The sequence below is a fragment of the Nocardia sp. CA-119907 genome (assembly GCF_050955995.1).
Lineage (GTDB): Bacteria > Actinomycetota > Actinomycetes > Mycobacteriales > Mycobacteriaceae > Nocardia.
The window spans coordinates 6,205,631-6,263,301 of record NZ_CP192091.1 but is presented as its reverse complement, the minus strand read 5'-3'; the positions used below and the strand labels follow the sequence as shown (position 1 = coordinate 6,263,301).

At 63.7% G+C, this 57,671-nt stretch carries 44 protein-coding genes and 1 pseudogene (2 of these 45 running past the window's edge); 36 read left to right on the top strand and 9 right to left on the bottom strand.

All coding sequences use genetic code 11. The features are described 5' to 3' along the window. The 5 genes and pseudogenes from ACQP2D_RS27615 to ACQP2D_RS27595 all read right to left on the bottom strand — a co-directional run. Positions 1-208, bottom strand: partial view of a tyrosine-type recombinase/integrase gene (locus tag ACQP2D_RS27615; RefSeq protein WP_433678835.1) — the start only. Its footprint begins 788 nt before the window's first position; only the first 208 of its 996 coding nucleotides appear in the window; the start codon lies at positions 206-208; its stop codon lies off the left edge, out of view. 47 nt (positions 209-255) lie between these two features. Continuing rightward, the gene (locus ACQP2D_RS27610; protein WP_433678834.1) at positions 256-765 is read right to left on the bottom strand and encodes a hypothetical protein; all 510 of its coding nucleotides are present in this window, start codon (positions 763-765) and stop codon (positions 256-258) included. 1,000 nt (positions 766-1,765) lie between these two features. Then, positions 1,766-2,299, bottom strand: a pseudogene (locus ACQP2D_RS27605) (IS110 family transposase); the annotation flags it as partial. A gap of 665 nt (positions 2,300-2,964) precedes the next feature. Continuing rightward, positions 2,965-3,738 carry an HD domain-containing protein gene (locus ACQP2D_RS27600; RefSeq protein ID WP_433678833.1) on the bottom strand — a complete coding sequence of 258 codons (774 nt, stop codon included), beginning with the start codon at positions 3,736-3,738 and terminating at the stop codon, positions 2,965-2,967. A gap of 328 nt (positions 3,739-4,066) precedes the next feature. Continuing rightward, positions 4,067-4,900 carry a helix-turn-helix domain-containing protein gene (locus ACQP2D_RS27595; RefSeq protein WP_433678832.1) on the bottom strand — a complete coding sequence of 278 codons (834 nt, stop codon included), beginning with the start codon at positions 4,898-4,900 and terminating at the stop codon, positions 4,067-4,069. Between the two features lie 1,100 nt (positions 4,901-6,000). Between ACQP2D_RS27595 and ACQP2D_RS27590 the strand changes: the two genes are divergently transcribed. Next, on the top strand, positions 6,001-6,867 hold the full coding sequence (locus ACQP2D_RS27590) for a DUF6545 domain-containing protein (protein WP_433678831.1): 867 nt from the start codon (positions 6,001-6,003) through the stop codon (positions 6,865-6,867). A 9-nt stretch (positions 6,868-6,876) separates the two neighbouring features. On the opposite strand, the gene ACQP2D_RS27585 is transcribed toward ACQP2D_RS27590, so the two are convergent. Both ACQP2D_RS27585 and ACQP2D_RS27580 read right to left on the bottom strand, forming a co-directional pair. Continuing rightward, a complete protein-coding gene (locus ACQP2D_RS27585; RefSeq protein WP_433678830.1) occupies positions 6,877-7,311 on the bottom strand; it encodes a hypothetical protein in 435 nt (144 codons plus the stop codon). Continuing rightward, on the bottom strand, positions 7,298-8,077 hold the full coding sequence (locus ACQP2D_RS27580; protein ID WP_433678829.1) for a hypothetical protein: 780 nt from the start codon (positions 8,075-8,077) through the stop codon (positions 7,298-7,300). The genes ACQP2D_RS27585 and ACQP2D_RS27580 overlap by 14 nt, the downstream gene beginning before the upstream one ends. A gap of 843 nt (positions 8,078-8,920) precedes the next feature. Between ACQP2D_RS27580 and ACQP2D_RS27575 the strand changes: the two genes are divergently transcribed. From ACQP2D_RS27575 to ACQP2D_RS27460, 24 genes are all read left to right on the top strand, one after another. Beyond that, positions 8,921-10,099, top strand: a complete 1,179-nt coding sequence (locus ACQP2D_RS27575; RefSeq protein WP_433678828.1) for a cutinase family protein — start codon at positions 8,921-8,923, stop codon at positions 10,097-10,099. A gap of 91 nt (positions 10,100-10,190) precedes the next feature. Beyond that, positions 10,191-11,642 (top strand): MFS transporter, encoded by a 1,452-nt coding sequence (locus ACQP2D_RS27570; RefSeq protein ID WP_433678827.1) that lies wholly within the window; start codon positions 10,191-10,193, stop codon positions 11,640-11,642. Next, positions 11,642-13,000, top strand: coding sequence for a cytochrome P450 (locus ACQP2D_RS27565; protein WP_433678826.1), 1,359 nt, complete (start codon positions 11,642-11,644; stop codon positions 12,998-13,000). The genes ACQP2D_RS27570 and ACQP2D_RS27565 overlap by 1 nt, the downstream gene beginning before the upstream one ends. Then, positions 12,997-13,965: an alpha/beta fold hydrolase gene (locus ACQP2D_RS27560; protein WP_433678825.1), complete on the top strand. Its 969-nt coding sequence runs from the start codon at positions 12,997-12,999 to the stop codon at positions 13,963-13,965. Before ACQP2D_RS27565 ends, ACQP2D_RS27560 begins: the two co-directional genes overlap by 4 nt. Before the next feature lie 354 nt (positions 13,966-14,319). After that, positions 14,320-15,528, top strand: coding sequence for a GAF domain-containing protein (locus ACQP2D_RS27555; RefSeq protein ID WP_433678824.1), 1,209 nt, complete (start codon positions 14,320-14,322; stop codon positions 15,526-15,528). A gap of 101 nt (positions 15,529-15,629) precedes the next feature. Continuing rightward, on the top strand, positions 15,630-17,444 hold the full coding sequence (locus ACQP2D_RS27550; protein ID WP_433678823.1) for an acyl-CoA dehydrogenase family protein: 1,815 nt from the start codon (positions 15,630-15,632) through the stop codon (positions 17,442-17,444). Between the two features lie 833 nt (positions 17,445-18,277). Beyond that, positions 18,278-19,156 (top strand): hypothetical protein, encoded by an 879-nt coding sequence (locus ACQP2D_RS27545; protein ID WP_433678822.1) that lies wholly within the window; start codon positions 18,278-18,280, stop codon positions 19,154-19,156. A gap of 262 nt (positions 19,157-19,418) precedes the next feature. Beyond that, positions 19,419-20,339, top strand: a complete 921-nt coding sequence (locus ACQP2D_RS27540; protein WP_433678821.1) for a hypothetical protein — start codon at positions 19,419-19,421, stop codon at positions 20,337-20,339. Then, the gene (locus ACQP2D_RS27535; protein ID WP_433678820.1) at positions 20,336-21,886 is read left to right on the top strand and encodes a cutinase family protein; all 1,551 of its coding nucleotides are present in this window, start codon (positions 20,336-20,338) and stop codon (positions 21,884-21,886) included. The genes ACQP2D_RS27540 and ACQP2D_RS27535 overlap by 4 nt, the downstream gene beginning before the upstream one ends. A gap of 40 nt (positions 21,887-21,926) precedes the next feature. Then, positions 21,927-22,829: a hypothetical protein gene (locus ACQP2D_RS27530; protein ID WP_433678819.1), complete on the top strand. Its 903-nt coding sequence runs from the start codon at positions 21,927-21,929 to the stop codon at positions 22,827-22,829. Positions 22,830-23,145: 316 nt separating this feature from the next. Continuing rightward, positions 23,146-23,532: a hypothetical protein gene (locus ACQP2D_RS27525; RefSeq protein ID WP_433678818.1), complete on the top strand. Its 387-nt coding sequence runs from the start codon at positions 23,146-23,148 to the stop codon at positions 23,530-23,532. After that, complete coding sequence (locus ACQP2D_RS27520; protein ID WP_433678817.1) at positions 23,529-23,825, top strand: hypothetical protein; 297 nt, start codon at positions 23,529-23,531, stop codon at positions 23,823-23,825. Before ACQP2D_RS27525 ends, ACQP2D_RS27520 begins: the two co-directional genes overlap by 4 nt. A gap of 14 nt (positions 23,826-23,839) precedes the next feature. Further along, positions 23,840-24,109 (top strand): hypothetical protein, encoded by a 270-nt coding sequence (locus tag ACQP2D_RS27515; RefSeq protein WP_433678816.1) that lies wholly within the window; start codon positions 23,840-23,842, stop codon positions 24,107-24,109. 25 nt (positions 24,110-24,134) lie between these two features. Then, positions 24,135-24,788: a hypothetical protein gene (locus ACQP2D_RS27510; RefSeq protein ID WP_433678815.1), complete on the top strand. Its 654-nt coding sequence runs from the start codon at positions 24,135-24,137 to the stop codon at positions 24,786-24,788. Between the two features lie 83 nt (positions 24,789-24,871). Next, positions 24,872-25,636, top strand: coding sequence for a hypothetical protein (locus ACQP2D_RS27505; RefSeq protein ID WP_433678814.1), 765 nt, complete (start codon positions 24,872-24,874; stop codon positions 25,634-25,636). Continuing rightward, positions 25,627-27,219 carry a hypothetical protein gene (locus ACQP2D_RS27500; RefSeq protein WP_433678813.1) on the top strand — a complete coding sequence of 531 codons (1,593 nt, stop codon included), beginning with the start codon at positions 25,627-25,629 and terminating at the stop codon, positions 27,217-27,219. Before ACQP2D_RS27505 ends, ACQP2D_RS27500 begins: the two co-directional genes overlap by 10 nt. Positions 27,220-27,265: 46 nt before the next feature. Beyond that, positions 27,266-28,753: an SCO6880 family protein gene (locus ACQP2D_RS27495; RefSeq protein ID WP_433678812.1), complete on the top strand. Its 1,488-nt coding sequence runs from the start codon at positions 27,266-27,268 to the stop codon at positions 28,751-28,753. A 2-nt stretch (positions 28,754-28,755) separates the two neighbouring features. Beyond that, the gene (locus ACQP2D_RS27490; protein ID WP_433678811.1) at positions 28,756-30,507 is read left to right on the top strand and encodes a hypothetical protein; all 1,752 of its coding nucleotides are present in this window, start codon (positions 28,756-28,758) and stop codon (positions 30,505-30,507) included. 467 nt (positions 30,508-30,974) lie between these two features. After that, positions 30,975-31,832 carry a hypothetical protein gene (locus ACQP2D_RS27485; protein WP_433678810.1) on the top strand — a complete coding sequence of 286 codons (858 nt, stop codon included), beginning with the start codon at positions 30,975-30,977 and terminating at the stop codon, positions 31,830-31,832. 684 nt (positions 31,833-32,516) lie between these two features. Next, a complete protein-coding gene (locus tag ACQP2D_RS27480; protein ID WP_433678809.1) occupies positions 32,517-33,578 on the top strand; it encodes a hypothetical protein in 1,062 nt (353 codons plus the stop codon). A 108-nt stretch (positions 33,579-33,686) separates the two neighbouring features. Continuing rightward, a complete protein-coding gene (locus tag ACQP2D_RS27475; RefSeq protein ID WP_433678808.1) occupies positions 33,687-34,247 on the top strand; it encodes a hypothetical protein in 561 nt (186 codons plus the stop codon). 310 nt (positions 34,248-34,557) lie between these two features. Then, positions 34,558-36,207: a peptidoglycan DD-metalloendopeptidase family protein gene (locus ACQP2D_RS27470; RefSeq protein ID WP_433678807.1), complete on the top strand. Its 1,650-nt coding sequence runs from the start codon at positions 34,558-34,560 to the stop codon at positions 36,205-36,207. 349 nt (positions 36,208-36,556) lie between these two features. Further along, complete coding sequence (locus tag ACQP2D_RS27465) at positions 36,557-37,108, top strand: hypothetical protein (RefSeq protein WP_433678806.1); 552 nt, start codon at positions 36,557-36,559, stop codon at positions 37,106-37,108. Positions 37,109-37,202: 94 nt separating this feature from the next. After that, the gene (locus ACQP2D_RS27460; protein ID WP_433678805.1) at positions 37,203-38,021 is read left to right on the top strand and encodes a helix-turn-helix domain-containing protein; all 819 of its coding nucleotides are present in this window, start codon (positions 37,203-37,205) and stop codon (positions 38,019-38,021) included. Positions 38,022-38,471: 450 nt separating this feature from the next. Here ACQP2D_RS27460 and ACQP2D_RS27455 read toward each other — a convergent pair whose 3' ends face one another. Continuing rightward, entirely contained in the window at positions 38,472-39,686 is a 1,215-nt protein-coding gene (locus ACQP2D_RS27455) for an IS110 family transposase (RefSeq protein ID WP_433678804.1), read from the bottom strand. 540 nt (positions 39,687-40,226) lie between these two features. On the opposite strand from ACQP2D_RS27455, the gene ACQP2D_RS27450 reads away from it, so the two are divergent. The 4 genes from ACQP2D_RS27450 to ACQP2D_RS27435 all read left to right on the top strand — a co-directional run bounded on the left by ACQP2D_RS27450 (position 40,227) and on the right by ACQP2D_RS27435 (position 45,046). Then, positions 40,227-41,969 (top strand): hypothetical protein, encoded by a 1,743-nt coding sequence (locus tag ACQP2D_RS27450; RefSeq protein WP_433678803.1) that lies wholly within the window; start codon positions 40,227-40,229, stop codon positions 41,967-41,969. A 229-nt stretch (positions 41,970-42,198) separates the two neighbouring features. Beyond that, entirely contained in the window at positions 42,199-43,095 is an 897-nt protein-coding gene (locus tag ACQP2D_RS27445) for a hypothetical protein (protein ID WP_433678801.1), read from the top strand. A 275-nt stretch (positions 43,096-43,370) separates the two neighbouring features. Further along, a complete protein-coding gene (locus ACQP2D_RS27440) occupies positions 43,371-43,691 on the top strand; it encodes a hypothetical protein (protein WP_433678799.1) in 321 nt (106 codons plus the stop codon). Positions 43,692-43,825: 134 nt separating this feature from the next. After that, positions 43,826-45,046: a hypothetical protein gene (locus tag ACQP2D_RS27435; RefSeq protein ID WP_433678798.1), complete on the top strand. Its 1,221-nt coding sequence runs from the start codon at positions 43,826-43,828 to the stop codon at positions 45,044-45,046. Positions 45,047-45,137: 91 nt separating this feature from the next. On the opposite strand, the gene ACQP2D_RS27430 is transcribed toward ACQP2D_RS27435, so the two are convergent. Then, a complete protein-coding gene (locus ACQP2D_RS27430; protein WP_433678797.1) occupies positions 45,138-46,358 on the bottom strand; it encodes a hypothetical protein in 1,221 nt (406 codons plus the stop codon). Between the two features lie 321 nt (positions 46,359-46,679). Here ACQP2D_RS27430 and ACQP2D_RS27425 point away from each other — a divergent pair, with 321 nt between their 5' ends. From ACQP2D_RS27425 to ACQP2D_RS27395, 7 genes are all read left to right on the top strand, one after another. Next, positions 46,680-46,829, top strand: a complete 150-nt coding sequence (locus tag ACQP2D_RS27425; RefSeq protein WP_433678796.1) for a hypothetical protein — start codon at positions 46,680-46,682, stop codon at positions 46,827-46,829. Positions 46,830-47,691: 862 nt separating this feature from the next. After that, positions 47,692-48,852 carry a hypothetical protein gene (locus tag ACQP2D_RS27420; RefSeq protein ID WP_433678795.1) on the top strand — a complete coding sequence of 387 codons (1,161 nt, stop codon included), beginning with the start codon at positions 47,692-47,694 and terminating at the stop codon, positions 48,850-48,852. 249 nt (positions 48,853-49,101) lie between these two features. Continuing rightward, positions 49,102-51,234 (top strand): hypothetical protein, encoded by a 2,133-nt coding sequence (locus ACQP2D_RS27415; RefSeq protein WP_433678794.1) that lies wholly within the window; start codon positions 49,102-49,104, stop codon positions 51,232-51,234. 206 nt (positions 51,235-51,440) lie between these two features. Beyond that, positions 51,441-53,375 (top strand): hypothetical protein, encoded by a 1,935-nt coding sequence (locus ACQP2D_RS27410; RefSeq protein ID WP_433678793.1) that lies wholly within the window; start codon positions 51,441-51,443, stop codon positions 53,373-53,375. 344 nt (positions 53,376-53,719) lie between these two features. Beyond that, the gene (locus tag ACQP2D_RS27405) at positions 53,720-55,591 is read left to right on the top strand and encodes a relaxase domain-containing protein (RefSeq protein WP_433678792.1); all 1,872 of its coding nucleotides are present in this window, start codon (positions 53,720-53,722) and stop codon (positions 55,589-55,591) included. Between the two features lie 138 nt (positions 55,592-55,729). After that, positions 55,730-56,572 carry a hypothetical protein gene (locus ACQP2D_RS27400; protein ID WP_433678791.1) on the top strand — a complete coding sequence of 281 codons (843 nt, stop codon included), beginning with the start codon at positions 55,730-55,732 and terminating at the stop codon, positions 56,570-56,572. Positions 56,573-56,639: 67 nt separating this feature from the next. Next, positions 56,640-57,671 carry the 5' portion of a type IV secretory system conjugative DNA transfer family protein gene (locus ACQP2D_RS27395; protein ID WP_433678790.1) on the top strand. 813 nt of this gene lie beyond the right edge of the window, so the window shows 1,032 of its 1,845 coding nt (coding positions 1-1,032); it begins with the start codon at positions 56,640-56,642; its stop codon lies off the right edge, out of view.

The window sequence follows — 57,671 nt, the reverse complement described above, 5'->3', positions numbered from 1 at the left end:
CGACCAGGCCGGCGATCTCGGTCGCGGTCGGCTCATCGAGCTTTCGGTCGCTCCAAGCATTCTCGATGACCTGCCAGTACGTTGAGTAGTTCTTGACTGTCGTTTTCGGCAACGATGTACGGAGCTTGGCGATGTACTCACCGAATGTCGGCATTGGCTTTGCGGTGCCGGTGCCGCCGGCGAGGGATGCGAGGTCCTCGATACTCACGCCCAGTCGCGTAGCAATTAGTTGGAGGGCATTGCTGAGGTCCTCACTCATGACGCACGCTGCCACGGCTCGGGTAAGTAGTTCCACAGTGCCGCCGCTACGACTGGAATTGGCAGGATCACCGCGATGTCCCGCGTAAGGTCAGCCGCGATCAACGCGCGGTCACCCGGATTCAAATTGCAACGGTGACGGCTCGCCGCCGGGAGGCGCAGATACCCGTTCCGGCCGACGGTCCAACGGCTTTGCCGCACGCATCGGGCAATAACCATTCGGTGATCCCCGTCGAATGAAACGTTCTGCCCTGCCGTCCATTTGAGAGCCTTGAGGGTAGACCGATCCGACAGGCGACCATGATCGTCGATCGTTGTTGTCGCACAGTGCAATGCACCGATCGGGTTGTCTGCTATGCCAGGAAACGCGAACGGAATCTCAAGCGGCTCGGCGACTCGATTCGATGACCCGTACAGTTGATCAAACCCAAAGCCGATTGAATCGCTTCCGGAAGCCGATGACGGCGCTGGGAGCGAGTAGTCAGTCTGTGCGGTGGGGTCCAGCATGGTATCTCCCCTCATACCCTTCTGAGCTTGTTGACACTCCAGCACGGCGTGTTGATTGGCGTGGCGGACTCGTGAGCAGCGTTCACTGTCGCGATCAACCGACTCTTGCGATTGTCTCTCGTCATGAACGGATCCCTAATGCTGCTATTGGGACAATCGTCGGCTTCATTGGTTGAGTTGAATTGTGCGGCAGTGGAGTTGATGCCGATTTTGCCTCCAGGAGAGGCCCATGGCCTGGGATGGGTTGGTGGGCAACGAAGATGGGCGCGGTAGGCTGCTTGCGGCGAAGCTGGATTCGCGGGCCGTTTGGGCCTTACCTCTACCGGCTAGTGCGATGCCGCCCCGGTGGATCGTGGCTAGAGGCGGCGCGAATGCAGGCATTCCTGAGCGCAGGAGCTGACCTGGCAACCGAGTCGGTCGCGATCGCAACGATATGCCGAGCTGCCTTGATTGCTGGCGTGCGACTGTGGCCTTGTTTCGAATGTGCGACGTTGGTCCGAATCGTGTTGGCGACTGGTCGGCATCGCATGGATGATGCTGAGCATGAACATGTTTGAGGCAGAGGTGTTGAATTGATCTTGCGGTCGAAGTGCCTGTAGTTCGTGCCTCAGCCTGCAGCAGGCAGTGGGTATCGGTGACGATTGGGAGCGGCTGCATCACATGGACCCTCCCGCGCACGTCATCGACGACCACACGTTGGCCATTCTCGAGGCGCCGGATAGCGTGCCGACCCAGCCGTTGACAGCTTGTTGCGCAACGGCATTCGGCGCAGAAGCCGGAGGCGGCTGGTCTTTGCTGGGTGCTGGTGGACGGTTCACGGTGTCTCCCTGTTTGCCCTTGCAGACTGCCGCCGAGGTGGTCGGGCTGCGCAACCTGTGCGTCTTTCCACCCCGGGAATGTGCCAGTAGCGTGCACAAAAGGAGAGTAACTTGTGCCGACTGGTGTGTCCATACAACAAATACACCAACCCTGGTGTCTGTGCTGCCCGGGTTGCGTGAGTAAGGATTTCCAGCACCGCCGGATGGGCGATGCGGGGGCCGAGGAGGCGTTCGGGCGCGGGATGGATGCTGGTGAGTAGGCCGCGGATGCGGTTGCTGGTGCGGGTGGCTTCCCCGGCGAGGTCGTTGTCGTAGCCGAGAACACCGAGTTCGGTCAACGGTTCGTCGCCGACGTCGACCCGGGCGCAGGTGTGCGGCATGGTGCGCGCGGTGTCGGCGATGATGAGCGCATCGCGCGCATCGGTTTTGGCCTGTCCCGGGTGGAGGTCGGCGATGCGACGCATCGACGGGCCGGGCAGATAGGCCACGTCGTGGCCGCAGGCACGTGCCACCGTGACTGGCAGCGCCCCGATCGTGTTCGGCTGATCGACCACGATCACCAGCAGCCCGCGCGCAGCCAACTGTTCGAACACCGCCCGCAGGCGGGGCTCGTCGTTGGGCAATGCCTTGTCGTACAACCGTTTTCCGGTCGGGTCCAACCCGACCGCGTGATGCTCGCCCTTACCCACGTCAACGCCGCAGAACACGGCATGCATACGCCTGTGCCACCTCGGGAATGTCCCTTCATCGCGTCGAACCCTGACGGCCGCCGATCCGGCGTCGACGCCCCGGCGCCCACGTGACGAAGAGACCTACCCTCGGCCCTGTCCCCATCAGCGGTCCATCGACGCCGCCAGCGCCCGGCGACACCACCCGGATCATGCATACGGCCGGGGCAAGAAGTCATACCGGGTCTGGCGACCGTGGCCCCGTATCAGGACCACGAAGAAGGTAACGGGCGTCGCGGACCTCGTTCGGAGTTCTTTGCGGCCGAGAGAAGTGAACAGCCTCGAGGATTCGGTGGTCGCGCTGACGGGCGCGGGGTCGCGCATAGGCCGCGAGATGCGCTCGAGTTGAGTCGCCGTGGCGCCCATCTGGCGTTGGCGGACATCGACTTCGACGCAGTGAGCGCGACTCGGGATCAGTGCCCTGGCATCGGGCGTGTGGAGGTGACCCAGGTCAACGTGGGTGATCGCTCGGCGATTTCCGTGTCGCACAACTACTGCGTCGAGCGGCGTGATCGGGATGGATTGCCTCAGAACAAACAACGACAACACGTGACGCGTGTCGGGTGGCGGCGGCGCAGCGAGCGGTGTTGGAGGTGCTCAGACGAAAGCGGCCGGGAGAGCGGTGCGTCGTCGGAGTCGATTTCAGATGATGGTCAATCGTTGTAGGGCGCTTTGAGCACCCAGTGGATCACGTGACCGTGATTGACGAGCCAGTGGGTGCGGCTGTTTTCGACGGCGGCTTGCGCTTCCATCGAGGCGGCCGCGATCTGGGTGAACCCGAGTCTGGGATAGCGTCGCCACAGCTCCTGCAGCCAGCCGTCTTCGAAGGAGTTTTTGGGGACTCCGTAGACATCGACGAAGGCACCCGCTGCGACGAACCCGGCGGGGTCGCTGTGAAGGTGGGCGATGTCTAGATTCATGTGAAGCGCGATCGCCCTGCCGAGGGCATCGGCGCGGTCAGAAGGTACCCCGGCCTCCAGTGCGATGTCCATTGCGTGCAGTGCACCCACCACGGCGAAGCAACGGCCGGGCGTCGGCGTCTCCAGGTACAGGTCGTGCAGCAGGCATGCCGCATACGAAATTTCGTCGTCGAACGGTCTACCCCAGCATTCGGCCATTGCTCGTGCGTAGTAGTAGCCGCGGAGGCAGTGGTTCAAAACGGGCTCCGTTAGTGACCTGGCGGCGACTTCCGCCGCGGCCGTCAGTGCGGTGCGCGGGATTTCGGCACTACCGAAATCCAGATTCACATTTCCACGAACACCGATCCTATTCAAATCTTGCTCAATGATAAGACGTTGCTGAAGTCGCCAGTAGAGGCGGGCGAACCGTTCTTGCTGGGCCGAAGATAATATTCCGCCTGTTCGTTTTGCCCAATCCCAATCGCATCCGGCCGTCGCTGCCAAAGCCGATAACGCTGTCGCCGCCATCGTTCCTCCTGTCCGGTCAATAGAGGCCGCAAAGCTTGCCCTGCGTGACGCGGTGTAAGTGCCCCTCGTCGATAGCCGGTGGACGGCACGGTGTCGGCGTTGACACACGAGGTGATGGTGGAGTTGGACCGTCCTGCTCCAGCATCGTGCTTCCGGCGCTATCGCTATCCAGCATTCAAGCCGGGCGCTGCTCACGTCAAGCGATTGAGACCGCACATTTGGTGCGGATATCCAGGCATGCCGGACATGCAGTGCGCTGTGTGGTGAAGTGCCGGACAGAATGTCCGGAGCCGTGTGGTGTGGGTCACGGACCCAGGGCTGCCGGGATTCAGTCGAATACGAAATCTGGGTCAAGGGTTAGGGAGTATCCGCTGTACAAAACCGGCGGGTGATAGCCGTGGGTCGTTCCGCTGATGTATCGCTGAAGTGTTCCATCGGGCAGCCTCAGGATCATGCTGGTATCCATGATCTGGTCCTCGGGGGGGTCAGTCGTCCAGAAGGTGTTGAACTCCGGATATCCGCCGCATCTGTTCTTGAAGTCCTCGATCTCCTCGTCGGGCACGATATCCTGCCCGATATTGGCTATGGCGGAGACTAGGACGTGAGTTCGGAGTCGCCAATTATAAATATTAAGGCGCGCCCAATTGCTACTCAACATCCATTCAGCGACATTCATTCCCACTTCGAGGCCCGGGAACATGTCGAGAAATTGTTTGTTTGCCGCGAGCAGTTTCCACATCGGGTCGCTAAGATATGCCGCGGCGATTCCCATGCTGTGAAGCACCTTGAGGTTATCCTCTGACGGCGTCGCAGGCAGTTCACCCCAGTCGAGTTGCCACAGCTCAGGGTTCATCAGCTTCCGAATTTGATCTCTGTACCAGAAATTTACGCCTACGGCTTCGAACCACAATGCGGACACCTTCGGTGTCGGCCATCGGCTGCCATTCTCATATTTTTCCAGTGTTGATTTAGAAACCGAGACTTCGCTCCAGCCTTTGTCCGGCTGAGACTCGTCCTTCAGCTTGCGAATCCGTTCCATCTCCTCCTTCTGCTTGCGAATCCGTTCCATCTCCTCCGCAAGCTCTTGGAGACTCTCCCACCCTGCCCTCTTGCGACGCTTCCGCATGTAGATCCCGAGCCGCTTCGACACATCAACGGCCATATGTCCCTCCGATCATCGCTTCCCCCCAGCAACGCCTCTTGGATAGGCGGCAGGTAGTAGGCACTGTAGCGACCGATCTTGCTGGCTGGAAACGCAAGTGCCCGGCCAGGACCTCGACAAGGAGGCAGTTGCAGGGCCGATCCTGGTGACTATGGCGTGCTCAGGGGCACTTCGAGGAACGGGGCGTCCAGCGCCAAGCTTGGGAAGTTTGTTGGTCGATCCGTTGGCGTGGCGCTTGGTGGTCGAGGTGGATGTGGGGGTTGGAGGGGCTGCTCTCAGTTGCGCGGCATGCCTGCCGCCAAAGTTATTAGTCGAGTGCTTCCCATCCGCCGCCGCCGACGGCTGATATGCGATTTCTTCCTTCGGTTCCGGTACGGCGCGAAGGTCGGCAGTTCTGTGTGAGCGGCGGCCGGCATCTCCAATGACTGAGTTCATTAAGTTGGGATTATGCCGCTCTTTTCCCGCGGCTGCCGGATACGAGAACGATGCGTTTTAAGGTAATTGATCTGGGTGTCGACCGTAAAATGTGAGTCTCGGCAGTGGGGTGCCGATTAGACGCGAATTTCGCGAACCCGTATGGCTGACCAACGCGACAGGATGCCGGACATCCTGTCCAGAGTGGTCACTTTGACCGTACATCGTGTGCGCTTTGCGTTTGGTAGCTCACCGCCTGTCCGGTCGTACTTCGGCACCGCACTATGTGTCTGCTCAATACTGAATAATGGACTGGATGTGCGCGGAGTTCTAATTGACACCGACCGGTCCGCCGAACGATGCTGTATCTAGTTCCGGCGCCCGGTCGGGGGAGGTGGTTCTGTTCCGTCGTCAGAAGCAGTTGTCGCCATTTCCAAGTTCTCGGTTGGGTCGGAGCAACTCCGTGCCATTGTCGTGATCCGTTGAGCACAAGTGTGGGCTGCGTAATCCGGCTTCGGCTATTCGCGGTCGTTTCAGTTGTGTTCAGTCAGCCTGGTGTCCGGGGAAGGTGTAGATCGCTTTGCCAAACCATGAACGAAGTGCGGCTTCTGGCGAGTCTCTGTGGGTCAGTCAGCGGGAATACTGCCCGGTGCGCCCTTTGCCCTTCGACGACAGAAAAGGCGCACGTGGTCGGCGTGGGATTTGAGCCGTCGGCGGCGGAACGGAACAAAATGGGATTGCCGTTTGGGCCGATGACCGTGCCGTGGACGCTCGGTGAGTTTTGTCACTGGTTCGGCGCAGAGACAGGACTGTGGATCGACGTTGCGCCCTGGCGGGTTGCCGATGCATCGCCGCCGAAGTGTGCAACCCTGCTGATTTTGGACAACCGGGTCATCGTCAGATACGACCCGCGTCGTTCTGTGCGACATAGGGTTCAGCAGATTATGCACGAGTTCGGGCATGTTCTGTGTGATCACGTGGGCGACAACAGGTTCGCTATCGGCCCTGGGCTATTCACGACAGGCCTCGATCCAGAGAAGATCGCAGCAGTGGTGCAGCGCCACGACCTCGATGGCGAGCACGAAATTCAAGCCGAAATCCTCGGGACGCAGCTGGCGCTGATGTGTACGGAGGTCACGCAGTTGGGGATCTCAGAGGGGCGGCTTCTGCCTGCCCGGGTAATGGACGCTGGCAGGATGCGTCGGGTGCGTGCGCTGACGCCTCTCTGGACGGCCTTAACGGACGCCGCACCGGAGGTTCGGTTGTGCGATCTGGAGGCGCTGTCGACACCGGCCTTTGCTGAGCATCGGATGCAAGTCGAGATCGAGGACGCAATTGTCGCGTTGGCGCCGTACCTGCGGCCTCCGGCCGATGGGCGCGCTGAAAGTTGGGTGTGGTCCATCTCCGATGCCACTGCGCGACGGTCGGTGGGCAACGTGATTACCACAGTTGTATCTGCTCCAGCATGGCCGACAGATGAGGGGCGTGTCCTAGCAATCGCCAAGGCATGGACGCAGTTTCAGGGCACGTCCCACAGCTCAATGCTGCGGTAGGCCGGGCCGCTATGCCCCAGCGGCAAGTGTCGATACTTCCGCTGGAGCAGCGTCCGCCGGTGCAGTCTGCTCGAGAAGATGGATGATCTCTTTAACGGTCTCCAAGTCCAGGTTGTTGCCGCGGGCCGCAAGGTGGCGCAGGTCGCGGTCGCGGACAAGGATCCATAGCTGAATGAAGTAGTCGATCCGAGTGACCACCGCGCTGTCGTCCTCGCGCAAATAGAGATGTTCTTCCACGCCGAACTCGTCGCAGATAGCGTCGGCAACCTCGGCGGGGAGCGTGAGCCGTTGCCCCGCACGGGCTTCCACGAGGATTGACGGATCGAGAACCCAGCCCAGACGCACCGATACTGCTCGAGCGACGTCGTCGGTGGTGCGTTCATCCTGACCACGTTCGTGCCCCAGCGCGAACAACCTGTTCAGCTTGATCTCAAGTGTCAGCATCCGTTCTCCCCTGTGTGCGTGTAGCGAATAGTGCGGCATAGCGAGCTTCGTCATCCGGTGGCAATTCCCCTGCGCGTCCGAGTAACCATCGGAGGTAGGTCAGTTCGTCTCTGTCTTGTTCGTCGGGTGCGACGGGCTTCCGTGCGAGCTGGGCAGTGAGCAGCGTTGAGATGAACCTGTCATCTTGATAGCCGGCCGCCCGACGCCCTTCGATCTGGGCGATGGTCCAAGCCCTCATCAGCCGATCGGTGCAGCGGGCATAGGTCTCACGGAGAGCCAAAAGCTCAGGGTCGCCGATGGTTTGCGCCTTATCTTCCAGTAGCTGGTCGGCCTCGATCAGCTCGATAACGCTCATCAAGGGCAACACAACAGGAAAGTCGGTGGTCGGTACGCGGGGTGGCGGCGGAGGTGTGGGAGTTTCAGCCCTCAGTGGCTGTTGGCCTGAGTTGTAGAGGTTGAAGACCGAACCAGGCAGATACTGGTACACCTCGTCGAGCTTCCGATAGGTGAGCGCGCGCGCTGGCGCTCTCGTCCCCAGCTCGAGGTCGCGCAGCGTCGTATGCGCCATCTGGACCAGGTCGGCTGCCGCTCGAAGTGAGAGCTTCAGCTCATCAACACGCCGGTGCTGGAGGATTCCGCCATAGCGCTTGAGCTGTTCCTGGGTGAGTTCTGAGGGGCTCTCGGGAGGGTCGTCAGTTGGTGGCGACGGTGAATGAGTTGCGGGTGGTGTCTTTTCCTTAGTGCTCGGTGTCCCACGCGTCTTCATGGAGACACGATAACACCACTTCGGTGCACAGCGAAGAGGTCAAACACCAACGTAAGTCAATAACACACCAAATAATCCAATCTGCTGTTGTATTTGGATGATTTGGTGGGTAGCGTTCTCCTCGTCAACCGCACAAGGCCGGAGCGATCGTTTGAGATCGCAGTCGACTGCGGCGCAACCCCGCATCCGGCAATGACCTCGGGAAGGGAGGGAACCAATGGACATCTTGAACGGGCTGAGTGCTGGGTCGGGGATTCTGGCGAACGGCGCCTACGTGCTCAACACCTTGGCCAATTTGGCTGGATTCGTCCTGTCGCTGATTCCGTAGCACGGGCAGCGGCAGGCTCGGTGACCGGCCCTCGTGGTGCTTTCACCCCCCCCACGCACAGGCACCGCGAGGGCCGTGTCCCAACTCAATCTGCACAGGACGTGCCCTCTGCGAGCACGGAATTCGCTGTATGCGGGCTGTCGGCCATCTGGTTGCGGGCGCGTTGATCTGCTATTGCCGCGCTGACTTGTGAACTGGTGACGCATCCGATGGTCTGCGCTCGATCATCTCCCGGGGGCTGCCCGCGAGAAATGTCCTGAAACCACTTAGTTCCCAATGCGTTTCGCGGAGACGGTCGTTGCCGTCGCTAGCCGCAACGATGCGGCAGTCACGGCAGATGCCGTCCATGTGCGCCTATCCAGGGAGGACCTTCGTTGCGCCACATCAATTCCCAAGCTCCGGCCCGGTTGTCGGCCGGAGCTGTCGCGATGCCCAGAGCAGCCGGCCGATCAACATCCAGAATCCGAGCTGCTCGGGTCACAGTGACAGTTCTGGCACTGACTGCGGTGGCGGCTATGACCACGACGTCCGCCACTGGTAGCGCACATGCGGTCCCGATCGGGCCAGGGTGCCCGGCGCTGTATGTCATCGGCATCCAGGGCACAGGGCAATCCTCACCCACTGCGGATCCCTTGGCCGACTCCGGCGTGCTCGGCACGCTGCTAGCTCCCGTCCTGGCGGCCGTGCCTGGACTTGTGCAGCGCAGTTACATCAGCTACGGAGCAGGTTTCGGTGGAATCGTGCCCGGCGGCGGACCGGATCCCTATGCGGCGTCGGTGAGCGATGCGCGTAATCAGCTCGACGTGGCTGCTGCACAAGTGGTGGCGGAGTGTCCCAACACTTTGATCGCCGGTGTTGCCTATTCCCAAGGCGCACAAGCGATGGCGATGTGGGCGCAGGACGTCGGTGCGGGTATGGGGCCGGTGCCGCCGGAGAAGATTGCCGCGATTGCGATGTACTCCAATCCCACTCGGCTCGAAGGGAGCCCGACCTTCCCGGGTCGGCCGGGACAGACCGTGCCTGACCCGGCGCCGGGCACGAACGGCGATGCCGTGGCGCGGATACAGATCAGCAGCGGAGCGGCCAGTGGTAGCGGGATTGCCAGCACCGGCGTCGGGTACGGCATGCTCGCGGGCCGCGTCATCGATATCTGTGTCGACGGTGATCTGGCGTGCTCGGCGCCGGACAATGCCGCGCTGCTGCGGATCGGCGCCGAGATCGCAGCCCAAGCCAACTTGAATGACCCGATCAGCGCAATCGCGTCGATCAGCGGGCTGTTGTCCGATGCTCTGGGCGATGCGTGGACCACCATTGTCCTCAATGACTTCCAAGTCGGCGGCGGCACCGTCGACTACGTGCCGCAGGAATCTCTTTCGGCGCGTTTGATCGATGCGGCCGATCCACGAACAGCGGCACCATCACCACAAGACGCCGACACCGCGGCGGCCCGGTGGAGTGAGGTCACCGCCGCCGTCGCGAGTAACCCACTGATCTTGCTGCCCAAGCTCGTCGGGCAACTTGGGGCCGCGTGGGCACAGTTGCTGGCCGACAATGCCGCCCTGGCGAATCCGCTCGTTTGGCTACATTTCGCGGACACCGTCGCACGCCATAACGGTTACGCCGCGAGGGGGCAACTGGCTTCCGGTGCCGCGTGGCTCACCGCCATCGCCTACGACATCGCGAGCCGATCATGACCGCGGCGTCGGTGTCGGCTAATTCCCATGGCCCGACGGTGGCGGCTGATTCGCTGCGCCGCAGCATCACGGAAGCTGAAGCTTCATGGGAATGACCAACGTCGACCGCGGTCCCACTGGCCTGGTGATAGGCCGGGCGGTGCTGGTACTCGGTTGCGGTGCATCGTTTTTGAGCTTTCTGGATGCCGCCATCGTCAACATGACCTTCGCACCAATAGCTTCGGCGTTTCCCGGCGTCGTTCCCGCGACGCTGACGTGGGTGGTCAGCGGTTATGCGATCACCTTCGCCGGACTGTTGGCCGCTGCCGGTCATCTGGCGGACACGATGGGACATCGGCGAGTGATGTTGGCAGGGCTGGGCGCGTTCACAGCAGCATCGCTGCTGTGCGTGGTTGCGCCGACGGCCGGTTGGCTCATCGCTGCCCGCTTCGCACAAGGCGGGGCGGCTGCGTTGCTGTTGCCGTCAGCGCTCGGTGCGATGCTGACCGCTGCTGGACCGGCGAAGGCAAGCCGAGTGATCGGCGCGTGGTCCGCCTCCGGGGCTTTGGCGGGAACCGCTGGTCCCGCGATCGGGGCGCTGCTCGTCGACGTTTGGGGATGGCGGAGCATATTCGCGCTCAACATTCCATTCGGTGTCGCCCTGTTCGCACTGGGGGCTTATGTCCTGCCTGCCACGACCAGGCGAGACCGAGGTCTGCCCGATGTGACGGGTGCGGTCATTCTGTCGGCTGGAATTGCCGCCCTCGTCGCAGCCATTACTGAAGGCCACCGTTGGGGCTACACCAGCCCGCTTACCGTCGCGGTGGGCGCCACAGGAATCGTGACCTCGCTCTGGGTGGCGCGACGCAGCCACCACCATCGGAGGCCTGCCCTCGAGGTGAGCTTGTGGCGCTCACGGTGTTTCGCGCTGAACACCGTGGCCTCCGTTGCGCTCGGGTTCGCGTTGTTCGCCTACCTGCTGGCGATCCCGATGTTCTTCGTCACCGTATGGCACCTGAGTTTGCTGCAGGGCGCGGCCTGCGTCGGTGTCGGTGGAGCGGCCGCCATGGCGGCGGCCGTGGTGGGCCGTGCCGCGACTGCGGTAACGGCTCGATGGTACTGCGCCGGCGGGTTCGCGGTGGTAGCTGCCGCGTTCGTGGTGATAGCCAGCGCCCTTGGCCCGCACCGTAGTTGGGGGCTGTGGGTCGTTGTGGCGATCGCACAAGGTGGCGGAGCCAGTGTGGTGATCATCGGGCTGTCGGTGATCACCGCGGCCACGGTGCCCGCGAGTCACTCGTCGGCGGGGATGGGACTGATGTTGGCTGCGCGCCAGAGCGGCGGTGCCCTGGGTGTAGCGGTCGTTTCGGCGATCCTCGTGCCAGGGGACGTCCTCAGCTCCGTCCACGAACTTTTCGGGCTGCTCGCCGCCGTGACCGCTGCCGCGGCAATCCTGTCGACAACGCTGATAGTCCGCCGTGGTGGCACCGATGTCGCCGCGCTCGGGCAGTCGACCTCCTCACCGGCAACGCCGAGCTCTGAGAACACCAGCCCAAGGAGGCTCTGATGACCCGGACACCTGTTGCGGCGGCATCGCATGCCACCGATTTTCCCCCTGGCTCTCGATTGCCTGTTGTGATCCAGTCGCTGCTGTATGCGCGGCGGCGGGCGTGGTGGCTGCGACGGCTGATGAACCGGCACGGCGATGTGTTTGCGATCCAGGTACCCCCGTATGCCGACGACCTGGTGGTCGTGTCGAAACCAGACCACGTCCGAAAGATCTTCGCAGCCACCTCGACCGAGGTCCACGGCGGTGAGGGCAATCATCTGATCTCCGGGCTCCTCGGATCCACCAGTGTCATGGTGGCCGACGAGACCGATCATGCGCGATTGCGTCGCCTGCTCATGCCCGCGTTCAACGGCGCGGCCCTTCGCGGCTACCGCGCCGCGATCCAGGAGATCGCCGAATCAGAACTCGACGCGTGGGCCGGACACGAGCGCGGACATGTGGCGGGCCTGGAGCGGATGAACGCATTTGCTCTGGAAACGATCCTGCAGGTCGTGTTCGGGTTGACCGACCCCGTTCGCCGAAGCCAGATCACCCCCCTGATCGAGCGAGTCGTCACGATTCACCCGCTCGTATTGGCAGGGCTGAACTGGCCGCGGCTGCGCCGGTTCGGTCCGTGGGCCAGCTATCAGCGCATCGAAGCCCAGATCAACGTTCTGCTCGATGAGGAGATAGCCGAACGCCGCGCCGATCCAGGGGTGGCAGAGCGCACCGACGTACTGTCGCGGCTCCTGGCTGTCGGCATCGGCGACGCGGCGACCGATGTGCCGTTGACTGACACCGAGATTCGCGATCAGCTCATCACTCTGCTGTTGGCTGGCCACGAGACGACAGCCAGCGCGCTGGCCTGGACTCTGCATGAACTGGCCGCTCACCCGGTCATCCAGGACAAAGCACGTCGCTCTGTCGCCGGGGGCGACGACAAGTACGTGGATGCGGTGTTCAAAGAAGGCCTGCGGCTGCACACCATTATCGGCGGCACCTATCGGCGACTGACGACCGATCTGCAGGTCGGTGACTGGAGACTGCCCGCCGGGATCTATGTGACGACCAGTTCGCTGCTCACCCATCGTGACCCCGAAAACTACGACGACCCAACAGCTTTTCGCCCGGAGCGTTTCCTCACCGGGCAAGTCCCTGTGCACGCCTGGTACGCGTTCGGTGGTGGGGTGCGCCGCTGCCTCGGCGCGCAGTTCGCATTGCTCGAAGCTCACTGCGTGCTGCGCGAGGTGTTGAGCCGCTACACCCTGTCGCTGCCCGCTGGCGCGGCACCTGAACGGCACCACGTCCGCAATATCACCCACGTCCCCGCCCATGGATCACAGCTCGTGGTCACCGCTCGCAGGAGAACGTCTTGACCAACACCAGAATTCACATCCGGCCACTGAGCGTGCACTGCGAGGATGGGCTGCGGCTCGACGGGACCGAAGTGACAAGTCCAGCTCCTGCGGTGACTGTCATCTATATTCACGGTCTTCTCGCGGACAAGACCTTCTGGGAGCCGCTGATCGAGTCCCTGATGCCGTTGACCGGGCAGTGGGCGTCACACATCGCCTTCGACGCACGCGGGCACGGTCGCTCTGAGAGGCCGCATCGACGATCCGATGCCGACTTCGGGCGGCTTGCAGACGATTTGGCCTGCGTGATCGACCACGTCCCCGGCCAGATTGTGCTGGTCGCCCATTCGATCGGATGTTTCACTGTCCTGGAATACGTTGGCCGCCATCGGCGGCAGGCGTCGCGGGTCGTTGACATTGTGCTGTTCGGGGCATCCGGTGAAGAACCATGGTGGCCAGCGTTGCGGACGTTTCGACCCGCCTCCGCCGCGTTGCGGTGGATGCGCCGTCGCGGCCCGCTGGACGCGGTCAACGCGGCCGGACACCGCGTGCTGGCAGCGCGACTGCGTAGCCTCGCCGCACACGCTAAACCTGGTCGTGCCCAACTGATTCCGAGCACTGAGCCGGTCGACCCGCGAGTCACCGCTGACATCTGCACCGCGGTCACGAAATTCCGGTTGGCCACACCGATGGTGGATGGATTGAACGAAATCCGGGTGCAGCTGATAACGGCCGAGTACGACAGGGTGGTCCCTGCGGCACAAACTCAGTATCTGGCCACCCGGATATCTGGCGCGGTCCTGTATCACCTCGAGGACGCGGGTCATTCCATGCCGCTGTCGGATCCTGACCGCGCGGCCGCGGCAATCGTGTCGTCCATCGCTCGGTACAAACCCTTGAACGCACGTTCCCATGCGCTGAGGCCCGCTGTCGAAGTCGCTGCTGACATAGGCAGCGATGCCACGTCAGGGGGCGGACAGCGATGAGCCACAACGCTATTGCAGGCTTTGTGGCGGCCACGTTGGCAGCCGTGGTGGTGGTCATGTCAGTGATTGCGGTGCGTGGCCCGCGCCGCCTGGACGTAGTTGACGATGCACACCCACCGGCGGACCCCGGTCTCGGCGGCTCGAAGGATGCTGTCTGCGCGTTCTCGGCGACGATGATGCAGGGGCGATGAGCATGGCTTCGATCCAGATCGTCATTCCCGCCTCGATTTCCACGCTGGTTGTGATCGCCAACGTCGGCGTAGCAGTACGCGGTCATCGACCCCGCCGACTGGGTGCACCTGTCCGCCGTCGCGGCCGATTCTGCGCGTCGACATCTCACCGCGGTAGGCGCAGATGAATGCCTCGAGACCCCAAGCCCAGCACACCGCAATGTCGGATCGAACTGATCGCGACGAATCCGGCGACGGTCCAGGCACTGCCAATCCGTGGGTATTGGTCGCGACATTGGCGGATCGGACTACCTGGTGGGTCGTCGCCGAGGGCGCGCAGCCCAGACGATGGACACGCCTGAGCAGGACCCGGATTGCCAGCAGCAGCAGTATGAATCAGCATCTTGTGCCGATTATCGGGCAGGCGATCAGTAGCGGCGAACCTCAGATCCGTTCGTGCCACCTGTCATCCGGTGTGCGGATGCGGATCATCGCGGTTCCCGTGGCTGGACCGGATAACAAGGTGTTCGCGGTCCACGTGTGGGGCGGACCCCGGTTCCAGCCTATTCCGGCCCGGCCGAGTGTCGGCGCACTGATGTGCCGGAGCCGGAAAGGCTTCACAACGACGGATTCAACATTCGAGGATCTGATCGACGCCGAGGCCATCAAGACGCCAGCACGGGCATTGCCGGAGCTGATGCGGCACTTCGAAGGTAGCGATGACACAGCCGGCCTGATGAGGCTGTTCGACGAAACACCCGAGGGGCCAACACTGTGGTGCGCAACGGTGGTGACAACCGGCGTCGCAACGAATACGCGCAGAAACCTTTTCATCGCTGCCGCAAGTGTCCCCTACGGGCGTGGACGGACGATCCGCGCCATCGCTTATGACATCAGCAATGAGCACGACGCCCCGTCGCCAACACTGTGCGCGAAATTGGTGAGCACCCTCCCGATCCAATCCCGTCACGCGGTCGGGATCACCGATCTCACAACGGGCTTGGTGCACCAGTGGATCAAAACCGGGCCAGCGCCACTGGACCGCTGGATGTGCGAGATCCCCGAGACACATCCCGATGATGTCGCCGAAGTGGCCCACACCCGCACCCGGCTACTGGCAGGCGTCGAACAGGCCGACATCAGATTTCGCCTCCGCTTCGACACATCGTCCTGGGTGAGCGTTCACGCCCACCTCACCGTGCTCACACGCGGAATCTCGCCCCAAGCCTGCCTCGACGTCCGACTGGCCACCCGACGAGCAAACGGTACTGGTTCCCGACGACCCAGCGACCCCAACCCGCATAGCCGACCGGTATCGGAGGTAGCACCCAGCCCATCGCGTCGCGCGCGATCCCGGTCGCTGCAGACGGGAGGACCCCGCTCGATCGGATGAGCGAGCTATTTCTCCCGCGCGGTCCACCACCGCACGGTTGACGACGTCACCGACCTCCCTCAATTCCCACAGATCAGGCACCACACGACGTTTGGAGACCCATGACCACCCACGCCACCCACAGAGGCAAATCCTATTGGCGCTCAGCACATTCCAGCCCAGCAAAGCGGCCAACGAGTATCGCACTGGGCCAGTGCATCGCTGGCGATGGCCAGAAAATGCGTGCGTGGGTCAGCGCGCTGCTGCAAACCCTGGACGATCGCCCCGTCCCCGGACGAACTCACAGTGACGAAATCCGGCACGGCTACGAGCTGCTCGGTGAGCTTGTCGCCGGGCTCGGTGGGTCCTCACGCGCAATAGCCCAGGATTTCGGGCTGCTGTGCGCGATATATGACGGTGCGGCAGTGTTCGCGCCGCGACTGCTTCCTGTGTTGAGCCACTTCAATCTCGGCATCGAGACCATCGAAACACGTGGCACCGGCGAGCCTTATCAGCTCAGCTGCCTGGAGGAACTGGACGACGTGCGCGCAGTTGGAGGGTTGGCCGCGACCGAACTCGGTTATGGCACGAACCTTCTCGGATTAGGCGTCATCGCAGTTTGGCAACCCGATGTGCGGAAGTTCACCTTACACACCCCCAGCGCTGAGGCAATCAATATGTGGCCGAACGTCGGGTTGGCGGGGGTCGCGAAAACGTTCGTCCTGCTTGCCCGTCTTATCGTCGATGGCCGCGACGAAGGTGTCTGGCCATTTGTGGTGCGCCTGCGGACACGCGACACTGTCAGTGACGGTGTCGATATCGAGCCGTTGCCGCCGACAACTCTGGGCCCACCAATGGACCACGCGGCCTTCTGCTTCGACGGAATGTCCATCCCGGAAGGCGCTCTCCTGAGCGGGCATTCGGCCGGATTCGATGAGAATGGCGAATTCAGTTGCGACCTGAGCCATTACGAGCGGTTTCACCTGAGCTCCGGTGCTCTGGGATCGGGACGGGTGTTGTTCGCAGGCGCCGCCCTGGCGAGCGCGCGCGCCGGATGGGCGATTACATGCCGTTACGCCAACCAGCGGCCGACCTCTGGCGGTGTCCTGTTGGCCGACCGAGACGGTACACAACAATCTCTTGTGTCCTGCGCAGCAAGCCTGTTCGCACTCACCGCGTTGACCAACCTCGCACGTGCACGTCACGATGCTCAGCATCCATGCGCGGCCACGCTGGATATGCTCATCAAGCCAGCGGCGTCCGATACCGCCCGTGCTGTTCTCGAAGCCTGCGTCGAAATATGTGGAGCACAAGGAATTTCAAGCGCGAACCTCATCGGGGACTATTTTCTGCGCGGCAACGGTATCGCCATCGCCGAAGGTGCCAATGGTGCACTCAAGGCCGCCGTCGGCCGCGCGCTATCACGCATGGACACATCAGGGCTGTACCTCCAGCCTCGGAGCGAACAGCTGCCATGGTGGCACGCAATGCTTCACGAACGTGAGCAGACGATCACAGCGGAGGCACGAGCGAGAGCACGGACTGCAGCGACGACTGCGCGCCCCGACACCGCCGCCACCAAAGTCTACGTCGCGACGATGGAGAGAATGGCCGCCGACGCACTCTCCTCACGCGCTACGGCTGTGGAGATCCCCGAAGCGATCGCAACCCTCGACGACCTCGTCGCGGTCTACTGCCTGGAGCGAATCAAAGCTGACGCGAACTGGTTCGCCATGCGCGGCAAGTATTCTCAGGAGCGCGCTGTAGAAGTGGAAGACGCACTGTCGACTCGGTACTCACTTCTTGCTGAGCATCTTTCAGATCTACTCGAGGCCGTCGACATCCCCAGACTGCCGGCCGCTATCGATGCCGATAGCTACGTCATCGGGTGGCTCGACATTCTCAACTGGCGGCACAAATTCCCCGACACCAAATGAGCCCGAAACAGGGGGCTCGGCGATGTGATGCAATGGTTTTCGCCGTTCACAGACGACCATAGTCGTGGATATCTGCGACGAACACTTCCAGCGCGAAGCATTGCGCCGAGACACCAGGACAGCGCGGCAATATCACCATAGTCTGACATAGGGTGCACGCAAAGCATCCACTATGGCCGACATGAGCGCATTCGGGCTGAATCCCCACCCGAGGGTTCATTATCGACTCGAGACTGATGTCGCTGACCGATATCCGAAAGCAAAAGTCGCCCATGGCTGTCGCCCTCACACCAGCGGTCCCGGCTGACACTGAGCCGAAATCGACGCCTGACAATCAGTGATCGCGTCAGGCGCTCCGGGGAAACCAAATACCAGCAAGGACGAAGACCATGGGCTGTGCTGATTGCCATAGATCACGAATCCCCGCGGTGAATGATGACTTCGGGTGTCGGCCGTGGCCCCGCCGGTGTGATGCGTATGGCGGTCAACGACGCCCATAAACGATCCGCTATGCCGGGGGCGGAAACCGTTGCGACAATACGAAACTCGGCATAGGATGGGGACGCGCCCTCATTTCGATGGGTTTCCCGGATCTCGCTGGTGGCGGGTCCGGATGTAGCGCCGACGAAGTCAACCAAATTGCCGGTCCACGTTGTGGCCTAGCCAATTTACGTCTCCCCACAGCGCGGTTTTCGCAGGGAGCGACCCCGGTAGTCCACGACCACCGCATCGGTGATGACTCGCTCGGATAGTGCTGAAACCTGTTGAAGATCAACGCTGTTCATCGAAATGAGGCCATCGGAGATATGAACGAGGTCGGACACAATCCATCAGTGCCGAAAGAAACGGCGCATCACGCGCCGAGCGCATCCGATTCGGCAGCCTGGGCGCGCGTCGAGCGGTATCTGCGGGCCGCGTCGGTCGCGAGCCTGTCGGAGGATGAGTTCGTTCGGCGAGTGCGCCGATCCGGGATCCCTGTGTGGCCCACCGGAATCGGAAGCGACGGAATGCCGAGCACATATGTGGCGCAGGTCGCGGTCGGGCCAGGTCTTCGGCGCTCCGATACCGAATTTCACACCGACCTGTCTTTGACGGCGCTGCGTGGCCAGTGGGAACCCGGACGCCTGTCGCGCCGCCACGCTATCAGCGAATGGCACGGTGTACGCCGTCCATCCGCGTTCGACCGGGACCGAATCCTGCTGTCGCATCCGGCGATGTGGTCACGAATGTTCGCCGATGCCGGGCAATTCAATGACCAGCTTCGCTCACGCCCAGCATGGACGGGCGACGATCTGGCGTGGGCCGCTGCCCGGTTGGCCGGAGTGTTCGCCGTGTGGTCGATCCGCGTCGGAGACCAGTCGGGGGCACCGTTCGCGGCGGCCACCCACGAGTTGGCGCGTTGCGCGCAACACCTCCCACCTGAGGACGACGCTGTGGCCGCACGCCGGCACCGAGCTCGGCCGAACCTCGGTCGAGTGGCATTCGGCCTGGCCCAACTCGACCGCAGCACGAGCGATCCATCAGACAAATCGCTACTGCTGTTGGTGCAGCTGGTCGGCGGGCTGCTGGAGATCGCGAAGGCTCACCGGCCACATGATCTGGCCCGCGCACTATCGCTGGCACGAGTCGGGACGTCGTTGGATGGCGTATGTGAGCAGCTACGGGGCGCAGCTCATCGCCGCGAACACGATCGCCGAACGCGTGGCGATTGATGTCGCCGACATGGCTTGCGATCCGTTCACACCGCTGCGACGACCCTAGCGCGGAGCCGCGTTATCCCCGGCTCGGCCTCGACCGAGCACGAGTAGGGCTCGGTGATCGGGATGTGATCTCGATGGGACCCGCCCTCTCGGTCGCATTGTTGGCCACCGCCAGGTCCCCGCGCCGTCCGAAGACGCGACCGTGCACACGGCAATCGCCCACCGGTACAAGCGAACTCGCGTGGGCCCGACAGATCAAGCGAATGAGGACTCGATGAATATCCGACAGCGCCCCTTGCTGGCGTTCGCAGCGCTGCCTGTAGTGGCAGCCCTGATCGCTGGACCGGCCCGAGCCGAGCAGCCAGGCCTGGAGAGCCCGGGCCAGGCCCAACCTGGCCTGAGTACGGCCCCGACACCACCTGCGCCCCAGGACACACCGACGGTTGTCGATCTGATTCCGAACCCGCCGCGGCCTCAACCCGTGCAGCAGACCCAGCCGCAGCACCTCGTGCAGCCGCCTGCCACGCCTGCGGTAGAGGACGAACCGGACGAAGAGGACGCCCCCGGCGACCAGCAACCCGCGCAGCCCGCCGAACCGGAACCACCCCAGCGATTGCTGCGCGTGGGCACCGAAGAGTTCCCCGTACCTGATTGGGTTCCCCCGGAGGCCCAGGCTGTTGGCCAGGATCTGGCAGACAAAACCGAATGGTGGGCGGCGGCAGGATTCGACGCCCTCGGCTTTTCGACCGAGGAGTCCGACCGAAAGGCCGCCGCGACGATGGTCGGCGGAGCGGCAGGGTGGGCAGTCGGCGCGAACGCTGGCGGCTTTGTCGGTGGTCTGGCGGGCTGCTTCGCGGGGATGGCGATCGGCGGTGTCGCAGGCGGTGTCATCGGCGGTGCGGTCTCCGGGGGAGTCGCAGCTCCACTCGGTGCCTTTGTCGGTGGGCTCGGAGGATGCATCGCCGGAGCTGCTGTTGTCGGAGTCCCACTCACGGTCGCCGCAGGAGTGGTGGGCGCGGCCGTCGGTGCCGCAGCGGGCGCAGCACTGGGAACCGGCACCACCCCACCGGCCGAAGACGACACACCGGCCGAGGAAGACGCAGCCCCCGGGGAAGACGCAGCAGTAGCAGATGCAGCGGGAGACTACGAACAAGCCGTTGACGAGCCTGCTGATGCCGGTGAGGAATGCTCGTGATCGGCGCTGCCGTGCGGACAGCGGCTGCCATGGTGGCGGCCACTGCCGCAGTGCTGTTTCTCGCGCCTGCGGCGAAAGGCGAACCCGCACAACAGAACTGCCCGCAACTCATGGCGATCGGCATCCAGGGCCCTGGCCAGGCAGCCGATGACACCGGCCCAACCACTGACTCCGGGTTGCTGGGCGAGATCTTTCGCCCGTTGGTCACCCGCGAAGATGGGGCGTTCGAACGTGTCTACGTGCGGTTTCATGCAGAGCTGAATGCCGTCACCGCCGAGGGGGGCCCAACTCCCTACGAGCAGAGCGTGGATCGAGCGGTAGCCGCAGTGCGCCAGACGGCCTCGGATTTCCTGGCCCGCTGCCGCCAAAGCCGCATCGCGGTCGCAGGCTCCGCCCGCGCCGCCCAGGTGGCATCGGTTTTCGCCCAGCAGGTCGGGCGCGGCGGCAGCGGGATCGCGCCGGAACGGGTCGCGGCCGTGGCGATGTTCGGCGACCCCACCCGCAGCGCGAACACTCCGACTTTGCCCGGCGCCACGGGCCAAACCCGACCCGATGTCGCGCCGGGCACCGCCGGGCAGGCCGTCGCGGGATTGGCGGCGCTGGTACAACAGCCCGCAGCAGGTGGTGGCATCAGCCCCACCCGCACCTCCAGCACCGGATTCGGCAGCCTCACCCGCCGTGTCGCCAGCTTTTGCGTATCAGGTGACTTGGCCTGTGACGCACCCGAGAACGCCGCGATCCTCAAAGTCGTTTCCAATATCGTCGGCGCGGCAAACGACGCGGGTGGTGATCCGCTGCGGGCGTTGGCATCGGTAACCCAAGCGTTGGCATTCACCGCGATCAAAACCGTGACGAATGTCGTCAACAACGACCTGCAGGGAAATTCGATCGCCTCACTGTCCTTGGCGCCGAACACATCGCTGTCGCAGCGGGTCGCCGAGGCCAGCGACCCCCGCACCCCACTGGACATCAACAACGTACTCAAGGCGGTGCTCAAGGTCGGCACCATCGCGATCAACGCGGTCGTGACCGTCGCCAAAGCAGTTGTCACACCAGCGAACATCGCCGAAATCGCCGCCGCGGGATTATCGAATCCCGGCGCTGGTTTGGCAGTACTCGGACAGAAACTGCTGGGCGCGCTACCTCAACTGATACCTCCATCGACCGGCACACGACTGGTGGGGCAAGCATTCCAAGCAGTGGTGTCCAACGTGACCGATAACGCGGCACTGATCGACACCACCAACTGGGTGAAATTCAGCGACACGATCGACCGGCAAGGCGCATATCTGAACACCCCGATCACCGACACCGGTCAAGCACCAGCGAAATACACCACCGACTGGTTCACCGCGATCATCACCGACCTCTCCACCTCCCCAGCGACCAAGTCGAGCCAGACCACCCCATCACCCACCGCCACACCCGCACCGGCCAGCACCGCGCCAACGACCTCACCGCCACCAGCACCACCCCCGACCGCAGCGCCATCACCCGGCATGAGCTCCACGGTGCCACCGCCACCGCCACCGGCGACAGCCGGATAACACCTGCCCACATCGCCCACTCCCGATGAGAGGAGACGAGTTGATCGACAACAGCCACCACAAGCCCAGCGCTCACAACATCAACGGTCCCTCCGCGGACTGGGACGACAGCGCCTGGACAGAAATGACCGGATTCGGTTCCCTCGCACCGGAACTCGCCGCAGAACCCCAGCCTGCCGAGAACAGCTACACAGCCTGGCTGTCAGCCGAGCACCACGACGACCAGGACAGCGGTCACGACATCATCGACACCGCCGCCCCGCACGCGATGGACGAGAATGCCCAATACACCGTCTGGCTGCCGCGAACAGAGGACACCGACCCCGCCGCTGGAATCGACGTATCCGACATCGACGACCTGGCAGGAGCCCTAAACGCCCGCGAAACGGTGCGCCCCCCACGGTTTCGCAGCCGATGGACGATCGCAGTTCTGGCGACCCTCGCCTCGGCGACCGCCATATCACTGGGAGCCTGGGCGCTGTCGACGCTGTCGATCACACCCTCCGATCGGCAGAGCGCCCCGCAACCGGCACCGGCCACGGCAGGTGTGGCGGGGGCCACGAGCACATCTGCCGCGCCATGGTGCGAGATCCTCGACAGTCCTGAACACGTGAGCGGCAACGGAGCGGGTTCCCTCAGCTCCGGTCCGCAGGTGATCCTGGCACTCGAACACGCCTACTACATCGAGCGGACCGCGGCGGCCGTTCGGGTACTGCTGGCACCGGAGGGCCGGTTCGGCACCGACGAGGAAATTCAGGCCGGGATCGATGCGGTACCCACTGGCACCACCCACTGCGTGAATATCACCGCGGCGGGCACCGATCGCTGGTCGGTATCAATCAGCGAACGGCGCCCGCTCGGCTCGATCGTCGTTCACCACCAGCTGATTTCGATAACTCAACGCGACGATCGCAGCGTGGTCGCCGCGGTCGAGCCCGCATGAGGACCGGGTGATGCCCACTATGACCCGAACCACCCAACGCTTGGAAACTGCGACCGGAGCCGATACACATCGCAGTCGGAAACCAACACCGCGTGCGGTGGTCGCACCGCCCCCGCGACAACGCGCCCCCATCTGGGATCGGCCGGTTCCGTTGCGCCGCACCGCGATCAGCGACGGACGTCCACCACTGATGTGGCTGTTGGGTGCTCACGGTGGAGCGGGCACCAGCAGCTTGGAGCGGGCGCTAGCACCTGCGGCGGACTGTGCGCGACGCTGGCCGGCACCGATCGGCGCCGAGTCCCCCTACGTGGTTGTGGTGGCACGGGAAACAGCGGTCGGACTGGCCGCAGCCGATGCGCTGCTGCGCCAACATCACGCCGGATTGGCGGGCGACAGCATCGTGGTGGGACTGGTCACCGTCGCGGCGCGTCCCGGCCGTATACCCAGCCAGATCCGCCGCGACCGCGATCTGTACAGCGGCCTGGTCGAGCACATGTGGCATGTGGGCTGGCACGAAGCGTGGATGTTGACCACCCACACCGAATTGCCCGTCTGGACTCCAGGGGACGCACCCCACACCAAAACCCGCGGCGACGAACTGGCGGCCGCGCCGCGCGACGTGCACAACCTCGGCCAGGACCTGGTCGCAGTGATTACCGCCCTGCACAACACCCGCAACACAACGATCGGAGAACCGTTATGAGCTGGCTACTGTCGCCCCTCGCCGAGCACACCGGCGTGGTGCTCTCCCAAGTCACCAACTATCAACCCGAGGCGCCGCCAGGCAGCGACGGGCTGGAGAAATTGGTGCGATATCTGATGTGGTTCGTCCTGTTGTCCGGGGTGAGCGCCATGATCTTCGCCGGCGGCAAGTTCGCGTGGGAGAAATGGCAAGCCGGGATGATCGAATCCCCCAAGATGATCGTCGGCGCGTTGATCGGCGGCATCGTCGCCACCAGCGCCGGAACGATCATGAATGGCGTGCTGGGCCAGTAGCCCAGCAAAGATTCATGATCGAGACGGTCTTGGCGTACAAGGACCTACCCGCCGACGTCACCACCCAGCTATCGCAACTGTTCCAGTGGACGCTGTGGTTGGTCGAGACCGGCCTCATCGCCCGCTTGGCCTGGGTCGGCGGAAGGGCCGGATGGGAGCACTTCCGTCCACCACCGGGCCCACCGGCCGCCCCGGGAGACACCGCACGCGTGCTGCTGTCGTGGATCTTCGCGACCGTCGCCTGGCCGATCGCGGCGTCGCTGCTGATGGATCTCCTCCTGTGATCCGCGCTCACGAAAGACACCCAGAATGAACCTGTCCCACTCCATCCCCAAACTCTTCGGCGCTGCGGCGATGGCCGTCGTCCTGGCCGCATTGATGCTCGGATCGAGCACAGGATGTTCCTCCGACGACCGCACTGACACCTCCCTGCCCCCAAGGCCTCCGGATCTTTCGGCGCCGCCCTCGGACATTCACTGGCAGGACTTCTACGGTGTAGCACTACCCGTCGGCGCGGATGGCCCCCGCAGCTACACCAGCACCGCCGCGACAGGGTTCACCCAGAATCCGCAGGGCGCGGCACTGGCCGCCATCGTCCACACGATCCGGATGTCGCTGGCTCCCGACGACGCGTGGTCGGCTATCGCGAAATCCGAAATCCTCAGCGGACCAGGCAAGGACGAGTGGGTGATTTCGCGAGGCCTGCTGTCGATCCGCTCGCCCGCCGACCCGACCCAGGCTCCGCGAATTCGCGGATACACGATCACCGACTACACACCGGCCACCGCCCGCGTCGATGTCTACACCAGCTTCCCCGACACGTCGGTCGCCATCAACACCGCGACCGTGGTGTGGGCAGGCGGGGACTGGTGGCTTGCCCTGCCGGACCCGGACTCCACCGAACCCCGTGTCCGGTCAGCGGAGTCGATCACCGCCGTCGTGAAACTCGGGCCGCCGCAATGACTCCAGAGAAGACAACGGCCACCGACTCGGGTCAGCGGACCAACCTATCGACGATCGCCGCAGCAACGCTGTTGGTAGCGATTATGATCGCCGGTTCTATCGCGTACGCGATCAGCCGCACGACCGACGGCCACCAACCCACGAACACACCCGCCAGCGCGACATCGGCGCCAGCACCGGCGCCTTCAGGCAGCGCCGGGGAGGGCTTCGATGTTCCCGAGACCGATCTGTTCGGGCGTCGTATCGATATTCCGCGTAATCCCGACGGCGCGCTGCGGGCACAGACTGTCCCCCCGAAACACGCTGGTGACCCGGACTGGCTGAACGCTGCGCCGGCAGGGTTGCGTGAGCAGGGCGGCTGGCAGCGAGTTCATGGCGCTGTCGTGCCGTTCTCGACATCGGACGGCCCGACCCGCATCCACGACGGTGTCGCCGACGGGTACGCCCACACCCCGCAGGGAGCGGCACTGGCTGCGGCGATGAGCCTTTACCAGGTCGCGGCCCGTCCCGGTGATCGCGCGGTGAGCGCCGCGCGCCTCGTATTGAGTTCCGCCGATCAAGCCACCCTCGATTCCGGCATCAACTCCGGGCGGCTTCCACGCCAGCAACCAGAGGCTCTGACACGAACTCTCATCGCCTACGACGCCTTTCGCATCGACAGCTTCGCCGACGACCTCGCCGTGGTGCGCCTGGCTGTGCGCGGCGAACAATCCGCGCAAGGCCGTTCCTGGGTGACCGCGAAAATCCCGATGGTCTGGTATCAGGGCGATTGGCGATTGCGCGGCAGCGGAAACCAACTACCCACCGAGACCGTCTACGACCTCACCGGGTGGACCCAATGGTCATAACCCACCTACGCCGCATCACCGTGCTGCTGATCGTGACAGCCGGACTCGCTCTGACCACCGCGAGCGCCGCGTCGGCTCAGCCCAGCGCACCGCCGACGACGACCAGCCCTGCCCCGACCGAGTCCGGCACATCCACGACCTACGGGTTCGATCAGGTCTGCAACGACATCCACGACATGTTGTCCCAACTCCCCGCAGGAGTCGGCAATTTCCTCGGCAACGGCGCCTCAGCGGTATGCAAAGCAGGCAACGCCGCATCCCATCCCGGCAGCGCGATCGAAGCCACCAAATCGAAACTGTGGGATTCGACATTCGGCAAAGTAACCGAGATCCTGCTCAGCGGACTCGGCGACGCCCTCACAATGAGCACCAGCTGGGCCTGGATACCCAACGACCGCATTCTCAGCAGCCCCGGCGATCAGACCGATCCGACCCAAACACTGTGGGGGCGCATCGACTCCTACACCCGGCAACTACAAACGTGGCTGCTCGCGTTCTCGATTGTGATCTCGGCGCTGCGAATCGGCATCGCCCGCGCGCACCTGGCCGCCGAGTACGCCGAAGAGGCGTTCAAAATGCTCGCCCGCAGCACCCTGTCCACCTGGGTCGCCGGGACAGCGATCCTGGCCTCGGCGCGGATGACCGACAACCTGTCGAGCTGGATCATCAACGACGCCACCAACGGCAACGCCCGCGGCGCGGCCGAATTACTCGCCCGCACCGACCGTTTCGGTGTCTACGGACCCGGGCTGGTGTTCCTGGTCGCGATCGTCGGGATCCTCGGCGCGTTGGCGATGACGGTCCTGACGATCATCCGCCAGGCGCTGCTCGTGGTCGCGGTCGGCATCTTCCCGCTCACCGCCGCGGCGTCGGGCACCGGCAGCGGCAAGCAGGCATACCAGCGCCTCGGTGCCTGGATCATCGCGTTCCTGCTGTTCAAACCCGTCGCCGCCTTGGTGTACATGATCGCGTTCGTCACCGCTGATGAAGTGAATACCGATGTCGCACAGAACGAAGCCGGCAAACTCGACTCGGCGCAACGCGGCCTGATCGGGATCGTGCTGCTGTGCAGCGTCGCATTCGTGTTGCCCGCGCTGGTGCGGCTGGTTTCGCCCGCCCTCTCAGCGGTCGGCTCCGGTGGCAGCGGCGCGGTCGCGACCGGAGCCGCCGTGGGTGCCGCCGCGGCCCTGTTCACCGGAGGCAAAGCACTGCTGGCCCGAGGCGCTGCCTCCGGCGGCGCGGGAACCGCGGGTTTCGTCTCGACCGGCGGACAATCCCCGACGCCACCGCGAGGCGGCGGCACCGGAAGCGGCGGCACGGGTGGGACAGGCGGGCGTCCGCAGCTGCCGCCGTCACCTTCGGCGGGCCCCAAAGGCGCCGGGCACACCCTGCAACCCGCGCCGACATCCTCCGGATCGCGCACCGCCGCTCAGCGCGGCATCGGTGTCCAGGCAACCGGCACCCGGGCCGGGAAGGTGGTCGACCGAATCGGCAATGACGTCACCGGTGGACACGCGCAAACCACAGGAACAACTCCGAACCACAGGCCACCGGATCTGGGATCACACCACATCTCGCGGTGAGATTCGCACCAACACAACACATCTGGCACGAAAGGAAGCCACCGCGATGAGCACAGAGCACATCGAACGCACCTACAGCGCCGGATCACGGCCACGCGCCGAAGGCCTGTTCGGAATGTCGTGGCCGGCGATGGTCACCGCCGGTGCCGTCCTCATTGCCGCCGTTCTCACCCAAGCGATATTCGGATTGCTTCCTGCGGGAATCGTTCTCGCGGTGGGTGTCGCGATCACCGCGCCTTTGGTAATCCAGATCGGCGGCCGCACCGGATACACACGCGCGGTGCTGCTGTGGCAGTGGCTTCGCGGCGCACGCCGCGGCGAGCACCTCTACCGCTCCGGCTCGTTCTCGGCCATCCCCGGTGGCGCGACGACCCTGCCCGGGCTGCTGGCTCCCTCACGCCTATATCAGGGCCAAGCCGTCGACGGCCACACCTTCGGCATGATCCACCTGCCGAAATTCGACGAATACACCATCGTCTTGCGGGCGTGGCCCCAAGGCGCCGAAGCCGTCGATCAGCCTCTGGTCGACCAATGGGTCGCCGCGTGGGGGACATTCCTGGCGTCACTGGGTGGCGCGCCCGATGTGAAAGCGATTGTGCCCGTGATCGACACGGTGCCCGAAACCGGAAACCGGTTGATGACCGAAGTCTCGGCGATCACCCGTCAGGACGCCCCCGTGGTCGCGCGACAGGTCATGTGGGAGCTGGCGACTCAACTGGCCAGCCAACGGGTCCAACTCGAACCACGCATCGCGATCACCTTCGAGGCCACCACCCCCGAGCGCCGCAAGATCCCCGCCGAACAAGCCCTCGAGATCGGCCGCCGACTACCCGGCATCCTCGTGGCACTGGCCGAGGCCGGAGTTCGCGCGGAACCGATGACCGCCCAACAGATCATCGCGTTCGTGCGCCGCGCCTACGATCCCTCCGCGCAAGCCGACCTCGAAGCCGCCGCGACGGACCCGAAAGGGCACGCAGTCACCTGGGCGATGGCCGGACCGCAGGACGAACAACAACGCTACGACAAGTTGCTGCATGCCGGTGCGGTGAGCGTGACCTGGGAAATGACCCAAGCACCGCCCGGGGTGATCACCGAACGGGTGCTGCAGCGGCTGCTGGAACCGAATCCGGAGCTGCCCCGCAAACGTGTCGCGATCGTGTACCGCCCGCATTCGGCCTCCGAAGCGACCCACATCGTCGACGACGACTTCCGCAACGCACGCGTGGCAGAGCAGTCCACCAAAGGCGGACTGGTATCAGCGACCGCCAGCATCCGTGTCGCTGTCGCCGAGCAAGCCCGTCAAGAGCAGGCCCGCGGGCACGGACTGACCCGCTACGGAATTCTGATCACCCTGACCGCGCCCCGTGGCGCGGACGTTCCACGCATCGAAGCGCTCGTCTCCGATCTGTCCACCCAAGCGCGACTGACGATCCGCCGCTGCAACACCTACCAATCCGCGGCATTCGCCGGATCACTCGGGGTGGGAGTGATCCTGCCCGAACACGCCACCGTGCCCGAAATCTTCGAGAGCTGACCATGACCAAGCGACGCCGCACACCAAACGACTCCCGCCGCGAGCGCACTCAGCCACCGGTCACGGTGCCCAGCGGGCCGCGAGTTCTCGCCCCCGACAAGCGCGCACAACTCGAATCGCGCCAGCGCAGTGGCGGGTTGGGGGGCGCGTGGGCATCGATGTTGATCTCGCGCGATGATCACCGCCGCCGCAACCGCACCATGCTCGCCCACGCCGCGGTCGACGACGAATTCAACCGGCACTCACTGCGATTGACCGACAACGGATACGCCGGACGCGGTGGCGGCCGGGCCTCCACAGTCGGGCGGCCAGCCGAATGGCGCGGCACCACCGCCCAAGTCGTCGGACTGTGGCCGTGGTCGGTCGGAGCCGGGGCACCACTGGTCGGCACCCCACTGGGGCCCCACCTGCGGACCGGTGCGCCGGTGTGTTTCGACCCGATGAACTGGTTCAACCGAGGCGGGTTCATCACCGCGCCGAGCCTGTTCGTGCTGGGGCTCAACGGTTTCGGCAAATCCTCACTCGTACGCCGCATCGTCCTCGGCGGCATAGCACAAGGCATCACCCCATTGATCCTGGCCGATGTCAAACCCGACTACCGGCGGCTGGTGGAACTGGTCGGGGGACAAGTCATCGACCTCGGCTACGGCTACGGCCACCTCAACCCCCTCGACCCCGGAGTGATGGGCCGAGTCCTGGCGCAACTGGAAGCCGCCGAAATGTATGAACGGGCCCAGACACTGGGCCAAGAGCTGCGGGCGCGGCAGATCGCGCTGACCTGCGCTCTGGTGGAACTCGTCCGCGGACACCGCGTCGCCGATTTCGAGGAAACGGTCATCGCCACCGCTCTGAGCACGCTGTACACACCGCACAAAGACGGAGGGCGCGGATTCACCGCGCACGATCAGCCGATCCTTGATGACCTACTCGAGGTGATCGTGGCCGGCGGCGACGAACTGCGCCTCGACGCCGCCGCGGAGGACGCTCAACACTACGCGGCCGCGATCGTGCCTCTGCGACAGTCGCTGCGGGCGTTGACCAAAGGCCCGTTCGGTGCGGTATTCAACGCACCCACCACGGTAGGAATCGACCCGGACTCCACCGCCGTGTGCATCGACGTCTCCCACATTCCCCACGGTGACAAGAAGCTCAAAGCCGCTGTGATGCTCGCCTGTTGGGGTGCTGGGTTCGCCGCGGTGGAGGCGCTGAACACCCTCGCCGACGCCGAACTCGCCCCACAACGCTATTTCCAGGTCGTCATGGACGAATTGTGGCAGGTGCTCGCCCTCGGCGACTTCATGGTCGAACGCGTCGACGAACTCACCCGCCTGCAGCGCACCATCGCCACAGCGCTGATCATGATCAGCCACACCATCAAAGACCTGCAATCACTGGGCACCGACGCCGCCATCAACCGTGCCCTCGGATTCCTCGAACGCGCCCGCGCCAAAGTGTTCGGTGCACTACCCGGCGAAGAGGTCAACCGGTTGCACGACATCGTCCCGTTCACCGCCGCAGAGCGAGCAATGGTCACCGGCTGGTCGGCACCCCAAGCGTTGACCGGAGAGGCAATCCAACCTGGAGCCATTCGCCCCCTCCCACCGGGAACCGGCAAGTTCGTCCTCAAAATCGGAGAAGGCGGACAACCCGGAATACCATTCCATCTCGAATTCAGCGACACAGAATTCTCAGAAGGACTGCACGACACCAATACGCGTTTCGCAGAATTCGACACCGCTGACGGTGCCGTATGAGCAGTGTAGGTTCCCATGATTCTTGACGCCTTTCCCATCTATTTGTCGCCGAACTGTCGCCTACGACAGTTCAGTGGGAATCCGGTCCGGCGTGTCAGCGCGTCGATATCCGGCGCAAGTGAGCGAGTACCCCTCTTGCGCAACAACATTGACGCTCACCAAGGAGTCTCTCGCTGCTTTCCGCTTGACGGTCACCAGGCGGCCGTGAGATGGCTCCGCCCCAAAGAAGGCGACAAACCAATGAGGAGAGGACGGCGACAAATCGATGGGAAACCAATGGTTCACGCAAGAAATGAAGGTCGGGACCGACAACTATCGCCGGAACCTAGAAGCGTCGTGCGTGATTGTAGGTTCCCATGATTTTTGTCGGTAGTCCCATTTGCTTGTCGGTGATCTGTCGTTTACGACAACCGATGAGAATCCGGTCCGGGGTTTCTTAGCTCTCGTATTAGACGAAAGGAATTTTGATGTCTGCGACGACTGATGAAATGCTGCGCGAAGTCGGCGACCTCGCGGCGGCGAATTCGGTATGGAATTACTCGCATAGTGAAGAGAACGAATCCAAGCGGCGTGAAGCCGAGGAACGGGCGCATTCGGCCGGAGTTTCCTGGCAACGTATCGACAGAGTCCGTGTGGTCGGTTATTTAGACCAAGAATGGCTCGACGTTCGAAACTCCCCCCACCTCAAGGAATCGATTCGGGCGAGCCTTCTGGAAACAGCCAAGGCCGACGCGTGGCAGTTGCGCTATATGGTTGCGGTCGAGGTTCTCCGCAGTCGGCAACGCCGAGCAGACAACTCCACCACACAGTCGGTGCCCGATGCCGGGCAACAGCGTCGGAACATGGCCGGGCTCGCGGCGAACGTGGAGACTATCGCGGTCCTGATCGACATGACCGAGACTGAGCGCGCCACAGTACGCGAGCATGCGATGGACGACTGGTCGCGAATGATGGCCGGCACCGCCGAGGTTATGGACACACCCGATGCCGTAGAAGAAGTCTGGGACGACATGGGCGACCCATGGTTCCAACGCCGATCCGAACGTATCGCCGACACCCTGCACCACCCCATTCCCGAGCCGAGCTCACCCGTGCTGACGACGCCGGAAGAACTGATAGCGCGCGCACAGCAAGCCTTGGAGACAGAGCCGCCGCACACGCAACTCGATCGAGCAGTTCATCCACGCGAAGTCGGCGATGTCGGCCTCTCGGCCCAGATCGAGGCAGCGATCCACCCCGCCACAACCGCGGAATGGGAACCGGGAGAGGTTCCCGACCCCGCCGCCGACGCACCCAACTCACAGGATCCCGGGCTCTCGCTATGACCACCCGCGTCGATGAAGGCCAGGCCACGCCGGATGCGCAAATACATCCGATCGCTCCCGCCACAAGAAAGCGACAAACCAATGAGAAGAAGACGGCGACAAACCGCTGGGAAACCCCATGGTTCGCGTGCGGAATGGCAGGCCGGGCCGACAACTACCGCCGAAACCTACAAGCTATAGGTTCTCATGATTGATGTCGCTTTTCTCATGAATTTGTCGCCAAAATGTCGCTTTCGACAATTCGGTGAGATTCCGACTGAGCATGTCTGCGGCTTGATCGTTGGTGGGCGGAGGTGGGCTGTCGGCCATGACTGATAAGGGCAGGGACCAGTTTTGGCCCGGTTTGGCAGGTGTCGTTCCCAATTCCGATGTGGCTGTTCGATTTCGGGCGGACAACTGCGGGTTGGTCGATATGACGTTGCGACGGTTGCCGATTGATGAGGTGCTGTCGGGTCGCCCTGTGCGCGAGTTTCGGTGGTGGAAGGGGAAGCGGCACTGCTTCAGCGGGAACGTCTTTAGGTGCCCGATGCGAAAGGAGGCACCGCGCGCGACAGCAGAGGAAGACGAGAGCTACCGCGGACCGCCGACGGACCCTGCTGGTAAGGGGCACAGACCTATGTTGGGAGGCGAACAAGAATGACTGACCGTGGTAGCCGAGGAGATTTGACCGGATGGAAATCGCGGTTGCTCGATCGCATACGAGATCTGGCCTCCGAACAATGGCGGATTGCCCGCGACCACGATCTGATTCCGCCTTGGCCACAGAAGCCCGATCCGGCATTGGACCACTTGCGTATGCACCTCGTCGACCTGAAAAAGCAGGAAGACGAATTGACGGTGCGCGCCAGAGCATCCGGAATCCGCCGCACCGATGTGGATCTGGCGGCGAACGTCTTTGTCTGGGGGCACGTCAGTGCGCCGGTGCTGGAGGGCGAGGAGGCGGTTCGCGCGCAACTGATCGACGCGATCGCCGCCGATTTATGGACTCTTGAGCACATGGCCGCCGTTGCAACGGACCGTCGATGGCGCTACCGCAACGACCCCTCAGTACCCGACACGAAAGAGCAACAGCGCTACGAACGCAACATGTCCGCGATCTGGAAACGAGCGGCCGCCACCGCATCGGTTGCCGGGCTCAGAGACCACGAACAGGCCGAACTCTGGGGCCGCGACGAACTGGGCTGGATCAACCTGTTCCACGAAACCACCTACTTCTACAACGAGAGAGAACTCGAAGATCGCTGGCACGAATATGCCGATCCCGGCACAGCGACCAGCGTCACGAACACAACGGCCGCCAGCACGGTAGATCTCCAACGACCAGCCGATCCCGGCGGGCAGCCACCATCTATGCAGGCGCTCATGGACCGAGCCGCCGACGCGCTGAACGCGGAAATCCGTGCCCTGGGGTCCGAGGGCGAATATGCGGAGTACCGGATCGACTGCTTCCTCGGCGCGGTAGTCCCCGCCGGTGAACTGGATGACTGGTCCCGCGAAGCCGTGGCCGAACGAGACCGACAACGGGCCGCCGACAGTGCATCGGCCTTGATTGAGGCTTGTGGCCTTGACAACGGCCCGCGCACCTCGACGCGGACACGAGCGCCCTCGGCAGCGACGTCGAGCTGCCCGATGCAGCGGAGGCGGGTCCATGACCGACGCCGAAACGAATGGCTCTCGCCCACAACGGTTTCAGAAGGCGAACGACCGGTGAGACAGCAATGCCGCACATCCGATGAGACCCCATGATCCGCGCGTGTTGTCTCGGCCCATGGGCGCCAACAATTCCTGGAATCTGCAGCGCGATTTGTTGGGTTCTCATCGCTGAGTTCGCTTGTCTCAGAGTCTATTCGCCCAATGGCCGTTTCCGAATTGTTGGCGAGATTCCGTGTCGGTGTGTCGACGTCGGTCAGGTTCGGGCTGTCCTCGGCGTTCCTGCGCAGCGCGTCCTGCCGGTGGTCGCCGCCAGCGCCCGAACCTGCCGAGCCGATAGCCCAGCTCCTCGGCACACCCACCGACGATCTCAGGAATGTCCTCCTCACAACATCAACCATCGACGAACAATATTGCACGAGAAGGGAATACGGCGAGATGGTTCACAGAAGAGAATTCAGTGTGTATATAGCCGAAGCCGTCGACCAGCAGAGCCTGGATCGCTTGCGGTCGACGCTTGGCCTGACCCGCTCCGGTCGCCTCACCGACGACTGGGATTACAACTTCGGAGAACGTGCGCTCAAGGGTTCGGGCATCGAGACAACCTGGTTGACCCTGTGGCGCGCCGACGAGGCCCCCTGGTATCTGGCGGTGTCCCAACCCGAGGACGAGCCACCATCGGAGCCCGAACTGGCGGCATGGCGGCGGGAAGTCATCGAGGGCATCCACAAGGCGGGGCTGACGCTTCATCAGCGGAGTCGATAACCGTCTTTCACCACAAGAGGATCCGGCCGACCACGACGGATTCCGCCGATGCGAACCCCAGGTCGGTGGTCTTCGTGGAAGTTACCGGGGTGCGGGCATTCCACCGCGGCGACCGCGCAGTTTCCCGCGGGGATGGTGGGAGGGGGTGTGGTGGCTGCACCGTCGGGGTCGTCGCGGGCAGCGAAGGCCTGTATTTGCCAACAGTTTTGACTCCTGGGCCGGCCAAGGAAGTTGTGTCCGGGTGGTGGCGCCGCGGTGATGGCTGGTGCGCTGAACCGGGAGAGGTGCCGTGCCGATCGGGGTGGCTGTCGTGAGACCGGTGAGCGTGTTGGCGATGCTCGTGCTGGTGTGCGTTGTAGCGACGAGCCTGGTCGTGCTGACGATGCTCGACGACGGGCAAACCAGCTGCGCGCCGCCGTCTCCCGCTGGGGTGGGCGGTGCGACGAAGGTGCGGCCGATGAAGTCCGGAACCTACGTTCTTGCTTCGGGATTCGGACCTCGCGGGGGTGGGGAGTTCCATCAGGGCTTGGACTGGGCGGCGCCGGCGGGAACACCGATCTACGCCGCCGCCGATGGCGTGGTGGTGGCCGCGGGGCCGGCGACCGGGTTCGGGGCGTGGATCGTGATCGACTCCAATATCGGCGGCGAGCCGATGTCCACGGTGTACGGGCACATGTTCGACACCGCCAGCGACATCCTGGTCCGCGTCAACGACCGCGTGCACGCCGGTCAGCAAATCGCAGTGGTCGGATACAACGGCAACACCGATCCCCCGGGCCCGGACGGAGCACACCTGCACTTCGAAACCTGGACCGGCGGAGGGCGGCTGTCCGGCGGCACACCGATCGACCCCCAGACCTGGCTGGCTGACGCCGCAGAACCCGGCGGCACCACGCCCCCTGCCCCCGACCCCAGCACCGACGCGACAAAGAATCCGGACGTCGCGGTGGCTGTAGCTGGCCCCGAGACCACCCTGGCGCCGGTACCGGCGGGCAGGGGTTCGGAAGCCAACCTTCAAATCGACGCGATCCGGGTGATGCGTACCCTCGCCTACCGGTTCCCTGAGATCACCACCTTCGGTGGCTGGCGCGAATACGACAGCTTGCCCGACCATCCCTCCGGCCGGGCGGTGGACGTGATGATCCCCGACTACACCAGTGGTGCGGGAAAAGCGTTGGGAGACAGTGTCAGCGACTTCGTGCTCGCCAACGCCGACGCCCTGCACGTGGACTACATCATTTGGCGGCAGGTGTACCGCCCGGCCCACGGCGAGCCACAACAGATGACGAACGCAGGCTGGGGCGACACCGCCAACCACATGGACCACGTTCACATCACCACCGCTGGCGGGGGCTACCCCGACGGCTCACCGATCACCGGCACAGCGAACTCACCAGGCACTACTTCAACCAGCGGCGGATGCCCGAGCACGCCGGTCGACGACGACCTCGCGCCCGGCGTGGTTCCCCCCGAATACGAACCCTGGTACCGCAAAGCGGGATCGCTGTGCCCGCAGATCCCCGCGTCGATGCTGGCCGCGCAGGGCAAACAGGAATCCGGGTTCAACCCGCGTGCGGGCAGCGAAGCCGGTGCCCAGGGCATCGCACAGTTCCTACCCGGCACCGCGGCCGCTATCGATCCCGACGACGGCCAACCCTATGTCATCGACGCCGACGGCGACGGTGAGGCCAGTGTGTGGGATCCACCAGACGCGATCATCGGCCAGGGCCGCTACATGTGCGCCATCGCCAAACACGTCGACACCTGGATCGCTGAGGACAAGGTCCATGCTCCCGCCGGGGCCGCCGAGCTGTATCTGGCCGCCTACAACGCCGGCGAAGGCGCGGTCCTGTCCTCCGGAGGATTCCCTTCCGGCGCCAGCGACTACCAAGTCCAGACGCGACCGTATGTCGACAACATCCTGGCCATGACACCCCAATTCGCGAAAACGCTGAGCTGACCACCAACCAAGGAACCGACTTGCCCTCAACCACGACCCGACGAATCACCGATTACGCGGTAGTCCCGCCACCGCGACGAGCCCCGACCGATTCCGCCGCGACCACACAACACACGTCGACCTACGGCGGCGCTCTCCGGCGACGCACCTGCCCGGCCGGTCCCAGCGCCGACGACGCCCGCGAGCGAGCCAGGCGTCGGGAAACAGCAGCATCCCGAGACCTGAATCGACCGAAAACCATTGTCTTGGAGATTGATTCGATCCTATCGGCAACCAGGCGGCCATACAGCCGACTGCGCGCACCGATATGGGGGTCGGATCTACTCACGGACTGCGATGGTGAACCACGATGACCAGCACAAGGACCCGGCTCGGCGTCGTCGGAATTGTTCTCGCAGTGCTGATCGCGGCGGCCGCGTTGATCGACCGGCACCGCAACGAGGCCACCGACCGACATCCCCTGATCGGCGATGCCGAACTACACGTGCACGGCCCGGTCCCCGATGACGCCGATCCGCAGACCGTGGTCGCGCAGGCCCTGACAGCCATCTTCGGGTGGCGGCCGGTGTCGGACACATCCGCCGGTGCGGCGCTCACACGAGCACGACCCTGGCTGACCGATCAACTCGCCCGCGACGCCGACAGCCCACCCGCGACCGGCATCCGGGAGCTGCCGCAGTGGTCTGGCTGGCGCGCTTCTCGTGACGTGATCGTCGCCGCGACCCACATCGAGCAGGCAGCACCACCAACCGACCAACAGTGCAACGTCACCGCGACCATCACCCAAACCGTCGTGCATTTCGACGGCAGCACAACGGTATTCCGCCTGCTGCGTGCCGTGGCCGTGGTCCGGCGGACCGAGAACGGATGGCGGTTGGCGTCCTACCGCATCGTCACATGAAAGTGACTGTGCCCTACCGAGATTCAGTCCACAAACATGGCAAGCGCACAGGAACATCGTGCGATTGCCGGTTCAGGGGAGAAGGAGAACCGCGATGACCAGCGATCTATCCGGGCGCCGTGTGGCGATGACGGGGAACCCGCATCCAGGACTGGAGCCGTCGACCTTGGGGCGGTACCTGCTGCAGATCCGTGAGCTGAAGGGATTGTCGCGGGAAAAAGCGTGCGCGCAGATACCACTGAGCGCCGCCTATCTCGGACAGATCGAGTCCGGCGTTCGGGTGCCGAGGCCAGAGGCACTTAAGCTCCTCGCGATCGGGTACGAACTGTCCTCGGCACAGTTCAAACACCTGCGCGAGCTACGTGAACCATCTGTCGACCTGGTGGGCCACGAACAGATGCGGGCCCGTCTACGTGCGACTCCTGGCGTGCTGGAGCGACTCGACGACCTCGCCCGAGCACACATGTTGGCAGGGTATTTCGACCCGTTGTGGCATGTGCTGGTGGCGAATCACTGGTTGTACGAGGTATTTCCGGATCTCGATCGAGCAGGCAACCTGGTGGTGTGGCATTTCCTGCCCGTCGCGAAGGACATCCTGCTCGAGTGGGAGCGCGAAGCGCATGTGATGGTACAGATGCTCAAAGCCGCTGTGGGCCACCACCGGAAATCATCTCTTTCGCGGCAGTTGTTGACACGGCTGGGCCGCAGCGACGATTTCTACAGATTGTGGACGACCAGCACCGAGATCTCTTACGGCCGCCACTCCACCGAGCATCTGCATCTGCGCCCAGGTGTGAACCAACTGAGCTCGATCAGTATCGAAACCAGCACCGTCGATGACGTCAACACCTACTACCGCATGTTCCTGGGCATGCGGAAACCCGCGAGCGCAACGGATTTCGGACCACGATAGACCCGGCAGCTTGTCTGCCAGAGCATCGGATTGGACGAGATACTCGTCCTGGCATCACACATGCAAGATGAGTGCGCAGTACCCGTGACACCGGTCCACGATTTGGCACACGAGGCAGGAAGACTGATACACCACATCAATCCTGGCACGTTCGGGCTCGCCGCGGGCGCGCGGGAACTCCACTGTATGGCCGGGATGGGGGCAAGGACGGCCAGCCAGGCTCGTCCAGGATGCTCGATATCTTCCGGGCATTGAGCGCTGACGATGCGGAATCGCGCGATCTTACTGCCAAGCTTGTCTCTGACCTTGCCCAGCTCGGAAAGCAGATGGGTGGGCTTGCTCGCTGACCCGGTCGGCCAGTCGGGATGGGGTAATCGAATCCAGCGATTCAAGGCCAGCAGGCCGGCGAAGGCGATCGCGGCCAACACTGACCGGATCTCAATGATTGTGTCAAGCAGCGGTTGCTGGGATCGGGGGCGCGTCTGGTTGCCAGAGGCGGTTGTCGCGCAGCAAGGCCCAAACGACGTCAACGAGGCGGCGGGCCAGCGCGATCATCGCCTTGGTGTGGCGTTGTCGCTCGGTTCTCTTGCGGCGGTAGAACTGTCGTGACGGGCCGTCGGTCTTCAAGCTGGCGAACGCGGCCATGTAGAAGACGTGCCGCAGCCTGCGGTGATATCGCAGTGGCCGGTGGAGGACCCCGCTGCGGCGACCAGAGTCGTTGGGCACCGGTGCGAGCCCGGCGTAGGTGGCCAAGCGCGCGGCGCTGCCGAATGCAGCCAGCTCCCCGGCGGTGATCGCCAGGAATTCTGCACCGAGGATCGGCCCCATGCCGGGCATGCTCTCAAGGATTTTCGCCTGCGGGTGGGTGCGGAACTTGGTGATGACCTGCTTGTCGAGGTCCTTGATCTGCCGGTCGAGGTCCAACAGGCGTCGGGCCTGCTCGGCGATCAGGCCCGCGGCCGTCGCTTCGCCGGGCAGGGTAATCGTCTGTGTGTCCGCGGCCGCCAGAGCTTTGGTGACGATGCCGCGGATTGACGGCCGGTGCCCGCCGGCGTTGCGCAGGTGTTCGGTGAGTACGCCGGTACCAGCGGTGCGAATCGCCTCGGGTGTGCAGTAAGCACTGACCAGGATCAACGGCGAACGGGTCGAGTAGTCGAAAGCCCGTTCCAATGCTGGAAATACCCGCGACAACAGGTCCCGCAGGCGGTTGACTCCGCGCACCCAGTCGGCCATCAGATCCGTGCGATGACCGGTCAGCAGGCCCAGTTCCACGACCAGCTCGCTTGGGGTGGACAAGGTGGTGAGGTCCCTGCGCAATCTGGCGGTTTCAGCGATCACCTGGGCGTCGCGGGCGTCAGTCTTGCCTTCACCGGCGAACGCGCCGCTCATTCGGTTGACGATCGTGCCGGGCACGAACAGCACCTGCTGGTCGGCAGCGACCAGGACCGCCAGCAGCAGCGTCGCGTGGGCCGAGGTCAGATCCACCGCCCAGCGAACCTGCCGGGCGGTTTCGGATGCCGTCGCGATCGACTGTTCGATGACTGCTTGATCGTTGCGGATCTGCTTGGACCACAACACGATTCCGCAGGCATCCACCGCAACCGCGTGGTGATGAAATTTGCCGACATCAATGCCGATCCAAGCCGTGTCGACCGCTTCCGCCATACGTTTACCCAGTCTCCCATGAATGCGGTTGCGCCCATGGACAACCCCGCTGGCATACCCCTAAAAAGCGACCGGTTCGCCACGTGTCTCAATCAGCAGCCGGAGCGTCCGCAGCGGCGGGGTGACCATCCGGTCAGAGCAACCCAACTACCAGTCCCCGATCAGTCACGCCCCGCCGCTTTCGGGCATCCGAACGATCTTCGCCCGGACGACTACAAACTTAGGGGTCCCCGATAAGGCGACCACCTGATTCATTAGGAACAGGCCAACACGGCATCGCAGTTGCCGCGCGAATCAAACCTCAGTGGGCTCAGTCCTGACCGATTCCGCGAATCGTGTGTGCGCTAGCAGTGCAGCGGATTCAGGAGTCTTCTGCAGCCCCTGAACTGGTGCAGCAAGAAGTCGCCGATCGAGGTGGCTCAGCAGATGAGCAATACAGTCACCTGTCTGGAACGAAAGAGGAGGCTGCGCCGATGTCAACCTCAGCGCAGCCAAAGGGGCAAGACAAGTGCGGAGAGGAGGTGCTGATTGAGGGGCCTGGTGGATGTCGGCATCAACTGGCAGCAGGCGGAGCGGCGAGATTTCGAGTGGGTGTTTGAGCAACTCATGCTGCGCAAACACCGTCGTGCAACCTCGGTCTCGGTGATTCGGATCCCGGACGACCGCGGCGGCGACAAGGGCATCGACATCCTGGTCGACTACCCGGACCGGCGACTGGTGTACCAGCTGAAGTTCTACACCGACGGACTGTCGAGCAACGACAGAAGCCGCAAGAACCAGATCAAACGGTCTTTCGACAAGGCGATGCAACTCGACCCGCGACCAGACGAATGGATCCTCGTCATACCTTGCAAATACAAGGACTCCATCGTCGATTACGTGAAGAGCGACCTGGTCGCGAAAGTCGACGGAGTCCCGCCTGCCTTCTCGATGATCGATCAGCCGGAGCTGGATTTCCTGCTGCTGGCCCAACCAGACCTTCTGGACCGGATGTCGCGCGATGATCACTTCACCAAACTGGTCCAACTCCACCGCGCGGAGCGATCGGTGTTGGCCGGAGGCATCACCGACCTGGCCGACCGCCTGCGCGGACTCAACAGAGTGGTTGCTGAACTCGATGATCACTGGACACTCGCCTACGCTTCCGACGGCAAAACCATCGCCTTCACACCGATCGCGAAACACTCGCACGCCGCCGAGCGCAGCCCACTCGGCGTCCAGTTCGGTATCGATCTCGCCACCGCGGACGAGGATTTCGTCAACAACCTCCACCGGGTGGTCGGATTCGGGGCATCCGGAGAGGTCGTGGTGCCCGGTAACATCATCACCAACCTGAAGTGGACCGGACCAGAACTTCTGGATCCGACAAAAGGCCCGCTCACTGCTGTACGGATCGGTGAATCCGCACCGGTCGGTTCGCTAAACGGCAAGCCATGTCGGTTGTCGCTGTTCGACGCGGACGGGGCCGCGTCTGCCTCTGAGGAAGGACCGATTACACGCGTGGCGCAGGGGACAGCCGGGTACACAATCGCGGCCACATTCCATCACAGCCTTCATCTTGAGCTCTGCGCACCGATCGTGGCGGGTGAGGCCGGCGAGGCGACCATGTCACTCACCTTGGAAGGACGCGAGCCTCGGGAAATCTGGCGTAGCATTGAGCTTCGGCGCGCAATCCGCAACGCCACCACGGCACAGATCCATATCGACGGAAACTTCCTTTCTACCGCCGCACTGGGATCCATCGCGCCGGATGAATATGGAACCGAATTGGCTGATCTGGCTGAGGCTGCACATGATCTCGACCTGGTCCAGGACCGGACCGGGACTATCTTCGCGATGCCCGACGAGATCGACAGGATCCAACGGATCTGGCTGCGCGTTCTGCGCATCATCCTCGACGGGGGCATCGCCCCGCTACCGCGCCGCGCAGTGCAGGGCTACACCCACCCCGGGGCCACACTCCCCGAGGACGAGGACGAGGACGAGGACGGCGAGCTGCGTGCGTCTGTGGTCAACTACCCTGCCGGAGTCATTGAGCTGTTCGGCCGCCCGCTACGCCTTGGCGGACCGTTGCGTTACTACCACCCCTCGACCTTCACCGAAGTTCTCGATAGAGAAACCGACGACTCAGGCTCTCGGCCGTTCCGGATGACCAGCAGCGATGGGACAGTCTTCGTTGCCTACATCGCCGGTCGCGTGACAACAACGACAACCGTCACCCCTTGGTCGATTCGGGGTATCACCGAACCGAATACGCCTGTACTGCCCAGCGCCGCCGGTTGATCTTCCCAGCCACGCACCGACCGCCGTCGCCGAGGTGAGCTGGCCGACTTAGCCGCCGATCGCAATCAAATCTCGGTCATATCGGCGGTCAGGTGTCTCTCGGGGTCCTACTCGCGCCCCTCCCTTCCCTTTTGAACGAGCGGCTGGTTCCGGGCCGGGTAAAGCCAGTGGTCGTACTCGACCCGCAAATCCGTTTGTGCGGCGAGCGCCGAGCGCGGACGATGGCCCGGTGATCTTCGATTGGTGTCGGCACTGTGGTGAGGACAAGGAGATGACGGAGGAGCACCTCCCTCCGTGGGCGACAGGAAATGACTCTGAGGTCACTCTCGTCACGGAATGGGAGGATCCCGCGCGCGCTGTGCTGCACCGTTTCCGGGAGGGGCACGCGTTGCCGTCGCTCTGCGGCCCGTGTAACACCGGCGCGAGCAATCGGGGTCTGCCTCAGGCGTACACCGCCTGGAACCGCGATGTTATCGCCTGGATCCAGCGAGCGGTCCATGAGATCTGCGAGCACCTCGGCGGTGAGCCAGGGGACATTTGGAGCGTTCACCACACCAATGGGCGAGCGAAGGAACTCCGCATCGACCACGGCAAGGGCGTGGACCTCGATGGGATGAACAATCTCCACCCTGGCCGGATCGTACGACATGTGCTCGGGATGGTGCTGGCGGTCCAACGCACCGACGCTCTGCTGAAACAGCACCCGCAGTTGGCTGCGGCGTACTTCTCGGAGGATTCGTCGTCGATCGCGCCTTTCAGCTTGCACGTCGCGCTGGCGGACGCGGGCATCAGCTACCTGAACTCCGGTGCGATGCTGGCGACGATTCCACTCACAGCCGACGAGGCTGCCGCCATGGCCGACTCTTCTCCAGGGATCCACTTCTGGATGATCAGTTTTCCCCCCTTCCTCATCTGCCTGACAGAAGGGGGGAAGTCGCCGATCACCGCCACCCGCATCGACCATTGGTTCGAACAGCCGACCAACAAGACATTCCCTAAGTCGATGCGAAAGACGGCTTACCCGATCGCGCTGCACAGCGAGCCCGTAGTGAGGCACCTGTACGCCGACCTCTACGAGGAGACGGAGCCACCGATAGTGCGCACGAGGAAACCCCGCAGCCCGTAGCCGCCGAGCTCATGGAACAGCGGATTGCAGTTTCGCTATACCAGCGCACTACGACCGGTTCCGCCTGCCTTGGCAGGTCCAGGGCCGGTCATCGTAGTGCGCGCTCGCAAACCCGGTGTGCGCGCAGCGGATCGATCTATCGTTCGCACTATCCTTATGGCGTCCTGCCCCTAGAATGAGGCTCTGTCCTTCGATACCCGATAGGGGAAACAGTGGACCCGTTGACAATTGGGTCGGCCGCCGCGATTCTGCTCGCCGCGAAGTTCGGCGAAGGCTTGGCGCAGACCGCCGGTACGAGCACATGGGGTGCGATCGTTCGGCTGCGTGAGCTGATTGCGAGCAAGTTCCGCGATGACACCGAGGCTCAACAGGCGGTGGCGACCTTGGCAACGAACCCCAGCGACGGCAACACTGCCGACGTGGCGACACGGATCGATCGTGCGGCAAGTACCGACCCGCAGTTTCGGACGGACCTGCAGCAGTTGGTCACGCTCGCCCGCGCTGATCGGACTGTGGAAACCATTGTCTCGCAAGCGTTCGACAGCGCAAAGCAGGTCAATATCCATGGTGACCATCATGGCCCGATAACGCTCTGACTCGGGCGCGACAACGGCGCGAGACAGTGATCCGAGGTCCGAATGGCTCACCGATGCGTGGTTGAGGGTGCGGCTTGCCGTGCAGTAGCGGCCGTGCTCGCGGCGGCCGGCATCATCGCGGATGAGTTGCGGGCGTGAGCGAGCCAGGGTTTCGCGCGAGAGCCGAGGGAATTGCGCGGCAGGTCAATATCGGAGGTGACCACACCGGTGACATCAACCTGCCCACGGTCGTCTATCACGGACTTCGCCCTGTAGCGCTCGTCGTGGCGATGGCTCTGGCGGTCTCAGCGATCGCCGGGGGCGCGTGGTTTGCCCTGTCCGGCAAGGGATCAGACGAAACACACGAGGACGTGCGTGCCAGCGTGTCAGATCAGCCATCGAAGACCGGATGGTTTCCGGACCGGCAAACGCATACCGAGGGCCATCTTCCGGAGTATCCGGTTTTGAACTCGGTGATCGACAATCCTGATTACGGTGACGAGCGCAACTTCATGCGGATCCGGGACACCACATCCGGGGGCAGGTGGACCGATTCCATCGAACTTGTTCGCGGCCACGAATACGAGGTGGCTGTGTTCTTCCGAAACGACGGCGCACGAAGCACCGACTTCGCCTACGCACGAGCCGACTTCCCTCGGGATCTCCTTGAAAGCTCCGACGACACAGGCTATCGGATGTACAGCTACGTGGGGGCATCCAATGCTAAGCCGTCGCGTGTGCAGGACTACGTCGAATTGAAGAACCGGACGGGCGGCACGATGGGGATGCGCCTCAAGCCAGGCAGCGCCCGCTTGCAGACGAGCGGAAAGGCTGACGGCGTGTTGATCGATGTCGACGACTTTTTCGGTCCAGAGGGTGTTCGGCTCGGCCAGGACTCTCTCGACGGAAAGCTTTCCGGTTCGGGCCGAGTCCTCTATACCGTCGTTGCCGACCAGCCCGCCTTCGAGGTCGAGAACATGGCGCGCATCGACGGCAACAAGGAGTGGAGGTACGAGGTAACGGCGAATAGTGGCGACATCATCGAAGTAGAACTCAGCTACGACAACACCGGGACTGTCGCGCAGAACGATGTGGTGTGGAAGATAAAATTGCCCTCCGGTATGAAGCTGATACCAAACTCAACGAGCGTCAAGAATGGCAATAACCCTGACGGCCTAAAGCTCGTGAGCAACGAGATCACCGGCATAGGAGTCAATATCGGAAACTACGATCCGAATGCCAATGCGTTGCTGTTCTTCAAAGTTCAGGTGGAGGGCCTACCTTGCACCGCACTCACCAGTATCGCGACGTTGGATACGGACAACGGCTCCAAGTCGGCAGAGGCTACGGTTCGAATCGCCGGGCAGCAGTGCTAGCTTCCAGCACGCCGCTGTCGCCGCAGCACGCCAATCGTCTGTGCGTCCAATCCATCGATTCACCACAATCTGTAGGTGCCGCGATCCTGAATTATGGACACTGCGATCCCGACACGCGGATGGGCAGATCGGCTCTACGGGATCCGTTGAGTGTCTCGACTGCAGCTAGATGAGTGAGCTGCGAACACGGCGGTGCCAGTATCTGCGCCTCGAACTCGAGATACGCTGCCCCACCGCTGGCATAGTCTCCGATGTCGATATCACTGACATCGGAAACAGTGATGCCGTCGGGGTTGTTGCCATTGATTAACACAGCGGTCCCGGGGATGTACCGCATACCCTCCGGAAGTTGATTCTTCAACCTAACGTTCCGTTGTTCCATTGACCCGATATCCTGATAGCGTAACAAGATCTCGACAATCGTCCCTTGACCGACAACGATTCCGGATCTCCATTCGCCGGATCCCTTCGCCCTGCCTTGGGATTCGAAACTGAATGCGGGGAAGTCGGCTATCACGGTAAAGCTTACCCTGCCGTGACTACCGGCTTTCACTGTCCCGTCGAGGCCGCTGGTGCCGATCAGAACCCCGTCAATGGAGTCATCGCTGAGCAGAGAATACTTACTCACGCTCACTTCCTCTCTCAGATCATCGGTCTCCATTCGTGGCTCTCGCTTGATCCGAAGTGCTATGTCGTTCTGATTCGGATTCGAGAAGCTGATCGTGTCCCACACTTCCGCTGGTCCGGCGTTGGACGCCGAAATATGCGTCCGCCAGACCAGGCGTTCACTCGCGTCGGAGCGAGCGACACTGGGGCCGTCCACCAGCATGCGAGAGTACTTGGCATCTCTATCGGTCGAATCATTGCGGAAGAAGATGGAAACCTCGTATTCCGCCCCCTGCTCGAGGGCGACTTGATCCAACCAGTCCTTACTCCCCACCTTCCTAGCTCGCATGAAGTTGCGCTCATCGCCATAGGCGGGATTGTCTTCGATCGAGTTGAAAACAACAGTCTCAGGCCGTGTGTCGTTGCGGAAAGCCAGTCTGGTGGGCCCCCAGGAGTCCTGGGATCCTCCCGGTCCCTGCACCACCGCCAGCTGCCTGGCATGCTCTCGCTTCTCGGTATTCGAAACAACCCAGGCAAGTGACAGGGTCAGCACGCAGACGATGGCAGCGCATCCGCCCAGAACCACACGCCGCGACAGCCGAAGGCCATGATAGTGCGATGTCGAGGTATCAATTGGCCCATGGTGATCGCCATGGATATTGACCTGATGCGAGCGGCCGGATGCGCTCGGGTGGAAGTCTCCCATGAAGCAATCCCGATCGTCGAAGCGACTGAACCATCGTACGAGTATGTGGGTCGGGACACCCGCAGATCAGGAGCGTCGACAGATCGAGATGGCGTTATCGGGATTGCCCGGCAACAGATCCCAACTCGGTGTGCTCGCCCGTGCTGCCCGGCGTGCATTCCGAAGGTGGTTTCTCCCAGCTGAGCGCGATTCGCCCATAGGGCGCCGCGGTGGTCGTCATTCGCCCGAACTTCCGTGCTGATCGGTGACACCATCTACGTGTGACCGACCCACGCGCACGAAGGATTCGAGATCCCCACTGGCAAATTGGGCGGCTGGGGCGTGGATACAACTCTTCCGGGCAAGCTCGTCGGCGCGGTCTTCGATGGATGCCTTTCGTGTCAGGAGGCGTTGTTGACGCTGCTTGCCGAGGGCACGCCCACCACGGCACAGCTCGTTGAACTGGCCTGCGTCGCCGTTCGCGAATCCTGAAAGCGCATCCGCAACCAGCGGGTTCGCTGACCGCACGGACGCAGCGGCCGACCGAAACGAGGACGACGACTGCTGACACGTACACAGGCAGCGCCCGGAGCGGTCATGCCCGGGCGCTGCCGACGTCGGCAGCGACGCTCGGCGCAGGTGGCATCGGTTCGACTGAAGGCATCGCCGGACGATCGCACCGATTCTGCGGCGTGACCACCGTGGTCGCGTTTGGCGGCGGCCCAGCCGAGATGATGCGGCGGTGTTTTGATCTCGATCCCGTCGCGGCTGGGCAGCAGCAGACGATGGGTGCTTCCGGTCGGGCGGACCGGGAGCTCGCCCTGTTGACAGGTCTATCGGAAGATCGACGGGTGAAGGCTCAACTATGGTGTTGCCGAAAACAGCCGCCATGCCAGCGATTTGCTGAGGCGGGGCCGGGAATGAAACACTCGCATCACGTCCAGAAAGCATCCCGAACGAGTCAATCACGACAGCATCGAGCTGTGGAAACCGAAGAGGTGCAACCGATGATCGGCCAGGCTCAACCGAGCCGGTGTCGTTGACGTGATCGAGAACTGGCGCGCGTACTGGCATGCGCGCTGCATTCATGCAAACCGCATTAATGCAGCTACTGGAACGGGCTAAGCGACACCGGCTGTGATGGGAGTGGGCGGTCGCACAGAAATCCGATCCGCGGCCGCCTCCCTTCGTGGGGAACACGTTTCGCCAACACCAGTCCCCTGCGGCGTGTTCCCTCGAAGGGCCACCACAGCCAGGAAATGAAGCCGACCATGCGCCACAGCACCTGTGCAGACCCGGAATTGGCCTCGTGGAGAAATGCTGATTTCGGAATCCTCGGTGGCGGGCGGCGGCGATGAATGCGGAAGTCGATGCCGTAGCCGGGTCGCCAGCGATGCTCGCGCGAGCAGTCCAAACCGGTGCGTCGGTGATGAACTTGTGGATGAATTTGAGCCGCGAGACCCGCTCGGCTGTGGAAAGCCAGCTCCGCATCGCCAATGACAAAGCGGAGACGGACGCGAGGCTCAACAGCATCGCCCAACGCGACGAGCGAGAAACCGAAAAGCACCAACTGGACATGCAGGCCACCCGCCGAAGCATGGAGCGCGGTGACGAGGATATCGCGCGACGGAACCTGCTCGACGCGAACAAGGATGCACGCAGCTGGTCCGAACACGTCGCGCGGATGGACAACAACCAGGCGCGCAAAGCCCTCATAGAGTTGGAGGCGCGGATCAAGGTGGCGGATTATCGGCGGCGAACGAGCTACGCCGCCGCTGAAGACGTACGCGGGGCCGTGCAGCACGAAGCCCGGATGGCCAACTTCGCGGCGTCGAAGGAGGTTATCGAGGACGAAGGCCGCATCAACAGGGCCGACTTCGACCGCCGTGCCAGCGACAGCGCCGCCGAGCAGACACGTCGCGACGCTTTGAACGCCGCCAGGATCGCAGCCGTCAAAGAGCAGGCCGCGGGGGAAGCGGAGCTGCTGCGGGAGAAGGTCGGGGAGGTCCACGACCGCCGCGAATTCCGGCGCAGGGCACAGGGTTTGAGCGAAGACCTGGCTCAGCAGGCGGAGGCCGATGACAGCGTGATGCAGGCAGCTGCCCGATTCGGAGCCGCTGTCGGTTCGGCCGACTTGAGCGAGGAGAACCGTGAAGCGGCCACTCAGTGGTTTGCGCGACTGCGGGAAGACGCCAATGTCGATCCCGATGCCTTCGTCGAGGAAGCGCTGCGCGCGGATGAGGTACCAGCGCCCGATATGGCGACTGAAGGAACCGTCGAGGCCATGACCGCCGACGCGACTCTCCGCACGATCGAACACCACCTCGACAGCGAAGCCGCGCCAGCAAAGGTGACACAGCCTGACAGCGGGGAACAGATCGGGGAAGCGATCAACGCGGCCGTAGGGGATGTCGAGGCAGCTACGCAGTCGAAAAACATAGTTGATCAGGTCGCGCCCAGTGCTACAGCGAGCGCAGCGCGCGCGGCCAGCGTCGGACCCGATGTATCGGAGTGAGGTGCTGATGATCGCGACAACTGCTGTGCTGCAATCGAATCCGGCACCAGTAGCGCAGACGAAAGACAGTGGCGTGTGGACGGTTCCGCGTCGACCGGCGCACCCTGCTCCGCCGCGGCGGACAGTCGAGGCACGAATGAATCGTGGTGCGTGGCGGGGTGATGTTGGGGTACCGGATTGGGCACCTCGAGACGTCGGCCTCGCACGCGACCGCGGCGGCCGGTGCATGAATGGCGCTGGGACCGGCCAGTGATCACCCCACAGCCACACCCCAGTTCTGGTGGCACGGTTCTGATTGTCGTCCCGCAGGCCGGTGCATCCTCGACGCGTGAGGCCGCGCGGGTAGTGCAGCGGGCCGCGACGGTGTTGCGAGACGACGGACGCGCTGTCTTCGAAGCGGATCTGGCCGGGGAGCCTGTCGCAGCGGCGGACGGGTCCTACCGAGTGCACGTTCCCGACCGATCCGACGTGCAGCGCATCCGCCAGCTGCTCACCGAACAAGCAGCGATGACGATCGTCGGCGAAGAGACCGCGAGCCATTCTCGGACGGACGAGGCAGCGACTGAATCGGGGAACGGACAACAGCCCTCGCACGATGTGCCGCAGGTGCCCGCCGGCGCGGGAGTACCCGGCTTGTTGGCCGTCCGGTCCGGGCCTGTGCAGCGGATGGCGCATCTGCTGGTCAAGATCGCGTTCCACCGCGCCAAAGACGAACAGGTCGAATGGGAATGGCGCAGGCCACCCGATCCAGGGACACTGCAGATGGACGGTGCCTTCGAGGATTCGATCGCTGCCGCCCGAGCCGCGGCCGAGGAGCGGCTGCGGCGCCTGAACTACGACGGCTCGCAACCGGAACTGGCAGCAGCGCTGACCGACGCGCTGGTGTGGCGCGACAGTTCGCCGGGCGCGGCTGAGGCGCTGGCCAATCTGATCGAATTCTATCGAACTGAACACGGGCTGATCATCGACCTGGCAACCGGAAACGTCGGGGTGGACCCGGACATCGACCCGGGGTGGCAGGAGTTCAGCGAGGTACGTGTAGCCGACCTCAAACGGGCGGTGAGCGCGAGGAAGTCGGTCAACAGCGTGATCGAATCGGCGGGGATGCTGCCGCACGAACTCGCAGCGGTGAAGGCGGCGTTGACGCACTGGCTGATGTCGTTCTCCGCTTCCGCTGATGACACCGAGCGCGAACGTCTCAAAGGGCTGCGTGAGGAGGTTATTTCGGCGTTTCCGGTTCGCCCCGAACTGGCCGCGGCCAGGAGCACAGTCGAATTCACGCTCGCCTACTTCTCCGGGTGGCGGTCCGAGGAGTTCGACTTGCGGGACTCGCCTGTCCTGGTTGATCCCGGGGAAGAGGTGAAAGGGCGCGCTGCGAGCCTGCGCGCCGAAGCCGGTGTCGCGTCGATGCGACCTCAGGCGCTGGCACAGTTGGCGTTGCTGTCACCGTCCGATCAGCGTTTGGTCGCCGAGGCATCGGATTCGCCATGGTCGGACTATGTGAATCGGGATGTGTTGCAGCGGATGCTGGGTGAGCATTGGGCAACGATGATGACCGCGCACGGCTATGCCGACCAATGGGCGCACGAGCCTGGGCGACCGATCGACGAGCCGGTCGAGGCGGTGGTGACACAGATGGCTCAGCAGCGCCGGGCCATCCTTGCGATGGTGCGCGATGGCCGAGGCCTTGAGCCGATGGAGCGTGAGCTGATCCGCTGTCTGGTCGACGAGGCCGAGATAGGCGAGATCAACATGCCAGCACTGGTGTTGGTCGATGAACGCTCCAAGAAGTTCGCCGACCTGCGACAGCGGTCTCGGGCGGAGATCCAGACTGTGCAAACGAGTGAGCAGCGGATCATCGGACTGCTCGAAGATGCCGGAGTCGGCATCGGGGACCTGTCGAATACCGCTGTCGAACCGGTGCGCAGTGCGTTGGAATCAACAACGATCAGTATTGGTGGACTGGCCCGAGGCTTTGCCCGCGACAGCTTCGCCGCCCACCTCGACTGCCACTCATACGCGGACGAGCTCGATGAGCAACTGTTGCGGGCCGGTGTCAGCGACGATATCCGCTTCCAGGTAGGCGAAGCGTTGAGCGAGTCGATCGCGGCAGCCTACACACACGCGGTCGTGACTGACGAGCGCAGCCGCTGGTTCGACGCACGGATGAGAACAGTTGCCGCAGAACGTGATCGCGCCGCCATCCCGGATCAGCCTGCGATGGCGGCCAACGCCACCGCGGCCGGTGTCGATGACACCACCGCGGCGTTAATCGATGCGGTATTGCCCCCAGCACCCGCTCGCGAATGGACCGCGGAACAGACCTCGCCGGGGTCAGGATCACGGCCGGGCACCGACGTCGACACAGGTCCAGATCGGTGAACACGCCCGTCGGTGCATCCAGCGCGACACCGAAACCAGCTGGTCTGCAACACGATACGAGGTTGAGCAGTGAATGAACCGACCGTTGCATCCACACCCGGGTCTGGCAGAGCCCTCGTAGTAGCCAGGAGCGTGGCCGCTGCTCCCGCCGCGTGCCATGGCAAGCGAACCTTGCCCGAGATCGCGGCGGCATCGGGTGTTCAGCGGTGACCGGCCGCCACACCGTTGGTGAGCCGGCGGTGCCGTCGCTGCGGCCCGGCCCGCGTCCGGTAGGGCGACGCCAGCAGATGGCGTACCTGCTGGTGTGGGCGGCGTTGCACCGTGCCTCGCTGCTGGCCGCCGACAACAATCCCCGCGATCGGGTGGGCGACGCAGAAAACGAAGCTGCTCAGGCGCGACAACTGGTGACCAGCCCAGCCCCGAGAGAGCACGCCGCGGCACTGGGACATACGGTCGCGCGGCACGCAATTGTCCAGCGCGAGTATGTGAACGCGCTGACGGCCATCGGCCGACACCATGTCGACCTCGGCTCAGTCGTCGATGGCGTAGGGGCCGCCGAACTAGCGGCCGCACGGTCGCGCCAGCACGACTTCGAGCGCACGCGCGCGGCGGTCGCGACGTTCGTCGAGCACTATCGCAGCGAATACGGCCTGCTCATCGATGTCGACTCCGCAGTGATCGGTATCGACCCGAGCTTCGACGCGGAAGCCGACCAACACCGGCGCGAAGGTGCCACGCAGTGGAACCGGGAGCGCGCGGCGATAGCGGCCGCCTGCAGCATCCTCGACAGGATCGAACTCACCGATACCGACAAGGCGCTTGCACGGGCGCAGCTGGTGATCCCTCGCTCACGCACCGAACGCGATCAGATCTGGGCCGACCTCGCCGACTTAGGGATAGCCGAGCATCACTGCACGACAGTGCTTTTCGTCATGGACTACCTGTGTGGCCGGACAGCCGATGTCGATCTGATCGGTGAAACACCAGTTCTGCTCGATCCGGGCGAGGAGATCAAAGGCGCGATCCGCGATACCCTGCACACGGGAGCCGATCCCCGGTACTGGGATATCGGCGTCGCACCCGAGGACGCCTTGTCCGGCATTGCATTCGAAGACACGTTGTCGCTTTTGGTCGCGCCTGATCAGCACCGTGTCCGGGCTGGTCGGGACGCGATCCTGAGCGGCGCAGGCGATTCCGTGCCGCTGTGGCCGGAGTATGTCAATCGCGATGCGCTCGACCAACAGCTGCGGATCTACAGCGCATGGGTCGAGATCGCTCACGGCTACGCCAAACGGGTGCTGGACCGTCCCGATGAGCTGGCCGAGGATGCTCGTGCAGTCCAGGGGTTGCATGACCTCCTCGACGGTCTGGGCGCCCAACGCGCAACGCTTCGCGCGCATCTACAGGATGGTTTCGGGCTGCTGCCCATCGAGGCTCAGCACATCGAGCACACCCTCGACGAGCTCGACTTGGGCGACACGGTGCTGCCCGAGATGCTGCTGGTCGGTGAGCTGCACAAGCGCGATCGGGATCTGCACCGATACGCTCACCTGCCCATCGAACTCGCCAGCACCGCGCGTGGGCAGATGATCGCCGTCCTCGAAGACGCCGGAGTGCCGATCTTCGCCCACGACGCCGACCACGAGCCGCCACCCTGGGACGACTCAGTGCCCGTGCACACCATCAGCAGCCACATCGAACAACTCGCCCGCGGCGCCAGCAACGGCGGCCACCACAGCGAGCAGGAATTCGAGTACGCACTCGGCAAGCTCGTCTCGACCCTGGAAACAGCCGGTGGTGACACCACTGTGTGCGCGGCGTTGGGAGCGATGGTCCGAGGATACGTTCGGTCGGCACAGTTCCACGGTGCCGAGATGCAGGAACGCCGAGTCGATTGGCACAGCCACATTACCGAGATCGTGCGCACTCGTGACCTCGGGACGCTGGCAGGCAGCGACGCTGACCCGAACCATGCCCGCGATATCAGCGCGGCCGACACCGTCGGCGCGGACCGCGGTGGCGACTTCATTGCCGCGGCACTACCCGAGAGCATCGATCGCAGCCCGATGACCGAATCATCCCTGCGCCCGTATTCACACCTGCCTGCCCTCGGTGCCGGATCTGAGGCGGGACCTGGGTAGGGCGCAGTATGCCGCGCGCGAGGGAGCCGAACGATCAGGCAGGCGACCGGTGAATTCGGTCGACTCGCCACCATCAGTGGCGCTGCCGGAGTCGGCAGGGCTGCGGCCGGTGAGCCCGGGAATGCGGGCGGGCACGACGGACAAGAAGTTCATGAAGGAATCGATATGCACTGCAACACAACAGATTTCGCGAGATCCGATTCCGCTGCACGCAGATCCACGGTGGTCACCACCCGGTGGCGACCGGGGCGCGCCGCGGCCGATATCGCCCGAGGCTGCGATAGTCGAGTGATCATCGGGATCCGCGGGGTTGGCGGAACCGAGCCTGGATCAGGTGTTCGGCGATGAGCGACGCCGATCGCGCCGATCAGATGGCCCCCAAACTGGTAGGGACACCGGAAGGCGCCCATCAGCAACTCGCCTTCCTGTTCGTGTGGGCGGCACTGTACCGGGCCTACGACGATATCCAATCGCTCACGGCCACAAACGGTTTCACCGACGATGACCGAGAGGAATTCGAGTTCGTGCTCCGCGCACGCGGGTTGTCCGGACCGCCTCAGGAAGTGTCGGCGGCCCTGCGCGAGGTCGCGGTGTGGCGTGAACACTCAGAGCAGGCCCGAGCCGCGGCGAGCGCTCTTGTCGAGCACTACCGACGCGAGTACGGACTGCGCATCGACATCGATACCGGCGTGATCGCCGTGGATCGGAACATCGATGGCTTCGGCGAACAGCAGTGGCGCACAGGAGCTTTGGAGTTCAAGCGCGAACGCCTCGCCTTAGCGGCCGCGCGTCATTGCCTCAACGCGGAAGTAGCCGGGCAGGACCTGTCGGCGGCACAACAAGCACTGCGGGTGCCCCGCTCACCCAGGGAACGTAACCAGATCCGCAGCGCGTTGTCCGCGCTCGGGGTGAGCGACAGCGACTCCACAACAGCGCTTTTCGTTATCGACTACCTGTGTGGCCGTACCGAGTCCCTGGATCTGTATGGGGATACTCCGGTGCTCGTCGATCCCGGCGAAGAGCACGAAGCGGCCCACCATGCGGCGGTGCAGGACGCGATCGCCTACCTCGAAGCCAACGCGGCCTACACCCGTCTCGGCCGAAATGGGGTGCGCCAGGTCGATGTCGATGGGCTGATCGCGGCGACATTCGACCATCGCGATTCCCGTGCTGGGGCTGACGCAGGCCAGGGGGATCCTGATCTGCACACCCATGTTGTGGTGGCCAACCGGTTTCATCGCGCCGCGGTCTTGGACGGAGCAACCGGTTCCGAGCCCATCTGGCCGAACTACATCAGCCGCCGCGAACTGCGGGCAAGGCTGAGGGGATATCGAGGACACGTCCGTGAGGCACACCGGACAGCGCAGCGATTGATCGACAGTTCCAAGTCGATGAAACCTGAGCTGTGGGACTTACGCGAAGACATCTGTGGCCTCGTCGACCGACTACGCAGCAGCCGCGCGGAGATCGATGATCAGCTCGAGCGTGGGCACGGGTTGCTGCGTATCGAGCAGATCCACATCGACAACATCCTCGACAAGATTGATCTTGGTGAAGTGGCGGCGCTGCCGGAGCTTCTGTTTGTCGGGGAGCTGCACAAACGCGACTGCGACAGCGACCGCCGTATCAGTGAGCCGTCGGCCGTGGCCACTGGATTGGGCCATCGGATGGTCGGTGCTCTCTACGATGCCGGCGTCACCGAATACCAGTACGACACCGGTTACGAGCCGCGATCACCGCATTCCCAGGCTGTTCGAGATATCGAGGATTACGTCCTGGTACTCGCCGCCGGAGAGATCGACCTCCATGACCGGCGGTTGCACTACACCGACGCACTTGCCCTGCTCGACAGCAGCCTCGACGACGCCGGAGCGTCAGCAACCGCGCGGGCGCAGTTCCGGGTCATGGTCGAGGAATCGGTCCAATCAGCGGCCGTCCACGGCGCCGGAGAACAAGAGCGTGGGGCGGCATGGCGATCACGGATATCGCAGACCACAGCGGCGCGAGACCGCGGTGAGTTCACATTCACTGATCCGCATGCGAGTTTCCCCCGCCGCCAGAAGAACGTAATCGCCGCTGAGCCAGACACCGGCCGTGGGCACGACATCATCGCCGCTCTACCGCCTGGCGTGGACCGAACACTGACCACCGACCACGCGGGGGGAGGTCCGGACCGATCACCGAACGCTGATCGCGGAATATCCGCAGGGCCATAGACAGGCCGAAAACCGCTGATACCCACATCTTCTCGTCGGACACAGACGAGCGGCGACGAACGCAGGGGACACCGCATCCGGCCGCCGTGAAACACCCTTTCCATCACGTGCGGCCTCGACATGTGAGGTCGACGAACCATGACGGATCCCCATCCCGCCGCCAACCACCCGCAAGCCCAACGCCTATCCAGCACGCCTGCTCCTGATCCGACGATGGCAGGGCAGAACCTCCCGACCCGAAACGCGCTGATCCCACCGAACATCCAGACCGCGCCGGTCGGATTCGACTACACGCTCAACGCCATCGAGGATGCCTCCCTCGCCGGATATGCGCGCGACATCCAGAATCTCGAAGCCCAGCACACCCATCTGGCCGAGCAAGCCGAGCGCGAAGGGTTCGACCCCGCCCACATCCGGCAGCTCGAGCGGTTGAATGCCGCGCTCAGTGCCGCGACCCGCGACGCCGCCCGCGGTGGGCTGGACCAAACAGATATCGACGCCTCCTACCGTGCTGGACGCGATGGTGTGTTCTGGCACGAACGGCCCGGTGCCCGCTATCTCGGACGCATCGAGCAACTGAGTACCGAGTTGGCAGCGGCACGGGCCGAGGCGGCCCAAGTCACAACCGAGCGGGACCGCCTCGAGACAGACCTCGTCGCGGCCACCAACGCCAAAACCGAACTCGAACGACAAGTCGCCCGGATGCAGGGCGAGGTGCTGGACAAATGGATGACTCGCGACATCGTTGATTTCGCACGCAATCCTTACCCCTCGGCCGCCGTGGGACCCGAAGCTGCTGTCACCCAGCCCGATATCCCCGTTGTCGTCGCCGAGGGCGGCGAACCAGCCGCCGGGCAGGTGATCGGCGAAGCGATCGGCGCCGTCATCCCGGACGGTACGAGCACGGACTGGTCACCGTCCGGCGCGACTGTAGCGCCGTCACAGCAGGCGGCGGGACCGAGCGCAGGACCAGTCGCATGAGCCCGCGGCATGCGCGCCCGACCGGCAGCTGGCGAACGACGGGCAGCTTTGTCTGGGAGTGCCGTCGATGAGCGCCGCACGCGAATCACGGCGCCGGACAACCGCGGGGATGGGTCCGGAGCTGACCAAACTCGTCGTGCTGCTGGCGGCGATTGTCCTCGGATTGTGCTTGTGGGGTGCGCTGAGCGTGGGCAGCCTCTGGGCGGGGCTGCCGGTGCAGATGAATCCCACCGCCGCGCTGGTGGAAGTCGTAATGGGGCAACGGCGATGGCCGTGGCAGTCGACCCTGATCACCGCCGCTATGGCCGCGGCCGCCGCAGCGGTGGGATGGCGGAGCTGGCGCCGTCGCGGTGGTAGACGACCCGAGGTCGACGCGGCCGCCAGGACAATGCAACGCCCACGGGATCTGCGGATCGCTCGAGTCAGCGACAACGCCACCGCCGCGCAGCGGCTGCTGGCCGACGCGCCGCCGCAGATCCGGGACATGAAGGGCCCGCCGCTGGGGACAACAGTCGCTGGCGATGTCGCACTACATGTGCCCGCGGAGTTGGGGGCGTTCTTCGAGGCAGGCACCCGCACCGGAAAGACCATGGCGTGGGCGGTGCCCGCGGTGCTGTCGGGGTGGGGGCCGGTACTGGCGACCTCGAACAAACCGGACCTGTTGCGGCACACCCATGTCGGCCGCGAGCAGCGTGGCCGGGTGTGGATGTCGGATCTGCAAGGAGTCACCGGAGAGGTGGTGTGCGGATTCTGGGTCGATCTGCTGCAGCAAGTGAAAACTTTGGCGGCGGCCCGCAAACTCGCTTCGTTCTTCGTTTCCGCCTCGAAAGAGGCTGGGGCAAAGGTTGATTCGTACTTCGACGGTGGCGCGCAAGAATTGCTTGCGAGCTACATCTTCGCCGCCGCATCGGCGGGGGGAGACCTGCTGCACGTCGTGGAATGGTTGGGGCGCGACCAGGACGAGACACCCGCGTTGCTGCTGCGCAAGGCGGGCAACGAGGTTGTGGCTCACCGCATTCTGGAAACACAGGCCCTCTACAGCCGTCAACGCGACGGCCTCTACGACATGGCGCGACGGTTTCTGAACGTGCTGAGCGAC

Excerpts from the sequence above, each read along its gene's own strand:
- ACQP2D_RS27610 (WP_433678834.1), bottom strand. The coding sequence starts at position 765 with ATGCTGGACCCCACCGCACAGACTGACTACTCGCTCCCAGCGCCGTCA.
- ACQP2D_RS27600 (WP_433678833.1), bottom strand. The coding sequence starts at position 3,738 with ATGGCGGCGACAGCGTTATCGGCTTTGGCAGCGACGGCCGGATGCGAT.
- ACQP2D_RS27595 (WP_433678832.1), bottom strand. The coding sequence starts at position 4,900 with ATGGCCGTTGATGTGTCGAAGCGGCTCGGGATCTACATGCGGAAGCGT.
- ACQP2D_RS27585 (WP_433678830.1), bottom strand. The coding sequence starts at position 7,311 with ATGCTGACACTTGAGATCAAGCTGAACAGGTTGTTCGCGCTGGGGCAC.
- ACQP2D_RS27580 (WP_433678829.1), bottom strand. The coding sequence starts at position 8,077 with ATGAAGACGCGTGGGACACCGAGCACTAAGGAAAAGACACCACCCGCA.
- ACQP2D_RS27575 (WP_433678828.1), top strand. The coding sequence starts at position 8,921 with ATGACCACGACGTCCGCCACTGGTAGCGCACATGCGGTCCCGATCGGG.
- ACQP2D_RS27570 (WP_433678827.1), top strand. The coding sequence starts at position 10,191 with ATGACCAACGTCGACCGCGGTCCCACTGGCCTGGTGATAGGCCGGGCG.
- ACQP2D_RS27565 (WP_433678826.1), top strand. The coding sequence starts at position 11,642 with ATGACCCGGACACCTGTTGCGGCGGCATCGCATGCCACCGATTTTCCC.
- ACQP2D_RS27555 (WP_433678824.1), top strand. The coding sequence starts at position 14,320 with ATGAATGCCTCGAGACCCCAAGCCCAGCACACCGCAATGTCGGATCGA.
- ACQP2D_RS27550 (WP_433678823.1), top strand. The coding sequence starts at position 15,630 with ATGACCACCCACGCCACCCACAGAGGCAAATCCTATTGGCGCTCAGCA.
- ACQP2D_RS27540 (WP_433678821.1), top strand. The coding sequence starts at position 19,419 with ATGAATATCCGACAGCGCCCCTTGCTGGCGTTCGCAGCGCTGCCTGTA.
- ACQP2D_RS27520 (WP_433678817.1), top strand. The coding sequence starts at position 23,529 with ATGAGCTGGCTACTGTCGCCCCTCGCCGAGCACACCGGCGTGGTGCTC.
- ACQP2D_RS27515 (WP_433678816.1), top strand. The coding sequence starts at position 23,840 with ATGATCGAGACGGTCTTGGCGTACAAGGACCTACCCGCCGACGTCACC.
- ACQP2D_RS27510 (WP_433678815.1), top strand. The coding sequence starts at position 24,135 with ATGAACCTGTCCCACTCCATCCCCAAACTCTTCGGCGCTGCGGCGATG.
- ACQP2D_RS27505 (WP_433678814.1), top strand. The coding sequence starts at position 24,872 with ATGATCGCCGGTTCTATCGCGTACGCGATCAGCCGCACGACCGACGGC.
- ACQP2D_RS27500 (WP_433678813.1), top strand. The coding sequence starts at position 25,627 with ATGGTCATAACCCACCTACGCCGCATCACCGTGCTGCTGATCGTGACA.
- ACQP2D_RS27495 (WP_433678812.1), top strand. The coding sequence starts at position 27,266 with ATGAGCACAGAGCACATCGAACGCACCTACAGCGCCGGATCACGGCCA.
- ACQP2D_RS27490 (WP_433678811.1), top strand. The coding sequence starts at position 28,756 with ATGACCAAGCGACGCCGCACACCAAACGACTCCCGCCGCGAGCGCACT.
- ACQP2D_RS27485 (WP_433678810.1), top strand. The coding sequence starts at position 30,975 with ATGTCTGCGACGACTGATGAAATGCTGCGCGAAGTCGGCGACCTCGCG.
- ACQP2D_RS27475 (WP_433678808.1), top strand. The coding sequence starts at position 33,687 with ATGGCCGTTTCCGAATTGTTGGCGAGATTCCGTGTCGGTGTGTCGACG.
- ACQP2D_RS27465 (WP_433678806.1), top strand. The coding sequence starts at position 36,557 with ATGACCAGCACAAGGACCCGGCTCGGCGTCGTCGGAATTGTTCTCGCA.
- ACQP2D_RS27460 (WP_433678805.1), top strand. The coding sequence starts at position 37,203 with ATGACCAGCGATCTATCCGGGCGCCGTGTGGCGATGACGGGGAACCCG.
- ACQP2D_RS27455 (WP_433678804.1), bottom strand. The coding sequence starts at position 39,686 with ATGGCGGAAGCGGTCGACACGGCTTGGATCGGCATTGATGTCGGCAAA.
- ACQP2D_RS27430 (WP_433678797.1), bottom strand. The coding sequence starts at position 46,358 with ATGGGAGACTTCCACCCGAGCGCATCCGGCCGCTCGCATCAGGTCAAT.
- ACQP2D_RS27420 (WP_433678795.1), top strand. The coding sequence starts at position 47,692 with ATGAATGCGGAAGTCGATGCCGTAGCCGGGTCGCCAGCGATGCTCGCG.
- ACQP2D_RS27405 (WP_433678792.1), top strand. The coding sequence starts at position 53,720 with ATGAGCGACGCCGATCGCGCCGATCAGATGGCCCCCAAACTGGTAGGG.
- ACQP2D_RS27400 (WP_433678791.1), top strand. The coding sequence starts at position 55,730 with ATGACGGATCCCCATCCCGCCGCCAACCACCCGCAAGCCCAACGCCTA.